The sequence below is a fragment of the Affinirhizobium straminoryzae genome, from assembly GCF_007004135.1.
In the GTDB taxonomy this organism is placed as follows: Bacteria; Pseudomonadota; Alphaproteobacteria; order Rhizobiales; family Rhizobiaceae; genus Neorhizobium; species Neorhizobium straminoryzae.
In genome coordinates, this window is record NZ_VJMG01000028.1 from 57,235 (window position 1) to 114,520 (window position 57,286).

The window sequence follows — 57,286 nt, forward strand, 5'->3', positions numbered from 1 at the left end:
GTTCGGCAGCCACACCGACCTTGAGTTCCTGGGCAGCGGCGGCGCCGGCGGCGGCAACGCCCATCAGCAGCGCGACCGCTGCGGATTTGAGGAGGTTCTTCATGGTTTTCCCCTTTCGGATATCTCGTGGTTTTCGATTGTCTTTTGATTTCAGTGGATGGAACTGATGAACTTCTTCAGCCGCTCCGATTGCGGATTCTCGAAGATGGCCTCTGGCGGGCCCTGCTCCTCGATCACCCCGCCATGCAGATAAACGACATGGCTCGCCACCTGACGGGCGAATTTCATTTCATGCGTCACCAGGATCATCGTGCGCTTTTCGCGCGCGAGATCGCCAATGACCGAAAGCACTTCGCCGACGAGTTCCGGATCGAGCGCGGAGGTCGGTTCGTCGAACAGCATCACCAGCGGCTGAATGGCCAGCGCGCGGGCGATCGCGGCGCGCTGCTGCTGGCCACCGGACAGGAAGGACGGATAGGCATCGCGTTTCTCGTAGAGGCCGACGCGCCGCAGCAGGGCTTCGGCCACTTCGATCGCCTTGTCGCGCGGCTGGCCCAGCACATGCACCGGCACTTCGATGACATTCTGCAGCACCGTCATGTGCTGCCAGAGGTTGAAGCTCTGGAACACCATGCCAAGCTTCGTGCGGATGCGCTGGATCTGCTTGCGGTTGGACGGCATCAGACCGCCGTGACCATCGGACTTCATCTCGATGCTCTCGCCGTGGATGGTCACCTGCCCTGCGGTCGGCAGTTCCAGCATGTTGATGCATCTGAGGAAGGTGGACTTGCCCGATCCGCTGCCGCCGATGAGCGCGATGACATCGCCCTGCTTTGCCGTCAGCGATACACCCTTCAGGACCTCCAGCGGACCAAAACGCTTGTAGAGATCGCGAACTTCAATGGCTTGCGCCGTTTCCGCCATGTTACCTTCACTGCCGGACCAACGCCCTGGTCCGATCTGCTAAACCGACTGTTCCCCCAGCATTTGTTGTTATCATACGGTGCTGGCGCCGCAAGCTTGTGATGAAGTTTTGCACTTGTCCAAAAATTACTCAAGCGTATAATAAGCACCTCATCACATTTTTCGCTCTCTTTCCCCCCGAGGTTTCTCATGCATGCATACGGCTCACAGGCCATGTCGACTTCCCTTCTTCGCGTTCTCATGCGTCGTCCGGGAGCAAGTCTGAAGGCCGCGAAGGCGGCCGAATGGCACTATGGCCCAACCTTCGATGCCGAACGGGCGATTGCCCAGCATGCGCATTTTGCCGATCTGGTGGCGCAGTCGGGCGCGGAAATCCTGTGGCTGGAAGATGAAGGCGATGGCATGGCCGATGCCATGTTCACCCACGACCCCTCGTTGATGACCGACCAGGGGGCAGTCATCCTGCGCATGGGCAAGCGGCTACGTCTGGGCGAGCCGGACCTGCACGCCAAGGTCTATGAGGACGCCGGCATTCCGATCCTCGGCCGCATCACGGCTCCCGGCAGTGTCGAAGGCGGCGACTGCGTGTGGGTGGACGACAAGACGCTGGCCGTCGGTCGCGGCGTGCGCACCAACCAGGCCGGCATCGAGCAGCTGTCCGCCATCCTCGCACCGCTCGGCGTCACCGTTCTCGGCTATGATCTGCCGCTGTGGCTGGGCGAAGAAGCCTGCCTGCACCTGATGTCCGTCATCAGCCCGCTGACCGAAACCATGGCGCTGGTCCACGCGCCGCTGATGCCCGCCGCCTTCTATCTGCTGCTGAAGGAGCGCGGTTACACGCTGATCCACGCGCCGGAAGCCGATTTCGCCGCCAGCAACGGCCTGAACCTCAACGTGCTGCCGACCGCGCCGGGCAAGGTGCTGATGGTTGATGGTTTCCCGGCAACCAAGGCGGCCATGGAAGCGCATGGCTGCACGGTGACGACCTTCGAGGCGGATGCGCTGTGCATTGCCTGCGAGGGTGGCCCGACCTGCCTCACCCGCCCCGTCCTCAGGCGGGCTCTGTGAGCCGGCGCACCTTTCACAGGGCGAGCGAAGCCGAGCGCCGCGAGGATCTGATCGCCGCGACGCTCGACTGCATTGCCGAATTCGGCATTCAGGGCGCCACCGTGCGCCAGATCGCCACGCGGGCCGGCGTGACCGGCGGCCTCATCCGTCATTACTTTGCGAGCAAGGACCTGATGATGCAGGCCGCCTATCGCGAGGTGATGCGGATGATGAGCGAACCTGCCCATGCCGCAGCCGCGAGCCACGGCACGGCGCGGGAAAAACTGGTGCGCTTCATTGCCGGCAACCTGACACCGCCGGTCACCGATCCGCGCATGCTCTCGCTGTGGGCCGCCTTCATCGGCCATATCCGGGTGGAACCGGAATTTGCCGCCATCCACCGGGAAAACTACATCGGCTTCCTCGCCGTGCTGGAAGGGCTGCTGACTGCCTTCTTCGCCGAGCAGGGCAGGCCGATCGACACGGACACCTGCCGGCGCCACGCAATCGCCCTCAACGGCCTGATCGACGGGCTGTGGCTGGAGGGCACACTGGTGGCCGACATGTTTGCCGAGAACCAGCTTGCCGACACGGCCCTCACCTCTGTAGAGCGGCTGCTCGGCCTTCGCGCCGGCGAACTTTCCGCCGCCAACCGTACCTGAACGGGAGATCTTCCAGTGCGTTACGCTTCCATCACCGACCGCCTTGCCGATCTCGGCTCCGGCCGCTGGGCCCTGCATCTGGCTGCCCGCCGCATGATCGCCGCCGGCGAGCCGATCATCGAACTGACCATCGGCGAGCCGGACCTGCCACCCGACCCTGCCCTTTTGGAGGAATGCAGTCGCGCCATGTATGCCGGCCGCACCCGCTATTCCAATGGCCGCGGCGAACCGGCGGTGTTGAAGGCGCTGGTCGCGAAATATGCAAAGCGCCGGCCGGGCGTCACGGAGAAGAATTTCCTCTGCTTCCCCGGCACCCAGACGGCACTCTATGCGGTGATGACCGGGCTGGTGGAGGCCGGCGACGGCGTGCTGGTCGGCGATCCGCTCTATGCGACCTATGAGGGCGTGATTGCCTCGACGGGCGCGCATCTGATCCCCGTACCGCTGCGGCCGGAAAACCGCTTCCACCTGCAGGCCGCGGATCTGGAGCGGGCGATCACGCCGGAAGCGCGCGTGCTGCTGCTGAACACGCCGCACAATCCGACCGGCGCCGTGCTGACCGAGGCGGAAATCGCTGCCATCGGCAAGATCTGCCGCAAGCACGATCTCTGGATCGTCTGCGACGAAGTCTACGAGCAGCTGCTGTTCGGGGACGACTTCGCCTCGCCCTTCGACATGCCGGACCTGGCGGAGCGCACCATCGTCGTCTCGTCCATCTCCAAGTCGCATGCCGCGCCGGGCTTCCGCAGCGGCTGGGCTGCCGGGCCGGAAGAGTTCTGCAGCCGCCTGCTGCCGGTCTCAGAAACCATGCTGTTCGGTGTACAGCCCTTCATCTCCGACATGACGGCGCTTGCCCTCTCCCGGGATTTCCCGACGGCCGGCATCATGCGGGAAAATTATAAGCGCCGCGCCGGCGTGGTGGAAGCGACACTTGCCGGCAGCAACCTCTTGAAGCCGATGATGCCGGAGGGCGGCATGTTCGTGGTGGTGGATGTGACCGCGACGGGCCTCGACGGCGCCGATTTCGCCCACGAACTGCTGCACACCGAAAAGGTGGCGGTCATGCCCGGCTCCTCCTTCGGCCATCAGGCGGCGGGCTTCATCCGCATCTCGCTGACGGTGCCGGACGAGGTGCTGGAAGAAGCGGTGCGCCGCATGGCAACCCTTGCCGGACGCCTGGCCGCCCTGCCAGCCGAACAGAAGTCGGTCGGCGGACGCCTCGGCGCCTGATCATCGGCATGTCATCCGACCCGACCTTCCCGCCTTCCGGGCGGGAAGGTTTTCTGCATCGAGATGCCCTATAACTTGCCGGCACCGGCATGGGCCCGGACATAGGCAGGAACCTCGGCGGCCGGAATCGGAGGGGTGCCATAAAGCGTCGGCGTCCAGCCGAGATCAGACGAGATCGGCGTCTTCGGATCGCTGTTCAGCGCTGCGGCAAAATCGGCCGGCTGGCCATTCACCAGCGAGCCGCGGTCGAAGAAGCGGGTGCCCCCCTGGACGATCGCCGCCTCGCCGATGCCGCCATTGCGGATCTCGAAATAATTGTTCTCCGAATAGATCGCCGACTCCTTGCCGATGCCGAAGCCACTGCGGAAGACCGGGAATTCGCCCTTCATCTTCAGAGCCAGAGCATGCTTTTCCTGAAGACTCGCAGCGCCCTTGATCGGCTGGGCGGCGGTTCCGGAAAAATAGTTGTTGTAGCTGTGCACCTTGCCGAAGCGCACCCGCGGCAGGCGCTGGCCGGCATTATCGAACCAGTTGGCCCGATAGGTGACGTTCAGCTTCCCCGCATCCGAATTCCGGCTGTCGCTGCCGCCGATCAGCGAGGTCTTGTCGTGTCCGGAAAAGTGGTTGTGGGTCAGCGTCACGCGGTCGGCGCCGTTGGTAATATCCACCTGCCCGTCATGATGCTGCACCTTCTGCTCGACCATGTTGTTGGGGAAGGGAAAGACCGGCGGGAAGAGGTGGTCGGGCCGTTCGCCGTCGGTGAAGGTGCAGTGGTCGATCCACACGCGCGTTCCGCCATTGATCGAGATGTTGTCGTATTCGGAGTTCCAGCGGCCGCCCGGGCATTGCTGCGGACCGGTTGCCGCATTTACATAGGCCTCCTGGCATCCCGGATAGCTGGTATCGAGCTTCCAGGAATCGCCGGGGTCCCAGGCGGGGAAATAATCGAAGGCATCCTCGAAGGTGATGTTGCGGATGATGACGTTTTCGGTGCCCTCGCCGATCACGAGATTGCCCTTGACGATCTTCGCATCGTTTCCGAGCCCGATCAGCGTGGTATTGGATGTGAGCTTGACGACAACCCGCGCCTTCTGGCGCTCAACCGATCGCTTGCGCGCCTCCTCCAGCGGCCCCGTCAGGTCCCGTAACGGACGCTTCTTGTCATCGAGCCGCACGTTCCAGACCTGCGGCGCATAGGCGGCCTTGTAGGCTTCGACGTCATAGGCGGGATCGGCATAGTCCTTTTCGAACAGTTCACGGTTATCATCATCGACCGAGAGATTGATCGTGCCCTTGACCTGAATGATCTTCGGACGATCCGGCTTGCCGCCGGGCCGCAGCGCGTCAAGCAATTGCGCGCGATTGGTTACCACAAAGACGTCGGATGGTGCCGACTTTGAACCGCCATCCGTTCCGGCACCCCACCCATCCTGTGCAGCGATCGCCTGCCGCAGCAGATCGGTCTCAGCCTTGGCAACTGGCCCAGAGAGAGATACCAGCACCGCCGCGAGCGCGCCGGCAAGAGGATGGCGGAATGGACGGGCAAGGATCATGAACACTCTCCGGTCAGCATGCCGTACGTCACGGCTATCGAGAGAGAGTTATAGGATGAATCGCGACACAGTCATCATATAAGTTTCAGGACTGATAGAGTTGCCTTGTCCCTCCCCGTTGCCCAGGTGAAAGACCGACACCATCCAGGGGGCAGCAGATCGCGCTCAGACGCCGAGATAGCGGTCCTGAAGCTCGGCCGTCAGCGCGTCGGGTCGTCCTTCCCAGGCGTTGCGGCCGTTTTCCAGCACCACGCAGCGATCGGCGACCGGCAGAAGCTCCGACAACGTCTTGTCCACCACGAGAATGGAAAGACCATCGGCCTTCAGCGCCCGGATGGCCCGCCAGATATCGAGGCGGATCACCGGCGCCAATCCTTCGGTCGCCTCGTCGAGAATCAGCAGGCGCGGATTGGTCATCAGCGCGCGGCCGACCGCCAGCATCTGCTGCTCGCCGCCCGAAAGGGAGCGCGCCAGCTGGTCGCGCCGCTCGGCAAGACGCGGGAAGAGGTCGTTGACCCGTTCCAGCGTCCAGCGACCGGGGCGCGCCGCCGCGACGAGGTTTTCGTAGACCGTCAGATTGGGGAAGCAGCGCCGCCCTTCGGGCACGAGACCGATGCCGAGGCGCGCCACCTTGTGCGGCGGCTGACGATCGGTCGGCTGGCCGCCGAAGGAGATCCGCCCCGCCTTTGGCGGCGTGAGGTTGCAGATCGACTTGATGGTGGTGGACTTTCCCATGCCGTTGCGGCCCATCAGCGCCACCACCTCGCCCTCGTCCATCTTAAGATGCACGCCGAACAGCGCCTGGCTGCCGCCATAAAACGTCTGGATATCGTGTACGTCGAGCAGCATCAGACGTGGTCTCCGAGATAGGCGGTGCGCACGGTCGGGTCGCGGCGGATCTCCTCCACGGTTCCCGTGGCGATCACCCGGCCGTAGACCAGCACCGAAATACGGTCGGCGAGCGCGAAGACGGCATCCATGTCGTGCTCCACCAGCAGGATCGGCGCTTCATGGCGCAAGCTGTCGAGAAAGCCGGTCAGCACCTTGGAGCCTTCCGGCCCCATGCCCGCCATCGGCTCGTCCAGCAGAAAGGCCTTCGCATCGAGCGCAAGCGCAATGGCGATCTCCAGCTGCCGCTTTTCCCCATGCGAGAGGTCCGAGGCCGGCACATGCGCACGCGCCGCAAGGCCGACGCGCTCCAGCCGGGCCATGGCCTGATCGCGCAGGCCCCGGTCCCGCATCACGGGGCGGAAGAAGCGGAAGCTCGACCCTGCTCCGGCCTGCACCGCCAGCATCACGTTGCGCAGGGCCGAAAAGGCGCCGATCAGCGAGGAGATCTGGAAGGTACGCCCCAGCCCCAGCCGCGCCCGCTCGGCAACCGACAGGGCACCAATCTCCTGCCCCGCCAGCCGGATCGCACCGGAATCCTGCCGCAGCGTGCCGCAGATCTGGTGGATCAGCGTGGACTTGCCGGCACCGTTCGGGCCGATCAGCGCATGGATCTCGCCGGGCCTCAGGTCGAGCGACACGCCATCGGTCGCCTTCAGCGCGCCGAAGCGCTTGTGGAGATCGCGGATCTCGAGAACCGGCTCAGCCATGACGTTCCTTTCCGGCGAAAAGGCCGATCACGCCGCCGCGGGCAAAGAGCACGGTGACGAGCAGGATCAGGCCGAGGAAGAACTGCCAGCGCTCGGTGATGCCGCCCAGCCAGAACTCCAGCAGCACGAACAGCGCAGCCCCCGCCACCGGACCCATCAGCCGTCCGGTGCCTCCAAGGATGACGAGGACAATCAGTTCGCCCGACATGTGCCAGGACAGCATGGAAGGGCTGACGAAGCGGTTGAGATCGGCATAGAGCGCGCCTGCCACCGCCGTGATCATGGCCGACAGCACGAAGGCGGTCAGCCGGATCGGCATCGGCGCAATCCCGATCGAGGCAAGGCGTACCTCGTTCTGCCGTGCCGCCTGCAGTGCCGCGCCGAAGCGGGAGGCGGACAACAGGGCCGAAAGGACAAGCGCCACCGCCAGAACCCCGAAGCAGACCAGGAAGAATTCCGTCGGCCGCATGGTGTTCAAGCCCGGAAAACCGTTACGCAGCGTGATGGACAAGCCGTCCTCCCCGCCATAGGCCGGCCAGGAGATCGCGAAATAATAGACCATCTGCGCAAAGGCGAGCGTGATCATGATGAAGTAGACGCCGGAGGTGCGCAGGCTGATCACGCCGATTGCAAGGCTGACCAGACCGGCCGCGAGCATGGCGACGATCCAGATCACCGGCATCTGGGCGGAGCCCTCGAAGCCGAACAGCATCGGTTCGCCGGACATGGCATGCGAGGCGAGAATACCTGCCGCATAGCCGCCAATACCGAAGAAGGCCGCATGCCCAAAGGAGACCAGCCCGCCAAGCCCGAGCGCAATGTTGAGCCCGACCGCCGCCAGAGCCAGGATCGCGATACGGGTAACAAGCGTCACCGTGAAAGTCTGACCGAGGGCATCGGCAACAAAGGGCACCGCCAGCAGCAGAACAAGGAGGAGAAGATTGACGCGTGTTTCCCGGTTCATGGTCTTCATCCTCATGCCTGCGCCGGAAACAGCCCGCGCGGTTTGACCGCCAGGATGATTGCCATCAGGATATAGATCAGCATCGAGGCGAGCGCGCCGCCGATCAGGCCGGCCTGATCCGGCGGCACCACCAGCGCCAGAAGCTGGGGCAGCAGGAACCGGCCGAGCGTATCGACCGAACCGACCAGAAGCGCGCCGATCAGTGCTCCCTTGATCGAGCCGATGCCGCCGATGACGATCACCACGAAGGCGAGGATCAGCACCGGTTCGCCCATGCCGACCTGCACCGATTGCAGTGCACCGACCATGGCACCCGCAAGGCCCGCAAGGGCTGCGCCCAGCGCAAAAACCAGCGTGTAGAGCGTGCGGATATCGACGCCGAGCGCTGCGATCATCTCGCGGTCGCTTTCGCCGGCGCGGATGCGCATGCCGAGCCGCGTTCTGGAAATCAGGGCATAGAGGCCGAAGGCCACCAGCGCGCCGGCAAGAATGATCGCCAGACGGTAGAGCGGATACTGCGCGCCGCCCGGCAGACCGACGGCCCCCTGCAGCAGCGGCGGAATGTCGAGATAGAGCGGAAAGGAACCGAACAGCCAGCGGGTCCCTTCCGAAAAGATCAGGATCAGTGCAAAGGTGGCCAGCACCTGGTCGAGGTGATCGCGCTGGTAGAGGCGGCGGATGACGGTGATTTCGATCAGCGCACCGGCAGCGGCCGCCGCCGCAAGACTTGCGACAAGGCCGAGCCAGAAGGAGCCGGTGAGCGCGGCGACGGAGGCGCAGGCAAAGGCGCCGACCATGTAGAGCGAGCCATGGGCCAGATTAATCAGGCCCATGACGCCGAAGATCAGCGTCAGCCCGGCGGCCATGAGAAACAGCATGACGCCGAGCTGAACCCCGTTCAGCACCTGCTCGATGACGAGAGCCAGGGTCACGAACGGGCCTTACTTCTTGCAGTCTTTGGCATAGGCATCGCCGTGATCGGTAAAGATCGTCTCGACGATCTTGTTGGTCAGCGTGCCGTTCTCCTTCACCACTTCCGTCAGGTAGATGTCCTGGATCGGATGGCGGTTGGTGTTGAACTTGAATTTTCCACGCGGCGACTGGATGTCGGCCTTGTTCAGTTCCGCGGTGAAGGCCTTCACATCCTTGACGCTCGCCTTGGAAGCGGCCGACAGGATCAACTGCGCCGCATCATAGGCCTGCACGGCGTAGATGGAGGGCAGACGGCCATATTCGGCCTGGAAGGCCGGCACGAACTTCTTGTTCGCGGCGTTATCCAGATCCTTCGCCCACTGGCCGGAGGCCTTGGCGCCCAGCGCCGCATCGCCGATGGCCGGCAGCACGTCCTGACTGAAGGAGAAGCCGGGGCCGATGACCGGGATCTTCACGCCTGACTGGGCATACTGCTTCATGAAGGCGATGCCCATGCCACCCGGCAGGAAGACGAAGGCCGCATCGGCGCCGGAGGCGCGGATCTGCGCGATTTCGGCGGCGTAATCCGTCTGGCCGACCTTGGTATAGACCTCGCTTGCGAGTTCGCCCTTGTAATAGCGCTTGAAGCCCGTCAGCGAATCCTTGCCGGCCGGATAGTTGGGCGCCATGATGAACGTCTTCTTGTAGACCTTGCTGGCATATTCGCCCATGGCCTCGTGAAGATTGTCGTTCTGGTAGGCGGCGTTGAAATAGAGCGGATCGCACTTTTCGCCGGCAAGCGCTGCCGGGGCTGCATTGGTCGACACGTAGATCTTGCCCTGCGCCACGGCGCCCGGCACGACCGCCATCAAAAGGTTCGACCAGACGATGCCGGTCAGGATATCGACCTTGTCGCTCTGGATCATCTTGTCGGCGATCTGTACGGCGAGTTCCGGCTTCTGTGCGTCATCCTCGGTGACGACGGTGATGTCCTTGTTGCCGGACTGCTTGATCGCCAGCATGAAGCCGTCGCGCGTATCGACGCCAAGGCCCGCACCGCCGCCGGAGAGCGTGGTGATCAGGCCGATCTTCACCGGCTCCGCCATGGCCAGCGACGAGGCACCAAGCGTCAACGCCAGCGTTGCGGCCTTCAGAAAAGTCTTCATGTGATGCACTCCCGTTTTCTTTGACGTCCCACTCTGTGATGCGCGACCTTTTGCGGTCGTTCTGTCATCCCCGGCACAACCATAGACGCAGGCCGGGATATTTTCCTAGTCGAAAGCAGTGATCCCCACAGGGCGTGTGACCCGACACGATCAGGCCGCACGGTCTTCCTTCAGGCGGAAGCGCTGGATCTTGCCGGATTCGGTTTTCGGCAGCGCCTCGGCAAAGATGATCGAGCGGGGATATTTGTAGGGTGCGATCAGGGACTTCACATGGTCCTGCAACAGCTTGGCGAGAGCGTCGCACGCCGCGGCCTTGTCTGTCAGCACCACATGCGCCTGCACGATATGGCCACGCTCTTCGTCCGGCACCCCGATCACCGCGCATTCCAGCACCGCTTCGTGCTTCAGAAGGGCTGCTTCCACCTCGGGTCCGGCAATGTTGTAGCCGGCCGAGATGATCATGTCGTCGGAACGGGCAGCGAAATGGAAATAGCCATCCTCGTCCTGGGTAAAGCTGTCACCCGTCAGGTTCCAGCCGTCGCGCACATATTCCATCTGGCGCTCGTCTGCCATGTAGCGGCAGCCGATCGGTCCCTTGACCGCCAGCCGGCCGATTTCACCGCGCGGCAACTCGTTCATCTGCTCGTCGACGATCTTCGCACGATAGCCCGTCAACGGCAGGCCGGTGCAATAGGGTTTTGCCTCACCGAGCCGGTTGGAGATGAAGATGTGCAGCATTTCGGTGGCGCCGATGCCATCGAGAATGGGCTTGCCGGTCTTTGCCGTCCATTCCTCGAACACCGGCCCGGGCAGCGTTTCCCCGGCGGAGACGGCAATCCGCAGCGAGGAGAGGTCAACCTTGCCCTGATCCATCGCCGCCAGCATGGCGCGATAGGCCGTCGGTGCGGTAAAGCAGATCGTTGCCCTGTAGGTCTCGATGATCTCCATCATCTTCGGCGGCGAGGCGTGTTCGAGCAGCGTGGCGGCGGCACCGAAACGCAAGGGGAAGATCGCAAGCCCGCCAAGGCCGAAGGTGAAGGCGAGCGGCGGCGAGCCGACGAAGACATCCTCCGGCGTCACCGCCAGCACCTCCTTCGCATAGGCATCCGCGATGATCAGCAGATCGCGGTGGAAATGCATGGTAGCCTTCGGCACGCCCGTGGAACCGGAGGTGAAGCCCAGCAGTGCAACGTCGTCACGGCCGGTCAGGACGGCATCAAAGCGGACCGGCTTGTTCAGGGCGGCGCGATCGAGCTCGGCATCATGGTTGGCGGTGCCGTCAAAGCCGATCACCTGGGAGAGGAAACGGCTTTCCTTGGCGACGGCGACCAGTTCATCCATCAGGCGCGTGTCGCACAGCGCCATGGAAATTTCCGCCTTGTCGATGATTTTTGCCAGTTCGCCGGCCCGCAGCATCGGCATGGTATTGACCACCACGGCGCCCGCCTTGGTGGCCGCCAGCCAGCAGGCCACCATGGCCGGGTTGTTGGCGGAACGGATCAGCACACGGTTCCCCGGCTTCAGCCCGTAATCCTCGACCAGCGCCCTTGCGATGCGGTTCGTCCAGTCCGCCAGTTCCTTGTAGGTGCGCCGGCGGCCATTGCCGATGAGGGCCGTATGATCGCCAAAGCCCCTTTCAACCATCCGGTCGGTCAGTTCGACGGCGGCGTTGAGATAATCGGGATAATCGAAACCGTCGAGCAGCAACTCCGGCCACTGTTCGAAGGGCGGAAGATTATCGCGCGCAAAGGTATCCACGTGACTGGTCGGTCCCAGCATGGCTCTGTTCCCTTCTGTATCTGAGGCGCCGTCGGACGGGTTTCCTCTCCCGGACGCGCACCTTGCGAGGCTGTTTCCGCCTCTTGATGGGGAAAGAATTGCACCGGACCGCCGCGCATGCAAGAGAGAAATTTTAAGTTTATAATATTTTTTTGACGACCGTCATGTCGCGGATCACGCGCCGTCCCCGTCCTCACCACCGCAAGGGGCTGGCGCAAAGCCACGCCATGGGCTTTAGGTAAAATGTAGCGATACGGGACTAGAATGGCCGGAACCGTCCGGCGACGGCGATATAACGCGGACTGCGACATGGCTGAGACCAACCAAGACGGCGGCAAGGCGACGGAATTCGACATCGATAGCGCGGACTTCCGCTTCGATGCCCAGCTGCGCCTGATGATGGGCGCCTTCTGGCAATCGGCGGTGCGCAATCGCGTGCTGCTGCTGACGGTGGCGCTGCTGGCCGTGATCCTGACCACCGTCTATGCGCAGTATCGGCTGAACTACTGGAACACGCCCTTCTACAACGCGCTGGAACGGCGCGATCTGCCGGCCTTCCTGTCGGAGCTGAAGGTCTTCTTCGTGATTGCCGGCTCGCTGCTGATCCTCAACGTCGTGCAGGCCTGGCTGAACCAGATGACGGCGCTCTACATGCGCGAAGGCCTGGCGCGCGATCTGGTGGACCAGTGGATGGCGCCGCGCCGGGCCCTGAAGCTCGCCAATCTCGGCACCATCGGCATCAATCCGGACCAGCGCCTGCACGAGGATGCGCGCAACCTGGCGGAACTGTCGACCTCGCTTGCCATCGGCCTCGTCAATTCCACGATCCTGCTGCTCAGCTTCATCGGCGTGCTTTGGTCGATCTCGTCCGATTTCAGCTTCACGATCGATGGACGCCAGATCGCCATTCCAGGCTACATGGTCTGGGCTGCGCTTCTTTATGCAGCAAGCGCCTCTCTGCTCAGCAACATGGTCGGACGGCGGCTGCCGGGCCTCAATACGCTGCGCTATTCGAAGGAAGCCGAGCTGCGCTTTGCCCTGATGCGCACAAACGAGAACCTGATGGCCATCACGGTGACGCATGGCGAAGACAGCGAGAGGCGGCGCATGCAGGCGGCCGTCACCGAAGTTCTCGCCGTCATCCGCCGGCTGGCGCTTGGCTACACCAATCTCACCTGGGTCTCCTCCGGCTTCGGCTGGCTGACAACGATCGCCCCCATTCTCATCGCAGCCCCGGTCTATTTCAGCGGCAGCATCTCCTTCGGCGGGCTGATGATGGCGATCGGCGCCTTCAACCAGGTCAATACGGCACTGCGCTGGTACATCGACAATTTCCGCCCGATTGCAGACTGGAAGGCCGCCCTCTACCGCGTCTCGGTCTTCCGCCGGGCGCTGTGCCAAATCGGCCAGGAAGAAGCGGAGGATAAAGCCCCCGCCCTGCTGACAGCCTCACCGGAAAGCCGGATCGTGCTCGGCGATCTGGTGCTGCTGCCCGGACCCGGAGGACGCGACAGCGACAAGGGCATGGAGCTTGCCGGCGAGGTGACCATCTCGCCCGGCGACCGGGTGATGTTCAACGGCGACCCGCGCGCAAACCGGCATCTGCTCTTTCTGGCCATGGCCGGCCTGTGGCCCTGGGGGACAGGCGAGATCCGCATGCCCTCCGCCGATACCGTGCTGTTCATGCCGCAAAAGGGCTATTTTCCCGATGCGAGCCTGCGCGAGGTGATGGCCTACCCCAACAAGGCAAGCGAGTTTTCCGACGAACAGTTGAGGGCGGCTCTTTCGGCGGCCGGTCTCGACCGGCTCGCCGGTCACCTTGATGCCCGCGAACGCTGGGACCGGACCCTGGAGGAAGAGGAGCGCACGCGGCTTCGTCTCGCCAGCGCCCTGCTGATTCAGCCGGACTGGCTGATCATCGATGACGCGCTGGAATCCCTGGATGCGGAAGCGCAGCAGGACTGCGTCGAGCTTCTCGGCACATTGCGCAATACAGCAATCGTGTATATTGGACGGTCCGATGTATTTACCCGCCTGCAACCGCGAATCGTGCATCTGACACCACTGCACACCAGCTGAGCCGAAATATTGTGATAGATGATCGGCGTTTATCCTTGCCTTTTCAGGGGGAATAATTCAATAAGATTGAGCTATGCATGATTGACATGCTTTGAGGCCGCAATGCAGCAGAAAATGGGCGCGGATACCGAGTTTGGCCAAAAGAGCCGCACATTTGATGAGCACGCGGCAGCCCGGGCGGATATGACAGCCTGCCTGCACCATGTCTCCAGCTTCGCCAGCCAGCTGTTCGGTGTCGATGGCACCTTCATAACCCTCGACGACCGTCAGATAGCCGTTAACGACATCCTTGCAGCTCAAGACGCAAGCGGCAACATTGCCCTGATCCGGATGGCAGCGTCAGACGATGTTGTCGTCGTCCTCGACCGCGCAAGCCTGTCGGCTGACGCGTCAGTGACGCAGACACTGCCTGCCGCTGCTTCTGCGGATACGGGGTTTCTCGCCGGCGCCCCCCTGACGGGCGCAGACGGCGTCTCCTTCGGCATGTTCTGGATCGTCGGCCAACATCCCCGCGACGGCTTTTCCCCGGGCGAGCAGCAGAATCTGCGCGCCATTGCGAGCATTGCGGCCAATCATCTCCTCGCCCGTCAGGCGCGGCATCCGGATGCCCTGCGGGCCGGCTTTGCCGATGAGGCAGCGATGCACCGTCCTGACCATCTGCAGGCAGCGAAACGATCGGCCCAGAGCGACATCGCACGCGCCTTGCGCCGGGCTGAATTCGTGCTGCAGTACCAGCCACAGGTCAGCCTGGAAGATGACAGCCTGTGCGGCATGGAGGCGCTCATCCGCTGGCAGCATCCTGTGCGGGGGCTTTTGCCACCCGCCGAGTTCCTGCCGCTGCTGGAGCAAAGCCCTCTCAGCCTGGATGTGGGCTGGTGGGTCTTGAGCGAAGCCGTGCGGCAGATGGGCGAGTGGCAGGCCAAGGGGCTGACGCGCGTCAAGATGAGCGTCAACCTGTTTCCGCTGCAACTGCGCAGCCCGGGCTTCATCGAGGCCGTGGCGGACCTTTTGACGCATCACGGCGTCGAGCCGCGCTTTCTCGAACTGGAAATCACCGAGACAGCCGCCCTGACGGATGGCGACGAATCCCTTCGCGTGATCAACGGCCTGCGCGACATCGGTGTCGGCATTGCTTTCGATGATTTCGGCACCGGCTATGCCTCGCTTGGGACGCTTCAGCATTATCCGATCACGACGCTGAAGATCGATCGCGGTTTTGTGCGGGATCTGCTCACCCGGCAGCGCGATGCCGCCATCACCCGGGCGCTGATCATGCTGAGCCGCGACATCGGCGTTACCACGATTGCCGAGGGCATCGAAACCATCGAGCAGGAACTGACGCTGAAGATGATGGGATGCGATTGCGGCCAGGGCTATCTGTTCGGCCGCTCGATGCCTGCATCAGACATTGCCGGCCTGCTGGCAAGGCAGCCTGTGCCTGCGGCTGTAGCACGCGCCGGCTGACGTCGCCTTCTCCTCTCCGAGGGTTGTCGAGGACACACAGTTGGGCCATCGCCAGGCCACGCCGGCTGCCACAGGGATCTGACTGTTTGCTCAGTCGAGCAGCAGCCGCAACTGCACGGCCAGTTCGCGTGCCGTATAGGGCTTCTTCAGCCAGCTTCCGTCGGCCGCCAGCTGCCTGCCGGCGATCTCCGGTTCGGCATAGCCCGACGTGAACAGGATCTTGATATCGGGACGCCGCTCGCGCACCACCTTGGCCAGTTGGTCGCCCGACATGCCGGGCATGGCGATGTCGGTAAAGAGAAGCGCCACTTCGGGGTGCCGGTCCAGCACATCGAGCGCCTCCAGCCCGTTGCCGGCCTGGTGAACGATGTAGCCCGTGTTCTCCAGACGGGCCACCGCGACCCTGCGGACACGCGGATCATCCTCCACGACGAGAATAGTCTCGGTGCCACCCGGCAGCTGCTGTTCCGGCATCGTGGTTTCCGATAGGGCATGTGCGGCAGAGGTCCTGCTGGCCGTGGGTAAAAAAAGCCGGATGCTGGTGCCCTGCCCCGGCTCGCTGTAGATCTGGATATGGCCGCCCGACTGGCGCACGAAACCATAGACCATGCTGAGGCCAAGGCCTGTGCCGGCCCCCATGCTCTTGGTGGTGAAGAAGGGCTCGAAGGCCCGCTGCTTGACCTCCTCTGTCATGCCCGTGCCGGTATCGCTGACGGCGACAAGCACGTAATCGCCGGCCCGCAGTTGCGGATACATCTGCGCATAGTCGAAATCGAGATGGACGCGGCTCACCTCCAGCGTCAGCTGGCCACCGTCCGGCATGGCATCGCGCGCGTTGAGCGTCAGGTTCAGCAGGGCATTCTGCAACTGCGGCCCATCCACCAGTGCCTCGTTGCCGCCGCCGCGCACCGTGGTGCGCAGTTCGATGCGGTCGCCAATGGTGCGGCGGATCAGCTCGGAAAAGCTTGAGATCATGTGGCCGAGATCGGTGACGCGCGGGTTGAGAGGCTGGCGGCGGCCGAAGGCCAGCAACTGGCCTGTCAGCTTCGCACCGTCATTCGTCGCCCCCTGCGCCTCGCGCAGCAGGACCTGCGCCTTCGGCTCGGTCACCCGCATCTCCAGCATTTCCAGATTGCCGCTGATGATGGTGAGCAGGTTGTTGAAGTCATGCGCCAGACCGCCGGTCAGCTGGCCGATGGCCTCCATCTTCTGGGCCTGGCGCAGTTCCTCCTCGATCTTGTGACGGCTGGTCAGGTCGCGGATGAAGCCGGTAAAGATGCGCTTGCCGTTCGAGATCGCCTCGCCAACGGCAAGTTCCATCGGAAAGGTCGAGCCGTCCTTGCGCAGCCCTTTCACCACCCGGCCAAGACCGATGATGCGGCGCTGGCCGCTGGTCAGATAATTGACGATATAGCGGTCGTGGTTCTCGCGGTCAGGAGACGGCATCAGGATCGCCACATTGCGTCCCTCCACCTCCTCGGCATCGTAACCGAACAGGTCCTCCGCCGTGGAAGAGAAGGAGGTGATGGTGCCAACCTCATCGATGACCACCATCGCTTCCGGCACCGTCTGCAGGATCGAGCGGAAATGCGCCTCGCGCGCCGCAAGATTTTCCTGAATGGTGGCGGCGGCGCGGAAATCCTCGTTGATCTGCACGATCAGGGGGCCATCACCGGTATCCTTCAGGACCCAGCGGCTCAGCACCGAGATCGTGTGACCGTCCTTGTGACGGTATTCGAGATTGCTCTTGAAGGCGCCTTCCTTGCGAATGGTCGCGATGACATCGTCCAGGACAAAGGGCGGCTCGGGCGACAGCAGCGTCAGCACGTCGAGCCCTGTCACCTCATCGGCCTGCCAGCCGAAAAGGCCGACACTGCCGCGGCTCCAGTGGCGGATGAAGCCTTCCACATCATGCGCGATGACATTCATGGGGTCGAGCAGCGACAGCAGGTTCGAGACCTCCGACGACGGCGGGCCGGAACTGATCATCTCTGCCATGCAAACCCCTTGGCTTTCGAAAAAGGCGACCCGTCAATGCGGCCAGACAGCCTGACGCGTCTTGACGGCATTGTCGCCGATGTCGTCATAACTATCGCCATCACCGCACAGCGCAAGGAGTTTTCCGGGCTTTGCGAGGTCGAAGGCGTGGCGGCCGTTCGGCGAAATCACGCCCCGCGCGATCAGCTTGGTGATGGTTCGCGATACGGTTTCAATCGTCAGGCCCAGATAGTCGGCCATGTCCTGCCGGCTCATCGGCAATTGAACGGTGCGGGCCATCGGACGGCCACCCTGCATGCGCCGGGCAATCAGCATCAGGAAGCTGCAAACGCGCTCTTCCGCGCTCTTGCGTGACAGAAGCACCATCTGGTCCTGGGCGGCGGCCATTTCGTCGCACATCAGCGCGAAAAGCTGCGGGCGAAGCTCCGGCGAATGCTCGACCGCTTCAATGAAGGCGCGCTTGGTGAGGCGGCGCACCTTGACGGGCGTGACGGCTTCAGCGCTGTAGAGATAGACATCCTTGAGCGAGAGACCCACCATGTCGCCGGCGTAGAGGAAGCCGGTGATCACCCGACGGCCATCACCTATGATCTTGAAAATCCTCAGGACTCCTTCGGTGACCTCGAAGATGTGCTGGGCGGCGTCACCCTGCCAGAACAGGCCTTCGCCGACATCAAGCGTCTCGCGCGGGACCGAGGCGAAGAGTTCATCCAGCGTGGCCAGTTGCGGCTTCATCGTCGCCATGGCGGCGAAAGCGGAGTGTGCGTTGGTGGCTGTCGAAAGCATGTCCGTCCCTCTGTCTTGATGGCCAAACTATGGCGGTCGGCGGTGACAGAAGGATGCCGGGCATGTTACGGTCCGGTTGAATCGTGTAACAGCGTGTAACAGCCAATCCGGTGGTTCGGCCGGTGGTCTGGCAGGTGGTCTGGTCAGTGGCATGACGAAATTCGAGAAGCGGGCCGAGCGCATCCTCATCGTTGATGACGATCCTCGTATCCGTCAGATGGTAACGCGTTATTTCGAGGACGAGGGTTTCCTCGTCACAGGCGCCCAAGACGGCGCCTCCATGCGCAAGGCGATGGCCGACTTTACCATCGATCTGATCCTTCTCGACCTCGTGCTGCCCAACAGCGAGGACGGGCTGGCCCTGGCCCGCGAAATCAGGGCCACCTCCGATGTTCCGATCGTGATGCTGACCGGTCGCGACGACGTGGTGGACCGCATCATCGGCCTGGAAGTGGGCGCCGACGATTACATTCCGAAACCCTTCCATCTGCGGGAGGTGCTCGCCCGCGTGCGCAGCATCCTGCGCCGCCGCAAGCCGGCCGAAGCCCCGGTCCAGGATCAGGGCCAGATCTACGAGTTTGACGGCTGGCGGCTGGAAATCAATCGCCGCCGCCTGATGAACCCGCAGGACGAAGAGGTGGAACTGACCACCGGCGAGTTCGACATGCTGGCCGTGATGATCCGCAATGCCGGCCGCGTGCTGACCCGCGAAATGCTGATGGACCAGACGCGCGGCCGCCAGCTCGAGGCCTTCGACCGGGCGATCGATGCGCAGATTGCCCGCCTGCGCAAGAAGATCGAACCCAATCCGGCCCATCCGGTCTTCATCCGCTCCGTGCGCGGCGTGGGGTATATTTTTGCGGCCGAGGCGAGCAGCGCAGAAGCGCGCGGGACCTGAGGCTGTCAGGCCGGCAATTGCAGGCGCGCCCCGCCAGCGCTTGCGGCCAGCCCCTGCAAGCGCTCCCGCAGCGCGGAGCGGACACCATCCTCATCGAGGACTGTCGCCACCACATGGAGAGGTACGTCCATGACAGCGCCCTCGTCCGTGTCGCGCAGTGTCGCGAGACAAAGCCCCTTCAGGTAACCAAGCCCGTTTTCGCAGACCAGCAGGTGCTCGCGCGCGCCACCTTCGTCCCGCGCCGCGATGATGCGTTCGCAGAACTGGCGCCAGTCGCCGAGATCGGCCGCCACATCGGCCGCACTGGCCAGCGGAAAGGCCCGGTCCACCTGCGCGACCGTGATGTCGGCTACGTTGTAAGCGCTGTTCATAGGACTTCCTTCGAAGGGGCTTGCCCTTCTTGTCTCTGCGCACCATCCGGCGACGCATCCCATATCTGAAGCCCATAATTAGCGACAAGGAATGGCGCACGCTTTGAGCAGAATCAACTGCGACAAATTCGTCACAAATGCGTCATCCTGTCAGCTTCACCAGCTGGCGAGTACCGGCGTTTCGAGAAGCCGCCCCGTGGTGACATCGGCAATACCAAGATCGGTCTGGTGCGGGCCGGCATTGCAGGCAAGCGTCGCTCCGAAGCAGGCCTTGAACACCAGATAGGGTGGTTGCCAATCGACAATGCGATCGATCGCTTCCCGAATGGCGGCAAAGCCGGCCGAGGCTTCCGCCACGCTCCCATCCGCGACAAGCCCGGCCAGCGGCAGTGGCAGGAGGGCTTGCACGGCGCCGCCCGAGGCGACGGCAAGGCCGCCACCGGCCGCAATCACCGCATTGGCGGCGGCAGCCATGTCGACCGGATCCTGCCCGAACACGGTCAGGTTATGGCTGTCATGCGAGACGGTGGTGGCAAAGGCGCCGCGCCAGTTGCCCCAGCCGGTGAGGAAGCCGACGCGCGGCCTTGCGGCGACGAGACCGTGGCGATGCACGACGGCAATCAGCGTGGCACCGTCGGGCGGCACGACGAAACCATCGCGCACAGCGGTCTCGGCCTCGCCCCAGCGGGTGAAGCGGGGCTGGTCGATCGTTGCAACGCGCGCGGCATGCCCCGTCGATGCGACACGAAAATCGTCCGGCGAGAGCGGCGAGAGCTTCATCGTGCCGGTCAGCGTCACGGTTTCTGTGGCGGCCGGCGGAGCCAGCAGCGCGCCGCCGGCGGCAACCTCACGACCGGAGACGAGAACGCGACGGGCCTCGAAGCGGGAGAGATCCTCGAACAGCACGAGATCGGCCCGGCGGCCGGGCGCGACAAGCCCGAGATCGGGGCGGCCAAGACGGCGTGCGCCGTTCAGCGTGGCCGCCTGCAGCGCCCATTCGGGCCGCATGCCATAGCCGACCAGCCGTCGCACCACGTCATCGAGCCCGCCGCCATTCTGCAGGTCGTCGGGAAACACGTCGTCGGTGCAGAGCGTCACCGTCTGCGGCAGGTGGCCGAGCCGTTCCAGCGCGGCGACGAAATCCGGCAGCAGGTGGTCGTGGCTGCCGCGCAGCTCGATCGCCAGACCGGCGCGAAGCTTCTCCATGAGATCATCGCCGGACACCAGTTCATGGTCAGAGCTGACGCCTGCCGTGACGAAGGCCTGCAGGTCGGAGCCGGTCAGGCTGCGCGCATGGCCGCAGACCAGCTTGCCCGTTTCAAGCCCCGCCTGGATGATGTCCGCCATGCGCGGATCACCCTCGATGATGCCGCGCATGTTCATCATTTCGGCGATGCCGGCGATATCCGGCCGCGCCAGCAGATCGGCCAGCACATCAGGACCGAATTCGGCGCCGGCGCGCTCCAGCCCCGGCGCGGAGGGCACCGATGAGGGGGCGAGCAAAATGACGCGCAGCGGCAGGTCGATCACCGCATCGGCCGCCCAGTTCACACCGGCAAGGCCCAGCACATTGCCGAATTCGTGCGGATCCCACACCACCGTCGTCACGCCCCGCGGCACCACGGCCTGCGCATAGGCGGCCGGCGTCACCATGGAGCTTTCGATATGCATGTGCGTGTCGATGAGGCCGGGCGCGATGAAGGCGCCGGCGGCATTGATGGTGGAGGCGCTGTCGAGACGCGAACCCGGTGCGTGGACGCTGGCAATCAGCGGCCCGACGATGCCGACATCGGCTGCCCGCAATTCGCCCGTCACCACATCGACCACGGTGCCGCCCCGCAGCAGCAGATCGAAGGGCACCTCGCCGCGTGCCGCCTGCACGGCGCGCAGGCGCAGTTCCGGCAGGTTGAGGTCGAAGAGTTCGAAGGGGCGGGTCATCGGGCAGCTTCGTTTTTGAGAACGTCGAGAATGATGTCGCGCGCCTGCTCGACGGCAATGTCGATGGCGCAGGCGGCATTGAAGGATGCGCGGCCGGGGCGGGTTTCCACCACGGTGCGGCCACGCGTATGGGTGCCGGTCAGTTCCGCATCAAGCCGCACATCGCGCCAGGTCACCAGATCCTCACGCAGGAAGGCGACGGCGGCCACGGCATCATAAAGCGACATGGCGCTGCGGCCGCGGCTGACGGCGATATCGATGAAACCGGAGAGCAGATCGGCGAGCAGCGCGCTGTTGCGACCGCCTGCCCCGCGCACCGGCTGCACGTCGGCGGGCGCTGCGAGCACCTTGCGGCAGAGATCGAGATCAACCATGCGCAGCGGCAGACCATGCGCCAGCACTATGGCGAGCGCCTCCGGATCGGCAAAGGCGTTGAATTCCGCGGACGCCGTGTGATTTCCGCTCGTCACGCCGCCGCCCATCCAGACGAGATCGGTGATGCGGGCCGCAAGGTCCGGCCGGGCAAGCGCCAGGGCGGCCAGATTGGTCAGCGGGCCGAGCGCCAGGATGCGGTGCTCCGCATCGCCATTCTCCAGCCAGGCGCAGAGGGAAGAGAAAGCATCCCCGGCGTGCAGGACCACGGGCACCTCCGGCAGGCGGGCGCCGGCCGAGGGCATTCCATGATCACCGAGGATGCCTGTTGCCGTCTCCAGACGGCCAAGGACCGGGGACGCGCGTCCCCGATGGAGCGGGAACGTCCAGCCGAACGCGTCCTGCGCGCCGGCCGCATTGCGTTCCACCTGTTGCAGACCGGCATTGCCGAACACCAGCGAGACACCGGCGATCGGCGGCCCGCGATGGGCAACCACCAGGATCGCCGCGATATCATCGAAACCCATGTCGGTATCGATCCAGACACTCATCACGCTGCCTCCACCAAAGATGCGGGGCTATACGTGACACCAAAGGCGAATTTGCCGCGCGCAATGTCCTGGAAAGGACCTGGGACCAGGGTCACCACGCGCGGCCGCCGGACCCGTTCCGCCGCTTTCGGAACATGGCCGGTGATGGCAATTCGCATGTCTGGGGCTTCCGGATGGCACACTGATTGGAACGGCCATCCATCTTGGCCATCAAAAGCTGCAAGGAAGGCAGAAATAGGGCCGGCGCACAGCTTTGCAAAATTCCAGCGCCGGCGGGCCGCGATCCGCGGCGCGATCACGCGCCCCGCAACGGAAAGCCTCATGCTTCATCTCCCTCAACGTTTCGGTTATCAACCGCACGCGGGCCGGAGGATTGCCGCAACATCAGCATCATCGGAACACTGTTGCTATCGGCCACAACCGTGCCCAGCGCCGTCACCCGCCCCTGCGGCAGACCTGCAATCACAGCCACCAGCGCCTGCACCGCCTGGCGGGCGATTTCCGCCATGTCCATGCGCAGCGTCGTCAGCGACGGCGTGATGACCGAGGACCATATGAGGTCATCAAAGCCGGTGACGCTGGCAGCCTCAGGTACGGCAATGCCGGCCGCCTGCAGTTCCGTCAGCGCGCGCACGGCGGTCAGGTCCGAGAGCCCGGCAAAGGCCGTCACCCCGTCCTTCACCATCGCCGCAAGGCCGAGCGGTGCATCCGCGCCGTGCGTCTCGGCATGCTGTTCCAGCCACAGCACCTCTGCCCGCACGCTTGAGCCAAGGCCGGCGCGCAACCCGCCGATCCGGTCCGACTGGACATTGGACAGGGGGCTGCCGCCGAGAATGAGAACGCGCTCGTGCCCGAGTTCCCGAAGATGCCGGCCCATTTCTTCGCCGCCGCCCCAGTGATCGGAGGCCACCGTATTGCCGGGGGTCGCCGGCGTATCGATGACGGCCACGGGACAGCCAATATCCGAAATGCGGGTGCCGCGGCGCGGGATGACGATGATGCCATCCACACCGCGATCGATGAGGCGCAGGATTGCCTGCGTCTGCTGCTCCACGGCACCCCGCGAATCCCCGATCAGCACGCCATAGCCGGCAGAGGATGCCGCTTGCTCGATGGCCTGGGCGATCTGCGGAAACAGCGGATTGGCGATATCCGGCAGGACGAGACCCAGAACGCCGGTGCGGCCGGTGCGCAGGGCGCGCCCCGCCACGCTCGGCACATAGCCAAGGCTGCGGGCGGTGTCGCGGATGCGTTCGGCAAGCTCCGTCGAGACACGCCCCTTGCCGGACAGCGCGTTGGAGACGGTCGCCACCGATACGCCGAGCGTATGGGCAATCGCGGACAGGTTGGGCTTCTCGCTCTTCATCATGGTGGATGCGTTGATTAATCGTTTAATCGATACTCTGAAGCGAATTGCCTGTCGAGAGCCTTTCGTTCCATGGCACAGTCCGACCGGAGCCCGTAGCGTATCACCCCAGCGTCACCGCGACCGAAACCGCACAAGCGGAAGTGATTTTCCAAGAGTTACAGGGTTTTCGCAGCATTATTTCTTGCGAGGAAAGGCCAGCCGATGGCACTTTCGAGTTATGTTGCGCTGCCGGCAGACCCGTCATGGCCGCGAGCGAGGGACCAGGGGCGCCGCGCAAAGCCCTTCAAACAGACCGAACCGGAGCCACCGATGAACGCCGAGCAGACCGCACCCCGTGACAGCCGCCGCACAGCGTCCGGCCGCACAGCGCCGGCGCGCATGGAGCCGCTGGCGAAGCTGCCGGTATTCTTCGGCCTCGACGGCAAGCGGGTGGTGCTGGCCGGCGGTTCGGACGGCGCGGCCTGGAAGGCGGAACTGCTCATTGCCTGCGGCGCGACCGTGCATGTCTTCTGTCCCGCCGATCACCTCGGCGAGGTGATGCGCGGCCTGATCGAAACCCATGCTGCAGAACGGGCCGCACGTACGGCCGAAGAGGCTGCGGTCCGCCCCGGCATCATTCACCATGACCATCCCTGGCACGTCGGCATCTTCGGCACGGCGGCGCTGGCGCTCGGCGATTGCGAGACCGACGAGGAAGCCAAGGCCTTCTATTGCGCAGCCCGGGCGGCCGGCGTGCCCGTCAATGTCATCGACAAGCCGGCCTTCTGCCAGTTCCAGTTCGGCTCCATCGTCAACCGTTCGCCGGTGGTGATTGCCATTTCCACCGATGGCGCTGCCCCCATTCTGGCGCAGGCGATCCGCCGGCGCATCGAAACCCTGCTGCCGCCGGCGCTGAAACCCTGGGCCGAAATCGCCCAGAGCATCCGCGAGGCGATCAATGCGCGCCTGAAGCCCGGCACCGAGCGGCGCAGCTTCTGGGAACGCTTCGTCGACCGCGTCTTCCGCGAGGCGCCGGCGGACGGCATTGCCGAGCAGCTGGTGAAGGATGCCGAATCGATCGCGCAGGCGGTGGAAGCGAGCGGCGAAGGACGCGTCACGCTGGTCGGCGCCGGCCCCGGCGATGCCGAGCTTCTGACGCTGAAGGCCGTGCGGGCATTGCAGGCGGCCGATGTCATCCTGTTCGACGATCTGGTTTCCGCCGATGTGCTGGAGCTGGCCCGCCGCGAAGCCAAGCGCATGCTGGTCGGCAAACGCGGCGGCCGCGAGAGCTGCAAGCAGGAAGATATCAACGCCACGATGATCGCGCTCGCCAAGAGCGGCAAACGCGTGGTGCGCCTCAAATCCGGCGACCCGATGATCTTCGGCCGTGCGGGCGAGGAGATCGAAAGCCTGGAGCGCGAGGGCATTCCGGTGGAAATCGTACCGGGCGTTACGGCGGCAACGGCCATGGCGGCGCGGCTCGGCGTGTCGCTCACCCATCGCGACCATGCGCAATCGGTGCGCTTCGTCACCGGCCATTCGCGCAAGGGCGAACTGCCCGCCGATCTCGACTGGGCAAAACTTGCCGATGCCAGCGTGACCACCGTCTTCTACATGGGCGGACGAACCGCTGGCGCCATCGCCGCCAAGCTGACCGGTCACGGCATGAGCCCGTCCACCCCGGCGGTCATCGTAAGCTCCATTGCCCGCGCGGAGGAACGCCGCTGGGCCGGCCCCCTCTCCGCCATGCCTGATGCCATGGCCGAGATCGGCTATGACAATCCCGTGCTGCTCGGGATCGGCGATGCGTTCATCAAGGCGAAGGTCGAGACGGAGACGTCCAACCTGCCGGACACGGAGAGTGCTGTCGCCCGCGCCGGATAAGGGCTCGGGCAAGGCGGGTCGCCGCGGTCGAAGAAAGAGCTTCCACCTCCAGCCCCTACCCCGTGGCCCTACCCCCGCGGCCGCTCCGCCCGCAGCGCCGCCGTGACCTCGGCCACCAGCGACAACTCCTCGAGATCTTCCAGCGCGATCGAAAGCCTGCGCCGCCAGTTGGGGTGGCTGTCGCTGGTGCCGGGAATATTGGTGGGCTCGGGCTCCTTGGTCAGATCTGCCAGCCTGACGCCAAGAAGCATGGAGGGGGTACGCGCCATCAGGCGATGCAGCGAAAGGATCAGGCGGTCGAGATCGGAACCGGCAAGAGACGACGTGTCCGGCGCTGGCGCCGTCAGCTTCTCCGACCCGAGCAGGCGTACCAGGTCGGCGCGCTCCGTTTCCCTCTGGGCAAGATCCCGATCGGCCACAGCCTGTGGCACAAGTCCATGGTCGGCGCGGGCGGTGATGTCTGCACCAGCCCACCAGCCGCCCAGCGTCTGGTGATCATGGGTGGAAATGCAGGCAAGCGATAGCGCCGGATAGGCGTCCGCTGGTGTAAAACCTGTATCGTCCCGCTCATAGGAGAAGATCCGATAGGAGAGCAGGTTGGCGCGGGCGAGATCCTCCTTCAGCCCGGCCGGCAGGTTGCCGAGATCCTCGCCAATCACCAGGCACTGATGATCGTGCGAGGCCTCGGAAAGCACCTGCAGCAGCGCCTCCTTCGGATAATCGACATAGGCACCCTCGGCGGGCGTGCTGTCGAAGGGCACGAGAAAGAGGCGCCCAAGCGCCGCGGCATGATCGATACGCACGGCGCCGGCATAGCGCATGGCAGCCTCCAGCATGCGGCGATAGGGCGGCTCATCGCCCGCCGCGATGGCAGAGGGCAGGAAGGCTGCCAGCCGCCAGTCCTGGCCGTCGACGGCCCAGGGGTCCGGGGGACCGCCAATACTGGCGGAAGACAGATAGATCTGCGGCTCGCTCCAGGTTGCCGAACCATCCAGCGCCTCGCCCACGGCAAGGTCAAGATAGAGGCCTATGCGCAGGCCCGCCCGTTCGGCAGCCCCCACGACATCCGACAGCTGCACATGCACGAGCCATTGCAGGAACATGTGAAACTCGATCTCGTCCTGTCGGGACTGGGCAAAGGCCTGCACGGCCGGGCCTTTCGCATCCTGCATGTCCTGCGGCCAGCCGCGCCAGCCGGCGGAATATCCGCGTGCCACCATATCGAGCGAGATCGTCTCGAACAGGGCATGCAGCCTCAGGCTCTCGCCACCCTGCCGGCAGAAGGCATCGAAGCAGGCCGGCGTATAGACGCTGCCGCCACCGTCACGCCATTCGCGCCAGAAGCGGCGCAGTTCACGCAATTTCAGGGCAGCGACGGCCGGATAATCCACCAGCGCGCTCGCGCGCAGCACTTCCAGATCCGCCAGCAGGTCAAGCGACACTGTGTAGCCAGGCAACCGATCGACAGCGATATAGAGCGGATTGAACCAGCGTCGGCTGGACGGTTCATAGGGACTGCAACGGGCGGGATCGGCGAGAAAGGGGGCGTGCAGCGGGTTCAGGCCGATGAAATCCGCCCCCCATTCGCCCGCCAGATGGCAGATTTCGACAAGATCCGCGAAATCTCCGATGCCCCAGTTGCGGCCGGAGCGGAGTTCGTAAAGCTGCAGCGTCAGGCCCCAGACCCGCTCACCGGACAGAAGCGGAGGCAGGTAGCATGCAGACATGGCAGGGGCGGACGTATCGTCAAGCCTCACGTTCAGCGCCGACAGGATCTTGCGCTTGGTATCGCTCGAAATCGGCACCTCCGTGCCATCGGGTTCGGGCCGGGTGAAGGCAATGCCGTGCTGGCGTGCCAGGCCATCCAGCGGCACGCCAGCGCGCTGTCGATTGTGGGGGTCAAAACGGCCAGGCTCAACCATCGGCAAGACTCCAGATCAGGGACCAGGGGGCGGCCTCCCCGGCGTCAATGTGACCAAGGCGGAAAAGCACCTCCCCCGTGGCCACCAGGGGCACACGGGTTGTAGAATCGCCGAGGTTCGCCTGCAATTGCAAGCGGCAACCCGAAAGGCTCCACTCGACCAGAAGGCCTTGTCCATCCACCTCGAAGCGGCCAGACTGCGGGCCGGCACCCGCCAGCAGCGGCACGATCCGCCGGTGGCGCAGCGCAAGCAGCGTTCGGTAAAAGTCCAGCATCTCCTGTCCCGCCTCGTCCGCCAGGCAGGTCCAGTCAAGCTTCGCGCTGCGGAAGGTTGCCTCGGCGGTCGGATCGGGCAGATCATCGCCATCGAAGCCCGGCAGGCGGGACAGTTCTTCGCGCCGGCCCTGGCGCACCTTTTCGTTCAGCTCCTCGTTGAAATCGCAGAAGAAGGGAAAGGGCTCGCGCGCACCCCATTCCTCACCCATGAACAGCATCGGCAGTTGCGGCGCCAGCAGATAGACGGCGGTGACCGCCCTGATGGCCTGCAGGGAAGCGGACGCGATCATCCGGTCGCCCAGCGCCCGGTTGCCGATCTGGTCGTGGTTCTGGATGAAGGAGATGAAAGCGCTCGGCGGCAGGAGCGCGCTCGGCTGGCCGCGTGCTTCGCCGCGATAGGCCATGTGCTCGCCCTGGAAGACAAACCCTTCCGCCAGGGCCCGCCCGATGCTGGCCACTACCTCGGCGAAATCGGCGTAATAGCCGAAGGTCTCGCCCGTTGCCGCCACATGCAGCACATGATGGATGTCGTCGTTCCACTGGGCGGAGAACAAAACCGGGCCCCCATCCCCGCCGCGCGCCAGCAGGTCGCTGCTATTGTCCTCGTTCTCGACGATCAGATGCACGGGACGATCGCCAGCTGCCGCCCGCACCCGTCGCGCCAGTTCGTGCAGCAGATGCTCCCCGCTGTCGTCCCTGATGGCATGAACCGCATCGAGCCGCAGGCCATCCAAGCGGAAATCCCGGATCCACGACATGGCGTTCTCGATGACGAAGTCGCGCACCGGCCGGGAGCCGGCATCGTCGTAGTTGACGCCATTGCCCCAGGGGGTGCGATGCCGGTCGGTGAAGATCGGCGCATAGGCCGGCAGGTAGTTTCCGTCCGGTCCAAAGTGGTTGTAGACGACATCGAGCAGAACGCAGAGCCCGCGTTCATGGGCAGCATCGATCAACGCCATCAGGTCTTCCGGCCGGCCATAACGGCTTTCCGGCGCATAGGGCAGCACCCCGTCATACCCCCACCCCCAGCGGCCGGGAAAATCGGCAATCGGCATGATCTGCAGGGCGGTGACGCCGAGATCGCGGAGATGGTCCAGCCGGTCGATCGCCGCACGGAACGTGCCCTGCGGCGTGAAGGTGCCGACATGCAGCTCGTAGAACACCAGTTCTTCCAGCGGGCGCCCGCACCAGCCTGCCTGCGGGCGGGGAATGGCGGCCAGATCCACCACTTCGCTCGGGCCATGCACATCACGCGGCTGATGGCGGGACGCGGGGTCCGGCACCAGAAGGCCATCCGGCAGGCGGAAGGCATAAAGGGTCCCCGAACCGGCCTCTGCAACGTGCAGACGGTGCCAGCCATCATCGGTGCGCTCCATCGGCAGGGGTGCGCGTCCCTCGATCTCAAGATCGATACGCGCCTGGAGGGGAGCCCAGAGCCGAAACAGGGTGCCGGACGGGCCGGGAACCGGACCAAACTGGAAGTCGCTCACGCAGGAAAGCCTTCTGACGGAGGAAAGTCCGGTTAGAACGGTCATCCATCGGAAAAGTTTCGCAGGCGACCCAATGCACCCATGCAACAGCCAAATGCAGCCTTTCGTTACAGTCAAAAAACCGCAACGACCATAAGACGATAGCGCACCCGCCCCGCCGGCGCGCAGTCTGCCGTTTCGCTAAAAAGCCCGGAAATGCGGGCTTTTGGGCGCCGACACCAGCGTCACGCAAGCTTCGTGAACAATGATTGCGCATCATCTCTGAGCAAAGCCTGTCATCCACAAAAGAACGAGCAAAGACGAGAGCGCCCTCGCGCAGGATGATTCCCAATATTGTCATCTCGAGGTCAAGCTATGCCCACAATTACGTTTGCAAATACAAAGGGAGGAGCCGGTAAAACCACGGTTGCTCTCGTTCTGGCAGCAGAACTTGCGCAGCGCGGCCTGCGCGTTGCGCTTCTCGACACCGATCCGCAGCAGTGGATCACCCGCTGGCACCGCCTGTCGGAAAAGCCGGCCAATTTCACCGTCGTCTCGAATGTGTCGGAAGAGACCATCGAGCAGGAGGTGAAGACACTCGGCAAGAAGATGGACTATGTCATCATCGACGTTGCCGGCGGTGTGACGCCACTTCTTGCCAAGTCCATCGGCCTGTCCGAACGGGTCATGATCCCCGTTCAGGGATGCGCCATGGATGCCGCCGGCGCCGCGCAGGTGCTGGAGATCCTCCGGGAACTGGCCGCCCAGTGTGACATCCGGATTGCCCATTCCGTCGTTCTGACCCGCATCAACTCGATCATCACCACGCGCGCGCTGATGGCCGTCAAGGCGCTGCTCGCCGAACAGCAGGTGCATGTGCTGGAAACCGCCCTCATCGAACGCGCCGCCTATCGCGACATGTTCGTCACAGGCGGCACGCTGCACACCATGGAAGCCGAGCGCGTCAGCAATCTCGACAAGGCCCAGGAAAATGCCCGCCTGTTTGCCGAGGAAGTCATGTCGCTGGTTCCCATGAAGGTTGCAAAGGCGAAGACGGCCAAGGCGGATGGCGCCAAGGCCAAGGCGACAAAGGCCCCGAAAACAGAATCCGCCAAGCAGCGCAAGGCTGCCTGATCCACCGCCCGGCAGACCTCCCAGGCGCCCGTAGCGATGCGGGCGCCTTCCACGTGTCAGGCCGAGAGCGTGACCGTCAACACCTGCCCGCCGAGTTCCACGGTGAAGCGGGAGGGCGCGGGAATGACCGGTGCGCCGGACAGCGTGCCCGTCGTCACAACCTGCCCCTTGCGCAGATATCCGCCCATGGGCAGGCCGGCATTGGCCGCCACCAGCACGGCAGCCAGCGGATCGCCATCGGGATGCCGGGCGGCATCCTCAAACAGCACGGTGCCTTCATTGGTCAGCAGCAACGGGCCAAGGTCGGCGCCCGGCGCCAGAAGGTCGCGGTCGAGCATCGGACCGACCAGATAGCCGACATTGCTCATGCCATCGGCGAGAAGATGTGCAAGGCTGTCGCGCGGGCCATCAACATAACGGCTGCGCACCAGTTCCACGCCGATCGCGACGCTGCCGATGGCGTCGAGTACATCCTCGCGACGATAGGCTTCGTCCCGTGGCGGCAGATCCTCGGACAGCGTCAGCGCCAGTTCGATCTCGACCTTGATACCGGGTTCATGCTCAGCCTGCGGGGCTTCGCGCACGAAAAGCAACGGGGCGGCGAGGATAACATCCGTACGCAGCGAAAGCTTGTAGCCAGGCGGCGTCACGAGCCCGAGCGCCCCGGCCAGGGCCGACTGCACGGCGTAGCCTTCCGCCTCGCCGGAGACGGCCACCGTGTCGCGCCCGACGGTCGTCCGATTGCGGATGGCCGCGAGCAAGACGGCCGCAGCGTTTGAAATCTCTGTGTCGTGCGAATGGTCGCTCACGCGGACGAATCTCCCCTGTTGATCCTTTCAGCCGTGCCATGCCCGAGGGGGATCTTCAACTGCCGCCGCGGAAACGCGAAGAGCAAAGAAAAACCCGGCCAGCAGGGCGCCGGCCGGGGGTTCTATGCCGATCGGCTGCCTCGGTCCGCCCGGGGAGACGGCAGACCGGACAGGCAAGCGGTTCGCGGAGCCGGATCAGCGTTCCTCAGCGCTGCGACGGCGCCTGGTGTTCGGCGGCATCCAGAATGCGGCTCAGCGTCAATGCGGCGAGCGTACAGATCGCGCCCGAGATCAGATAACCGCCGATGAAGACGATGCCGAACTTGCTGGCAAGACCGAGCGCCACCAGCGGCGCAAAGCCCGCGCCCACAAGCCAGGCGAGATCCGAGGTGAGCGCCGAACCGGTATAGCGATACTGCTGGCCAAAACGCGAGGAAACCGCGCCGGAGGCCTGACCGAAGGAAAGGCCGAGAATGCCGAAGCCGATGATGATGTAGGCATCCTGACCGCGACCGCCGGCGTCGAGCAGGAAGGGGGCGGAGAAGCTGAAGATCGCGATGATGACGGCTCCGACCATCAGCTGCTTGCGCCGACCGATGCGATCCGCCAGTGCACCGGACACCACGACCGCGCAGAGGCCGACCATCGCGCCGATGATCTGAACGAACAGGAATTCACCCGGCGACTGGCCACCATGCAGCGTGACCCAGCTCAGCGGAAAGATCGTGACGAGGTGGAACATCGCAAAGCTTGCCAGCGGCACGAAGGCGCCGAGCAGGATGTCGCGACCATGGACGCTGATCGTTTCGGAAACGGTGCGGGGACGCAGTTCATGGCTTTCGAACAGCTCGCCGAATTCGCGGCTGCCGACGATGCGCAGGCGGGCAAACAGCGCCACGACATTGATCGCGAAGGCCACGAAGAAGGGATAGCGCCAGCCCCAGGTGAGAAAATCCTGCGGGGTCAGGCTGGAATAGAAATAACCGAACAGGGCGCTTGCCAGCGCAAAGCCGAAGGGGGCGCCCAGCTGCGGCATCATCGCATACCAGCCGCGATGCTGCTTCGGGGCGTTGAGCGCAAGAAGCGAGGCCATGCCATCCCAGGCGCCGCCCAGCGCAAAGCCCTGGCCCAGGCGAAACAGCGCCAGAAGCGCCACCGACCACACGCCGATGGTTTCATAGCCCGGAAGGAAGGCGAGCGACGCCGTCGAACCGCCGAGCAGGAACAGTGCGATGGTCAGCTTGGTGCCGCGCCCGTAGGTGCGATCGATCCACATGAAGAACAGCGACCCCACAGGTCGCGCCAGAAAGGCCAGGGAAAACACGGCGAAAGACATCAGCGTTGCCGTTACCGGGTCTCCGGCAAAAGTGAAGACCAGATAGGGGAAGACCAGCACCGATGCGATGCCATAGACGAAAAAGTCGAAGAATTCCGACATGCGGCCGATGATGACGCCAATGGCAATGCTGCCGGGCGACAGCGGCTTGTCGTCATGCATGCGCTGGGCATCGCGCTCGAAGTCGGATGATGTCGGATTGCCTGCTGCTGTAGTCATGAATGCACTCCTCCTATGCGGCGAATAGTCGCCTCCCCACAAAGGAGGATGATGCATATTTGGCCGTTATCAAGTACCAAATGCGGTAGGTTCCAAATTCTGCCGCAATCCCGGCGTGTTAACGCCGTGTAATGGTCCTCGTTTACCATCTCGTAACGAGCCGGCTTGCTCGTTAGGCGATTGTTCAGTGCGCGGCCCCTAAAACAGCCTCTCGCCCTGTGAGTTCCGCGTGCACTGCACGAAAATGTTTTGCACTGCGACGAAAGACCTCATAGGGAGCACGCAGCTAGTGCTTTAGTCGCAAGTAGACAAAACGCAAATTTCGAACTGAAAGATGCCACGGTTGATGACGCTCATTCGCCGGCTTAGTGCCCTGACCCTACCCCTGGCCCTGTCGGGCTGTAATCTCGTCGTGATGTCGCCGTCCGGCGACATTGCCATGCAGCAGCGCGACCTGATCCTCGTCTCGGTCGCCCTGATGCTCCTGATCATCGTGCCGGTGATCTGCCTCACGCTGTATTTCGCGTGGCACTACCGGCGCTCCAACACGACGGCCAAGTACGATCCGGAATGGCATCATTCCACCCGGCTCGAAGTGGTGATCTGGTCGGCGCCGCTGGCGATCATCATCGCGCTCGGCGCCGTGACCTGGGTCAGCACCCACCAGCTCGATCCTTACCGGCCGCTCGACCGGATCGATTCCAAGCGCCCGGTCACCGCCGAGACCAAGCCGATCACCATCGAAGTCGTGGCGCTCGACTGGAAGTGGCTGTTCCTCTATCCGGAACAGGGCATTGCGACGGTCAACGAGATCGCAGCCCCGATCGATACCCCGATCGAGTTCAAGATCACCGGCTCGACCGTGATGAATTCCTTCTATATTCCCGCCCTTGCCGGCCAGATCTACGCCATGCCCGGCATGCAGACCAAGCTGCACGCGGTCATGAACAAGGAAGGCGTCTACGAAGGCTTTTCCGCAAACTACAGCGGCGACGGCTTCTCCGGCATGCGCTTCAAGTTCCACGGGCTGAGCAACGCTGCGTTCGGCGACTGGGTCAGCCGCGTGAAGAGCCAGGGATCCGCTCTCAACCGCGATGCGTATCTGAAGCTGGAGCGCCCGAGCAGTCGCGTACCGGTCACCTACTACGCCACTGTCGAGAACGGTCTCTATGACGCCATCCTGAACCTGTGTGTCCAGCCGGGCCAGATGTGCGCCAACGAGATGATGCACATCGACAAGATGGGGGGTGCCGGCGTCGACAGCGAGGAGAACCGCAAGCGTCTCGAATACGATACTCGCTGGGCCGCGGAAGCGGGCCCCGGCGCAACGTACCCGGCCACAGGCCACGGTGCCAAGCAGGGTCAGGAAGCCGAAGGCGTGAATGCGCCCGCGGCCGCAGGCGACGCAGGCCATGACGGCCACGGCGCTGCGCCTGACCAGCTGAACACAAACCCCAAGCCGTAACGCGGCTGATACGGACTGGAAACAACCATGTTCACGAATACAAACCTGATGGAATTCATCTTCGGACGGTTATCCTGGGATTCGCTGGCTTTCACCCATGAGCCGATCATCCTGGTCACCTTCCTCGGCGTGTGCGTCGGCGGTATCGCCGTGCTGGGCGCCCTCACCTACTTCCGCCTCTGGGGTTATCTCTGGAAGGAGTGGTTCACGAGCGTCGATCACAAGAAGATCGGCATCATGTACGTGATCCTGTCGCTCATCATGCTGCTGCGCGGCTTTGCCGACGCCCTGATGATGCGCACGCAGCAGGCGATCGCCTTCGGCGCCAACGAAGGCTATCTTCCGCCGCACCACTACGATCAGGTCTTCACCGCCCACGGCGTGATCATGATCTTCTTCTTCGCCATGCCGATCGTCACCGGCGTGATGAACTTCGTGGTGCCGCTGCAGATCGGTGCGCGCGACGTCTCCTTCCCCTTCCTGAACAACTTCTCGTTCTGGATGACCGCGGCCGGCGCCGTCATCATCATGCTGTCGCTGTTCGTCGGTGAATTCGCCCGCACGGGCTGGCTCGCCTACCCGCCGCTGTCGGGTGCGGACTACTCGCCGGGGGTCGGGGTCGATTACTACATCTGGGGCCTGCAGGTGGCCGGTGTCGGCACGACGCTGTCGGGCATCAACCTGATCGCCACCATCGTGAAGATGCGCGCACCGGGCATGACCATGATGAAGATGCCGATCTTCACCTGGACGTCGCTCTGCACCAACGTGCTGATCGTCGCCTCCTTCCCGATCCTGACGGCAACCCTCGTCCTGCTCACCCTTGACCGCTACGTTGGCACGAACTTCTTCACCAACGACCTCGGCGGCAACCCGATGATGTATGTCAACCTCATCTGGATCTGGGGCCACCCGGAAGTCTACATCCTCATCCTGCCGGCCTTCGGCATCTTCTCGGAAATCGTATCGACCTTCTCCGGCAAGCGCCTGTTCGGCTACGCTTCGATGGTCTATGCCACCGTCGTCATCACCATCCTGTCCTACCTGGTGTGGCTGCACCACTTCTTCACCATGGGGTCGGGCGCCAGCGTCAACGCCTTCTTCGGCATCACCACGATGATCATCTCGATCCCGACGGGTGCCAAGATGTTCAACTGGCTGTTCACCATGTATCGCGGCCGCATCCGCTATGAAGTGCCGATGTACTGGACGATCGGCTTCATGGTGACCTTCGTCATCGGCGGCATGACCGGCGTGATGCTGGCCGTTCCCCCGGCCGACTTCGTGCTGCACAACTCGCTGTTCCTGATCGCCCACTTCCACAACGTGATCATCGGCGGCGTGGTGTTCGGCCTGCTCGCCGGCGTCAACTTCTGGTTCCCGAAGGCCTTCGGCTATAAGCTCGATCCGTTCTGGGGCAAGATGTCCTTCTGGTTCTGGCTCGTCGGCTTCTACTTCGCCTTCATGCCGCTCTACGTGCTCGGCCTGATGGGCGTGACCCGCCGCGTCAACCATTTCGAGGATCCCTCGCTGCAGATCTGGTTCGTGATTGCCGCCTTTGGCGCAGTCCTGATCGCGCTCGGCATCGGCTCCTTCATCATCCAGCTGGTCGTCAGCTTCTTCAAGCGCGAAGAGCTGCGCGACACGACAGGCGATCCGTGGAATGCCCGCACGCTGGAATGGTCGACGTCTTCGCCGCCGCCGGAATACAACTTCGCCTTCACGCCCGTCGTGCATGACCATGACAGCTGGTACGACATGAAGAAGCGCGGTTACGTGCGTCCGCTGGAAGGCTTCAAGCCGATCCACATGCCGAAGAACACCGGCACCGGCGTGATCCTGTCGGCTCTGAGCGTGGGGTTTGCCTTCGGCATGATCTGGTACATGTGGTGGCTGGCTGCCCTGTCGTTCCTCGCGATCCTGGTCGTCTCCATCGCACACACCTTCAACTACAAGCGCGATTACTACATCCCGGCAGAAACCGTCGTTGCGACGGAGGCCGCCCGGACCAAGCAGCTTGCGGAACAGGCCTGATCAACATGAGTGACACCCAAGCCGTTTCGGCCGAGAAGCCGACCTTCTACCTGACGGAAGAACACCATCCGGAAAACAGCACCATGCTGGGCTTCTGGATCTACCTGATGAGCGACTGCCTGATGTTTGCAGTCCTCTTTGCAACCTACGCCGTGCTCGGCCGCAGCTATGCGGCCGGCCCCTCCCCCGCCGACCTGTTCGACCTCCAGCTTGTGGCGATCAACACCGCCATGCTGCTGTTCTCCTCCATCACCTATGGCTTCGCCATGCTGCGGATGGAAAAGGGCGACAAGGGCGGCACGCTGGGCTGGCTGGTGCTGACCCTGCTGTTCGGCCTCGCCTTCCTCGGGATCGAACTCTACGAATTCCACCACCTGATCCATGAAGGTGCCGGCCCGCAGCGGTCCGCCTTCCTCTCGGCCTTCTTCACCCTGGTCGGCACGCACGGTCTGCACGTCACCTTCGGCAGCATCTGGCTCGTGACGCTGATGGTGCAGGTGTCGAAGTACGGCCTCATCGAAGCCAACCGCCGTCGCCTGATGTGCCTTTCCATGTTCTGGCACTTCCTCGACGTGGTCTGGATCGGCGTCTTCTCCCTCGTTTACCTGATCGGAGTGCTCGGATGAGTTCGCAACCGCACGCGCCGGCGCATGAAAGCGCCCATAACACGCATCACGGGCACAGCCACGGCCACGAGGCCGCCCACGGCACCTTCGGGAGCTACGTGACCGGCTTCATCCTGTCGGTTATCCTCACCGCCATTCCGTTCTGGCTGGTGATGGGCAATGTGCTGGACAGCAAGGCCCTGACGGCCACGATCATCATGGCGCTCGCCGTCGTGCAGATCGTGGTGCACATGATCTACTTCCTGCACATGAACTCCAAGTCGGAAGGCGGCTGGACGATGCTGGCGCTGATCTTCACGATCATCATCGTCGTCATCGCGCTCTCCGGCTCGCTCTGGGTCATGCATCATCTGAACACCAACATGATGCCGATGAACCCCGAAATGATGAAGAACATGCCCTGACGGCAGGACGGGCGGCCTCTGCGGCCGCCCCTTCGAGGATTGCACGACATGACGAACGAGGTCCGCCCCACAGCCGCAAAGCGCCCTACGGCCTTTGCCCTCGTGATGGCGGGCCTCGTTCTCGTTTTTCTGGCGCTCGGCACCTGGCAGGTGCAGCGCCTCTTCTGGAAGCTCGACCTGATTGCCCGCGTCGATGCAAGGGTTCACGCCGAACCGGTCACCGTGCCAACCCCCGCCGACTGGCCGCGCATCACCGCCGAGAGCGACGAATATCGCCACGTCACCGCAACCGGCACCTTTCTCAACGACCGGGAAACCCTCGTCCAGGCCGTGACGGACCTTGGTCCCGGCTTCTGGGTGCTGACGCCGCTTCAGACCGCCGATCGCGGCACGATCCTGATCAATCGCGGCTTCGTGCCGGCGGAAAAGCGCGAGGCGGCCAGCCGCGCGGCGGGCGAGATCAACGGCGAGACGAAGGTCACGGGCCTGCTTCGCCTTACCGAACCCGGCGGCGGCTTCCTGCGCGCCAACGATCCCGCCGGCAATCGCTGGTATTCCCGCGATGTCGCGGCGATTGCCGCAGCGCGCGGCGTCGCGACCATTGCCCCCTATTTCATCGATGCCGACAAGACCCCGAATGCCGGCGGCTATCCGGTCGGCGGGCTGACCGTGGTGACCTTCCGCAACAGCCATCTGGTCTATGCGCTGACCTGGTACGCGCTGGCGGCCATGTCGGCCGGCGCTTTCGTCTATCTGCTGCGCCAGCGCCGCAGCGCCTGACGGCCGTCCATCCCCTGCGTTTTCCGGCGCATAGCCTGGCGGAACTCCCGATGTCCTCTGCCGTTAGGCACAGACAGGAAAGGCAGGCATCATGATCAAGGACCCCGCAAACGATCCCATCACCACGCCGGGCGACAGCCCTACGGACCGCCGCCGCAAGCAGCGCGGCGGACGCGGCATCGTGACCTTCTTCATCCTTTTTGCGCTGGGCGCCTTCGCCATGTATCTGTTCGTGGTGATCTACGGCTCGGTCGCCTCGACGCCGTAACGCCGCTCGCAGCAGCGGGGCCGGTCGCATCGGCAAGCCCCGGCTGGCGCATCACAGGGTCACCGGCTCATCCGTATGGTAGGCGAGGCTGCGGTTGCGGAAGCGTTCGGCCGCGCCGGGATCGGAATAGCGCGGCAGAAGGTCCATGTCCGTCTTGTTGAGGATCACGCCGACGGTCTTGGCCGCGAGCGCCGGCTCCGCCTCCATAAGCCCCTGCACCAGCTTGACTGGCGTCGCCCCCCATTCCGCCACAAAGACATAGGCATCCACGAAGGGCGCGAAGGCCTTGGCATCGATGGTCGGCACCAGCGGCGCCAGATCCACGACGATATAGTCGAAGCGGCTGCTGACCGTCTCCATCAGGCGCCCCATTTCCGGCGAAGCCAGAAGCTCGCTGGCATGCGGCTGGGTCTCGCCGCGCGCAAAGAAGGGCATCACCGCCAGCTTGGCCTTGGTATCGACCGTGATGGCGCTCGTCCACGGCACCTCGCCGCGCAGCACATCCATCAGTCCATGGGTGGCATCGGTTCCCAGCACAATGCTGGAGCCGCCCTGCGTCGGATCGGCATCGAGCAGCAGCGTGCGCTTGTTGAGCGCGCCGAGCAGGATGGCGAGATTGGCGGCCACCGTCGACTTGCCCTCACCCGACAGCGCCGAAACCACGGCGATGACACGGCATTCGCGGCTCGGCAGTGCCACGTCGCAGGCAAGCTTGGCATTGCGCAGCGTCTCGGCAAAGGCGGAGCGCGGATGCTCCGCCGCCACACGCGTCAGGCGACGGGCAAAGCGCTTGGCATCCCCCGCCGCGTCATAACCGGGATCGGCGGCATCCGGCTCGCCCGTCCCCTTCTTCTTCTTGCCGCGTGCAGCGGCCGCTTCCGCCGCAGCGGAGCGCACCAGCGGCAGATAGCCGAGAAAACGCATGCCGAGGCGCGCGCGCACGTCGTGCCCCAGCCGGAAGGCGCGCTCCTTCAGCTCCAGCACGGTCGCGATGCCGGAGCCTATGAAGAGTCCCAGCACAACGGAGAGCGCCATGGTCAGGGTCTTCTTCGGGCTGGAGGGCGCAGTGGGCACGCCTGCCTCCGAGATCACGCGCGCCTTGGCGATCGGGAAGGACTGCTGCTGCGTCGCCTGTTCGAAGCGGTCGAGGTAGGTCTGGTAGGTGGCCTTCAGCGAATTGGCCTTCTGCTCCAGCTCCCGCAGTTCCACCAGCGAGACATTGGCCTGCGAATTGTTGCCGGCCACATGGTCGATGCTGTCGCGCAGCGATTTTTCACGCGAGCTTGCCACCTCGTAATCGTTGCGGAAGCCGGAGGTCATCTGCTGCAACTCGCGAAAGATCTGCTGGGCGAGATCGTTCTTCTGGCCTTCCAGCAGCTTGGCCTGCGGATGATCGGCACCGAACTGTTCCACCACGGCACGCTCGCGCTCCTGCGCGGCCTGATAGCGGCGGCGCAGATCCTTGATGACGGAATTGTCGGTCTCCGTGGAGGAGACGAGCGCATTGTTGACGGCAGCCTGCGGCCCCTGATCGAGGATCGCCTTGTACTGATTGTAGCGGGCCGAGGCGGTTGCCGTATCGGCCTGCGCCACGATCAGCTGGCTGGTCAGGTCGGAGAGCTGCTGAGAGGACAGAAGTTCGCCGCGCGGCGAAATCAGCCCATGCTTGATCTTGTACTGTTCGACGGCAAGGGCTGCCTCCTGGGAGCGCTGGTTGAGGTCGTTCAACCGCTCCTGCAGCCAGTTCGAGGCTCGTTCGGTCGCGTCAAAATTGGCACTCAGCTGTTCGGACAGATAGGCCGCGGCATAGGACTTGGCGAGCCGGGCCGAGAGCAGCGGATCGGGCGACTGCACGGCAATGGCGATGACGGAGCTACGGCCGACACGGTTGACGTCGAGGGATTCCTGCAGGATGGCGGCAGCCTTTTCGCGCCGGCCATTGCGCGCATCCGTCTCGGACACGGGCGCGTCTGCCGGTTTGACCAGGCTCACCAGGCTTTTCACGCTACCCTTCAGGAGACCGATCGGCGACTGTGGCGGATCGAGAAACAGCTGATTGTCCTGCAGCTTCAGATCATCCACCACCCGCAGCGCCAGCGCCTTCGACTTCAGGATTTCAACGGCACTCGACAGCCGGTTGTCCGTCTGCTGTGCCGACTGGCTGTTGTCCTCCTGCTCGCCATAGCGCGACAGGTTCTCGTCGATCAGCATCTGCGTCAGCGCCGTATAGGTGGGCGGCGTGAAGACGAGATAGGTGCCGCCCAGCAGCACGGCCACCGCCACACAGAGGCCGATCAGCCGCAGGTGGCGCATCAGCGCGCTTGTCAGCCGGTCCAGATCGATGAAGGAATCCTGGTCCCGATTGGCCGCCGGGAACGTCGCCGTGCGCAGATTGACATGATCCATCATGAAGATCCCTTAACGTCCCTCGATCCGAGGGGATGATCAGAACGACGCCCGGGCGGGACGACGTGAATTGGAAACGAAGAAGCGGCGCAGACGCGCCGCGATCGGCATTTTCAAATGGCGCAGCGCGGCCGGATGGCGCACCGCAACCCCGAGACATCCCGAAAGCGACCGCTGCTTGATATGCCCGACCAGCATCAGGAAGGCGCCGGCCTCGATGAGGCTGCGGGTGCGGCGCGCCTGGGCGCGACGGGCCTCGCCCTCCAGCGGGAAACGCGCGACAAAGCCGCGATCGGCGGCGATCATCGCCTCCACATGCCGGGGCTCCAGCACGCGCGAGATCGATCCTTCGCGAATGTGATAGATGTAGCCGACGCCCGGTTCGACGGCGCAGCGACCGCCCGAAGCGAGCGCCGAGGCCAGCAGCAGATAATCTTCGCCGATCCGCAAGGACGGATCGAAACGCAGCCCCTGTTCGTTCAGGAACGCGCGCGAAAACATTGGCTTCATGTAGCCGAAGTTGAAGGTGGAGCGGAAAATCACGTTGGAGCCGATGAAGTCCGCCAGCGTCAGCAGGGGGCGCTGCTGAAGATCCTCACGCGCAAACATGGTGACCACGGGCTCGCCGGGCTTTGCGACATCGAGATTGTCCACCACGATCTCGGCCCCGAGACGCGCCGCCGTCGCGATCATCGCGGCGGAACGCTCCGGGCGCACCGCGTCATCGGAATCCAGCACGGCGATCCAGCGGCCGAGTGCGGCATCGATGCCGGCATTGCGGGCGGCACCCGGCCCGCCATTCTGCGCCATCTCGACCAGCCGCACGCGCGGATCGCCGAAATAGCGCACCAGTTCTGCCGTGCCGTCGCTCGAGCAATCGTCAACGACGACCACTTCCAGCGTGATGCCGGTCTGGGCCAGCGCGCTGTCGATGGCGCGGCCGATCGTCTCGCGCGCATTGTAGGCGGCAATCACGAAGCTCACATCCGGCACGGGCGCCTCGCTCATACAGCCTCCATCTGTCCATACTGGCGGATTTCCCGCAGTCCCAACACGCCGCTGACGGCCCCGACATGCAGGGCGCCGCGCAGGGCATAGCGGTTGCGGGCAACCGGGGAAAACAGGGAGCCGATCGCGCCGAGGCCGCAGACGCCAGCCTTGGCGGCAGCAATGGATGCATGCATCAGCCGCCCGGGGGCGGAGCGGCGCGCGCCGAGAATGCGGCCATGCGTCTGGCCAGAGCGGAAGCGCCGCTTCAAAAGCCAGCCGAAGCGCGCACGTTTTTCCGGCACCGGCTCCCGCAGCAGCGCGCGTTCGGCAAAGGCGATGGTGCCACCCTCGGCGGTCAGCGCGGAGAAGAACTGCGTATCCTCGCCGCCGCTCTGGCCGAGCGACAGGTCAAAGCGCCGGCTTTCGAGACGCGGACTTCTGAGATCAAGCAGCACGTTGCAGGTATAGCCGGTGCGGATGACCTTATCGACCCAGACGGGACGGGTGGAATGGAAGTCGCCGGTCTTCATCCAGGCGGGCGCCGTCTCGTCATAGACGGCATCGACCGGACCCAGCACCGCATCGGCCCCGGTGGAAAAGGCGGTCGCCAGCAGTTCGGACAGCCATTCCGGCGAGGCCGTCTCGTCATCGTCGATGAAGGCGAGATAGTCCGCGTCGCTTGCCGCAAGGCAGGCATTGCGGGCAATCGAGATGTTCGCCTTCGGGCAATGCACATAGAAGATCGTGAAGGGAGAACGCGCGCGCAGCGCCTCGACCCGCGCCTTCGCGCTTGGCACCGCATCGTTGTCGGCAACGATCAGGCGCAGCCGCGTGCCGGCCGGCACCACCTGCGCAAAAAGCGACAGCAGCGTGTCCTCCAGTTCCGGCCGGCGGAAGGTGCAGATGCCGATATCGACATAGACGAGAGACGGATCGCGCCCGGCCATCATGCAGCGGCCCTCCGGAAGCGGGAGCCGATCACTTCCTGCCAGAAGCCGGCCGACCAGGCGAAATGCATGATCATGGCCGAGACGGCGGCAAGCGGCCCGTGCGGATTGCGCTCGGCAAGGGCCAGCCAGAAACCGTAAGCGAGACAAAGGCCGGCCCAGACCAGAAGCGGAACGGCGGCTGCCCAATGAACGACGGCCAGCAGGGCACCGATGGCCACCGGCACCACCGCAAGCGGCAGCGCCTGACGCAGTTTCGGTCGCATGCCGTGCTTCAGGAGATTGCGGGCGCGGCCGCGGCCATAGCCCATGTACTGCCGGAACAAAGCGAGCGGCCTGGAGCGCGGGTAATAGGTCATGAAGGTGCGGCCGGTCATCCAGATGCGGAAGCCGGCGCGGCGCAGGCGCACGTCAAGCTCCGCATCCTCGTTGTGGGTGAAGCCCTCGTCATAGCCGCCGATGGCGCGGAACGCCGCAAGCCGCATCAGCGCATGATGGCCGTGGTCGATCCAGTGGCCGTCCGCGCCGGCCCGGTGCTTGGCGCCGCCATTGCCGAGTTTCGAATTCTGTGCCACCGCCGTTGCCTTCTGAAAGGCGCCGAAGCCGACGGTCTTCATGCCGACCACGACGGAATCGGCGCCGGTATCGACCGCCTCCTGCAACAGCACCTGGCAATAGTCCGGTGGGTAGTCGCCATGCGCATCCACACGGATCAGATAATCGCGCCCCTCGCCGTAGCGCAGGGCGGCAAGATTGACGGCCGCGCTCTGGATGCGGCGCGGATTGTCGAGAAGCACGAGCCCGTCGATCTCCTCTGCAAGGCGCTGGACGATCGCCCGCGTGCCATCCGTGCTGCCGCCATCGGCCACCACGATCAGCATGTCGTGATTGCCGCGTCCGGCGCTCAGCTGGCGCACGAGTGGTTCGATATGGGCCGCCTCGTTGAGGCAGGGGATGACCAGAAGAACCTTCATTTCGGCGGGTGTTTCCATCGTCATGCGATCAACCTTCCGCTGGCAGGGGGTGAGAAAGGGCATGATCGGCGGCGCGGCGCGCCCGCGGCGAGAGCACCGTCAACTGGCGCACCAGCGCCTCGCAGTCGGCCCGCGTGGTGATCCACTGGCGGCGTTCCACGCCGGCCAATGTCTGCTGCAGCGTGGCATAGCTTTCGGCGGGAAGCGCCGTCAGTTGCGCGCCAAGTGTTTGCGGATCGGCATCGGCGAGCAGCAAACCAAGGCCGCGGGCGGCGAGGAAGCGCCCCGTCTCGGTGCGGGCGAGCGCAATCGGCACCGCCCCGTGCAGCGAGGCCTCGTATAGCCGGTTCGGCAGAAGCCATTCGGAATTCAAACCTTCCTCGAAGAAATCGATCGCCCAGGCGAAATGCACATCGCGATAAATGGCGGCGAGATCCTCCGGATTGCGATAGATGCCGTGAAAGGTGACATGCGGCGCCTTTTCGACGATGGCCGCGAAATCGGGAAACTCCTTCGGCGAAACGCGCCCGCGGATGACGATCTCGACGCTTCCTCGCATCTCTTCGGCAAGCCGGCTCAGAATCTCCCAGGTCTTGCGGCAGCGGATCGCGCCGAACCAGCCGATCCGCCAGGCTTCGCCCGGCGCCGGCCGCTTCGGCTCCGGCGCTGCCTCCGCCATGTGACCATCGAGATCGAGCACCTTGTTTTCCAGAAGCAGGACCGGCAGGTGGAGATGCGACAGCGGCCGGAAGTAGTTCTCGACGAAGGCCGGCGAACTGGTGACGAGCATCGCGGCCTCCCGGCCGAAGCGGCCTTCGGCGGCCCGCAGCACCCGCCCCTTCACACCGCGGTCAAGCAGCAGACGGTGAATGTCGAGGCATTCGTAGACGACCGGCACATCGCCGCCGAACAGGCGGGCGGCCGTGCCCGACAAGGCCAGCGTTTCGAGATTGCGGGCAAGGATGAGATCCGGCGGCGCAACATTCTTCAGCACCTGCGACAGGGAAAATTTCGCCTTCGCCACCGCTGCGATGCGCTGGCCAAGCCGCCCGTCGGCGGTGCGGCCCAGCACGCGAAGATCGATCCCGGTCTCGCCGGCCAGCCGGTTCTCGTCACGCAGAAAACCCGCCACCGTCAGCTGCGCGCCTCCTGCCTTCAGCATGGTCACCCGTCGGCGGATGGCCGGATCGGAGAGATCATGGGCGAGATAAAGGATCTGCAACGTCACGTCGTCGAACTCCTGTTGCCGCGCGATTGCGGACATGCCGGCATGCTGTCTGACAAAGCCGCGAAATGCGGCTCAGTCTTGCGCGCAGAGCACGGAGCCCTGAAAACGGCAGCCCTCGCCGAGCGCGGTGAAGGCGATGCGTTCCACCTGCATCGTCACCGGTCCGGAATAGGCGAAGGTGCCCATCCAGTCCTTCAGCGTGTCGCTGCCCCAGAGGCTGGCGAAGATCTTCTGCGGATGGCTGGGGATCTTTGCCGGGTCCGTCACCTCATGCACCAGCCGGCCATTGACGAAATAGCGCAGCCGGTTGCGCTCCCAGATGAAGGCATAATCGTTGAAACCCTTGTCGGCGCCGCCGGCGACCGGCACCAGCTTCTCATTGCCGCCCTTGGCGGAAATATACTGGTTGAGCTGCACCTCGCCGGTGTTCTTGCCGAGCACCTCGAAGTCGATCTCGTCATGCGGCTGCTTGTCGGTCGGGCCGATATAGGAGAAGAAGGCGGAGTTCAGCCCGGTTCCGGTACCGGCCTTCATGCGGATCTCATAGGTGCCGTAACCATAGCGCTGGCGGGTCTGGATCTCGCCGCAGACATAGGCGCGGTCGCCCACCTGCTGGCGCTCCAGCCCGAGCGTCAGCCGGCCGCCCTCGACCTTCACCTGTCCCTTGGACCAGGTGCAGTTCTGGTGCGGGCCATTGTTCCAGCCGTCGGACACATACCAGAAGGACGTATCCAGCCGGTCGAACTTTTCCACGAAGGAGGGTCCGAGGGACTGCGCCGAAGCCGGTGCTGCGGCCAGCATCGCTGCACCGATGGCGGCAAGGACGAACGGGCGGATCAGGATCTTGCCGGTCATGGTCTACCTCTGCTGATGGATCAGGCGGGCGGAATGGCCGGGGCCGGACGCGGCCCCTTTCGGCGCACCGTGTGGAGGAAAGGATCTGCGATTGCGGCTGCCGGTCAGAACCTCGTAGAGCGCGGGCGCCTTTGCGCGCACCAGCCGATTGCTGAGAATCATGACCGCAAAGGTGAGAAGCACGGCGCCGATATAGAACACCGGATAGTAGTCGGCGCTGATATAGCGGTTCCACACCATCCACATCAGCATCAGCAGCGGATAGTGCGCGCAGAAGGTCCAGAAACTGAGGCTGCCGGAGGCGGCCAGACGCTGGCCAAGGCGGGTGCGCACCAGCGGCGCAGACAGAAGCCAGAAGCCGAGCGCGCCGAGAATGGCCAGAAGATTGCGCAGGATGTCGAGCATCAACGGATAATCGGGCCCGTTCGACAAAAGCGGATCGGCCAGGACCAGGGCGGCGAGCAGCACGAGCCCGATGCCGAGCGGCGCATGGCGATCCAGCATCTTGAGATCGACCCGCTGCAGCGCGAGGAAAATGCCGAGCGTGAAGCTGAACAGGATCGACTGCTTGAGAACGATGCCGGAGGTCAACTGCGGGATGACCGCGATGGCAAACAACACACCCAGCACCGGCGCCGGCGCCTTGCGCACGAGGAAAGCAAGCAGCGGCGACAGGACGATGCAGACCATCAGATCACGCAGGAAATACAATGGCAGGTTGACCGGAAAGTCGCCGGCGGCCAGAGCATGATCGGCCCAGTCGGCAGGCTTTGCGGCCCACAGGTCCGGAAAATAACCGATCCCGACGCCAAAGTGCTGCATGAAGAGCACACAGAGCAGCACTGACAAGTTCCAGATCAGGAAGGGCATCAGCAGCGTGCGCGCCTTTTGCCGGAGCGTGCGGCGATAATCGAATCCGTCGAGGCCCTTGCGAAACAGCAGATAACCCGAAAGGGCGCTGAGGCAGGGCACACCAATGCGAAACAGGCTTTCGCCCAGAAACACCCGAAGCCAGTCGAATTCATCATTGTTCTGCAGAAAAGGGCTCGCATCGTGGTCGTAAGGGACATGCACGAAGACGATGCCGGCAATCAGCAGCATGCGCATCAGGTTGATGCGGGAGGATATGTTCTGATCAACAGTCACACGGTTCACCCCTCTCTGGTCGCGATCCCCCCTTCGCCACCGGTTCCGATGAAGCGGACTTATGCCCACGGGAAAAAGTCTGCTGCCCAGTTTCGGGAATAATGTGGCACTGCAGCAAAATCTCAAGATGCGAATAGCCTCCGGAGCCATCCGAAAGCGGCTGCAGGAGAGCCCGAACGCTACAGAGGCAAGGCTAGTCAGTTGAATTCAGGGGGCTTTCCGCGATCACGCCGCCCCAAAAAATGTTCCAAAAATTTACACACCCCTCTTCAAAAAACTTTTCCGAGGCGCAGATCTCCTACCTCCGACGGGTTTAGCCGGCGCCAAATACGGCAAAAATGAGGCAAAATTCACGATCGCACCTCGAAGACGTGAGGACCGACAACAGAAGTGAACCATTTTAGAACACATGAGCCGAAACAAAACATTGGCCATCCCGCCGTTTTTCCGGCAGTTTGGGCGCTGGCATGGCAGGGTCTTGCCGCAATGCAATATGCGAACAAATTTCAGCCGGATTGAGAGGGTTCTCATCGGTCATGCTGACGGCCTGAGGCAAGGCTTGCGGCGCGAAAACACAGATTCACCATCGCTTTGCGGCCCGCCGGGCCGCCGGGCACAGACTGCCGTTTCATCCAGGTTTCCGGGCAGCGCCAGGGAACCGCGACATTGACAGGCTGGGGGCGACCTATGGCGACGTTCACCGTGATCATTCCGTTCTATCAACGCGAGCCGGGCATCCTCACCCGTGCCCTAGACTCGATTTTCGCGCAGACATATTCGGATTTCGATATCATCATCGTCGATGATGAATCCCCCCTGCCGGCCGCAAGGGAGCTGGAAGGGATGGATGCAGGCGAGCGGGACCGCATCCGCGTCATCCGCCAGCCGAATGCGGGACCGGGCGGCGCGCGCAATACGGGACTGGACAACATTCTCCCCGGCACCACGTTTGCGGCCTTTCTCGATTCCGACGACATCTGGCTGCCGACCCATCTGGAGAATGCCCACAAGGCGCTGACCACGCTTGAAGGCGACTGCTACTGGGCCTCGATGCAGGCGGACGAGGATTTCTACTACCATTTCGGCATGGCCAAGCTGGAAGAGGAGGCCGGCGCACGCCGCGTGATGGACGAGCCGCTGGTGCTTGAAGTGGCCGATCTCGCCAGCGTCATGCTGCGTAACTGGAGCTTCCTGCACCTCTCCTGCATGGTGATTGCCCGGCCGATCTTCGAGACGATCCGCTTCGAACCGACGCTGAGGCTAGCGGCAGAGGATGTGCTGTTCTTCTGCGACTGCATTCTGGCCGCGAAACGGCCAATCCTGTGCGATGCCGCCGGTGCCGGGCGCGGGCGCGGCATCAACATCTTCCACAGCATCGACAACCAGTCGCCGCAGTTCCTGCGCCAGCAGTTCAACACCTGGGTGGCGCTCGACAGGCTGGAGAAGCGTTTCTCGCGCCGCCCGCAGGATGTGGCCTCGATTGCCGCCTACAAGAACACCGCACGCCGGCAAGCGCTCTGGAGCCAGGCCGGCCTTGTGCGCCGCCGCAAGGTGCCGGACCTTCAGATGCTGGCGCGCTGGATGATGCGCGATCCCGCCCTGATCCGCACCGTCTTCGAACTCGGCACCGGCAAGATCCGCAGCGCGCGCTAGATCCTGCACATCAGGCCGGCCCTCCCCCATCAACGGAACCGAAGGACCACACGATGAAGCCCTATTACTGGGAATCCCACCATGGCAATTTCGGCGACGACCTGAATCTCTGGCTCTGGGACTATCTGCTGCCCGGCCTCAGAGAGGTGCATCCGCAGACGCTACTCGTCGGCGTCGGCACGGTGCTGAACCCGGTGCTGCTGCCGAAGAGCACGCCGAAACTCGTGATCGGCAGCGGCTATGGCTATGGCACGCCGCCCGATATCTCCGACCGAAGCGAATGGGACGTGCGCGCCGTGCGCGGCCCGCTGACCGCCGAAAAACTGGGCCTCGCCCCCGAGATGGGCATCGTCGATCCCGCCGTGATGGTGACCGAGATGCCGGAATTCCGGAACCAGCCGAAGCGCTTCAAGCGCACCTTCGTGCCGCACTGGGAATCGGCCGAGTTCGGCATCTGGGAAGCCGTCTGCGAACCGGCCGGGCTCACCTATCTCGACCCCCGCGGCGAGGCTCGCGACGTGATTGCCCGCATCGCCCAGTCGGAGCTGATCGTGGCGGAATCCATGCATGCCGCCATCCTGGCGGATGCCTTCCGTGTGCCGTGGGTCGCGGTCAGCACCTCGCGCGCCATCAACAGCTTCAAGTGGAGCGACTGGGCGGCAACCGTCGGCGTTACCTACCGGCCGCGCTACGTGCCGGTCTCCACCCGGGCGGAAGCCATTCACAAGCAGTCTCGCTTCTGGGGTGTGAAGTTCGAAGGGACTGGCGCCTCGCATGCGCCACCTGCCGGGCCCGGCAATGTCGGCACGCTGCCGCCCCGCACAGACATTCATGCGCCCTGGCGCAAGGCCGCCAAGCAGCTGCTGGCCGCCCCTTCCGCGCTTGCGCTGTGGCAGGCAAGCCGCGCCGAGCCGCAGCTGTCGCCGGAGGGTCGCCTGGAGGAACGCAAGGACCGGCTGTGCGCGGTGCTGGAAGGCGTGCGGCGGGATTACTTCTGACGCCACCCGCCGCGATGCCCAGCCTTACTGCCGGGCCACCGGCACGGCGGGCAGCAGATAGCGCAGCTTGCCGGCAGGCACCGGTGGCTGCGTCTGCTTGGCGCCGGCAAAGGCCTCCAGCTTGTCGCCCAGAACGCCGGCGAGGACGCCCGGCGCCGTCAGCGGGTGCGTCAGCAGATGACGAACCGCCGCTGGCGCGCCCCCCTTGGCCTTGATGTCGAGCGCATGGCGCAGGTCATGCCGCGCCCTGATATGGCGTTCGTGCCGCGCCACCGCCTTCGCCTGCTCCGCCGTCAGGAGGCCGGGTGTCAGCCGGATGCGACGCTCGGCCTCGTAAAGCCGGCGCAGGTCTTCCGTCCGGTGCCGGCCGCTCAGCGAATTGGCCCTGACCACCGCACCATAACCGCAGTGATCGATGACCTTGTAGCGGGCGCCACGCGCAAGGGCGCGCAGATAGAGATCATAATCCTCGCCGAGCCGCAGGCTCTCGTCATACCGCAAGTCATGCGCGATCAGGAAGCTTCGCCGCATGATCGGCTTCAGGAAGCCGATCTCGCCGCGTGGGCGGCCGCGCCGGGAAATGTTGCCCTCCACGAAATCGACGAGCGACAGCTGGCGGCTGCGGGCCTCGAAGCGCTCCGGCTCGACGGCTTGCGCGGGATCGTGATGGATGAAGCCGATATTGTCGGCAATCAGATCCCAGTCCGCCTCGGCCTGCATGGGAGCAAAGCGGCCGGGAAAGAAGAAATCATCCGCATCAAGAATGCCGATCAGCGGTGCGGTGGAAATGTCGATGGCATGGTTGCGGGCCGCCGAGGGGCCGCGGTTCTTGTCAAACCTTGCCACCACAAGCCGGCCGGTTCCATCATCCGCCCGATGCGCCGCACCGGCCGTGTCGTCGCCGGACCCGTCATCCACCACCACGACTTCCTGCACCGCCGCCTCCGCAAGCGCCGAGCGGATCGCCTTGCCGATGGTCTCGGCGGCATCCTTGGCCGCGATGATGACGCATACCTGTTTCCCGATATCCTCGGTCATGCCTGCCTCCGTTGCGGTCGATCGGTGGGATAGGAACTAGGATGATCGCCAGCATAGGGAAGCACCTGCAGCAAAATTGCGGCAGAGCAACATGAGAAAGATCAGCGGTCGCCAATCTTGAGCCGTGTGGGGGAGCGGGAAGCAATCTCACCCTTCACGGTCGCGCTGCCGCGCTCGTCAGTCCGCCCGGCGGCACGCGCCGCCTGCTCCTGCCGCTTCAGACGCTCGGTCCGTTCCCGATGCACCAGCACGAGGACACCGATGAAATAGCCGACCTGCAGGATCAGAGCACAGAGAAGTGTCTGCCAGACGGTGGCAAAGGCTGAACCGTTGAGCGCATAGGTCGCCACAGCAAAGACAACGAGAACGGTCGACATGCTGACGATGACGCGCGGCCCGTACATGGTGTCAGCCTCCCGATCTCGAGGTTTCGTTAGCGCCGTCCCGCTCTCCCTGTCCCGGTTGCACTCGGGCTTTACAGGAACGACCTGGTCAGAGTTAGCACATTTGCGTTCACACGTACCATGACTATTTGGTAATGTCGCTTCAGCAGTGCGTGTTCCGAAAACGGACAGATCCTGCCATCTTTCCGCCGCCATCCGGGCGCGATGAACGGTTTCGGCAGCGTGTGGCACGCCCATCCACACCCCCGCGATCAAAAATTGTTACACAGAAACGGCTCTTCGCGATCTCTGAGTTTGCAGTGCAATATATGCACCGCACCGCAAAAAGCAGAGCCTCTGACAGATCTTTCGGTCAGCTTGATGCGGGTGGAAAGAAATCGATCCCCCGGCTGGGGCAAGTGCAAGGCGGCCTTCACTTGACGAAGGTTAAGGCTTTCGCACCAGGTTACACTCCTTTTTTCGAAAATACACAACAACCTATCAGCATCGACTGAAGCGACACTGATGTGTCCCAAATAGGATCAACACCAGGATGCGTGGCAGGTGTGCCAAACAGGGAGTTCCGCCCCAACCTGATACAAAAAATAACTGGAAACAAATTCCGGTCGCACAATTATTATCTCATCCGCCGGCACATGATGCGCCGCAATGGCACCGACCACTCGCACCACCAATGGAGTCCTCTCTATGAAGTCCGCGACACGATCGGCAGGTTCGCCGCTTCCCGCAACCGAAGAGATGCACTTCGCCTTTCCCACAGGCGGCGTCGCCAAGCGCGCGTTCGATATCGTCACGGCCCTTTCGGCCCTGATCGTCTTCAGCCCGCTTTTTCTGATGATCATGGCGCTCGTCAAATTTTCCGACGGCGGCAAGATCTTTTACGGTCACAAGCGCGTCGGCCACAATGGCCGCCCGTTCCGTTGCCTCAAGTTCCGGACCATGGTGATGAACGGCGACGAGGTTCTGCGCCGCCACCTGCACGCCAATCCGGAAGCCGCGGAAGAGTGGCACGCCACCCGCAAGCTGAAGGATGATCCGCGCGTCACGACCGTTGGCACCGTGCTGCGCAAGCTCAGCCTTGATGAACTGCCGCAGCTGATCAACGTGCTTCGCGGCGAAATGAGCATTGTCGGCCCGCGCCCGGTCGTCGACGAGGAACTGTCGCTCTACGACAGCTTCGCGGTCTACTATCTGCGCACTCGCCCGGGTCTCACCGGCCTCTGGCAGATCAGCGGTCGCAACGACGTCTCCTACGAGCGACGCATCGCCTTCGACACGCACTATGTCCAGAACTGGTCCCTGATGCAGGACGTCTCGATCATCCTGAAGACCATACCGGCAGTGTGCATGTCACGCGGCAGCTACTGACGGGATTGCGGGAGGACCGCAGCCGGATGCTGCGGATGACGTATCCGTATTCGACCCGCCGCCGGCCAAGGCATGGCGGTTTTTGCCCGGATGACCGAGGGGAAGAGCGGCAGCCGGGCGCCAGAGACAAGGATCATTCATGCGCGTTGCACCCCATCGTGTTCAGCACTTTGCACGCCCTCGTCGTGCCCTGCGGCGACAGGGCCTTCTGGCACTGGTGATGGCCGGAACGCTGATGTCGCTGTCGCCCCTGCCCGGAGGCCAGATCGCGCATGCGGCCGAAGACCAGGGCTACCGGCTGGGCGTCATGGACAAGCTGCGCGTGCGCGTGGCGGAATGGCAGGCGGCGGAAGGCGAGATCCGCAACTGGGATGCGATTGCCGGCGACTACAGTATAGGCCCCGGCGGCCAGTTGTCCCTGCCCTTCATCGGCAGCCTGGATGCCCAGGGCAAGACGACCTCCGAGATCGCCGAGGAAATCGGCCAACGGCTGCAGCAGAAGCTTGCCCTGCGCAACCTGCCCTCCGCCTCCGTCGAGGTGGCGGAGTTTCGTCCCGTCTTCCTGACCGGCGACGTACAGACACCCGGCCAGTACGCCTATGGCGTCGGCATGACGGTGCTGAAGGCCGTCAGCCTGGCGGGCGGCCTGCGCCGTTCCGAGGCCGGCCAGCGCTTCGCCCGCGACTTCATCAATGCCCGCGGCCAGACGGACGTGTTCGATTCCCAGCGCGCACGCCTGGTTGCCCGCCATGCCCGACTGGAGGCGGAACGCGCCGACAGCGCCGAGATCGCCATGCCGAAGGAACTCGAAAAAGTGCCGAATGCGCAGGAGCTGATCCGCAGCGAAACCGCGCTCATGAAGCAGCGGCGCGACCGCTATGACCTGCAGCTGAAGGCACTCGCCGAACTCAAATCGCTGCTGCAGAGCGAAGTGGAATCCCTGAAGCGCAAGAGCGAGACGCAATCGCGCCAGCTGGAAATTGCCGAGCAGGATCGCGACAAGATCAGCAAGCTCAGCGAACAGGGCCTCGCCCTCAATTCCCGCCTGCTTTCGATCGAGGAGCGTACGGCAGAAGTGCAGTCGAGCCTGCTCGACATTGACACGAACATCCTGCGCGCCAAGCAGCAGCTGAGTCAGGCCGATCAGGACGAGATCAACCTGAAGAACGACTGGGAGGCCCAGCGCGCCAAGGACATGCAGGATACGGAAGCCGAACTGGAAAAGCTCAACCTGCAGATCGGCACCAACCAGCAACTGATGGCCGAAGCGCTGGCGCAGTCAGCCGAGGCGATCAAGTTCGATCCCAGCGGCCGCGCAGCCTCGATCCGCTACTCCGTGGTGCGCGACGATGGCAAGGGTCCCAAGGAAATCCCAGCCGACGAGATGACAAAGCTGCAGCCGGGTGACGTGATCCGCGTCACATCCGAGCTTCTGATGCAGTAAAGCCGCGCATCATGGGGACCGAGCGATGAGAATTGCAAAGGCCGTCTTCATCCGTGCGGACGAGAACACGGTATATGGAACAGTGGCGGTCGCGCTGTCGCTGTTCGTCTTTGCCTATTCCGCACGGCTCGGCCCCCTGTCGATCCTCGTCTACTATGGGCTGTGGCTTCCGCTCGTGCTCATGGATTACCGCCGCGTCCTCGGCAACTATCTGCGCTTCGTCTGGATCTTCGGCTTTGCGGCCTTCTGCTTCCTCTCGGTGTTCTGGTCTCCGGCACCGGGCGTATCCATGCGCACGGCGATCCAGTATCTCACCCATATCGTCTGCGCGCTGATTGCCATGCGCACGCTCTCGACCGCGACCCTGACGCGGGGCGCCGTGGTCGGATGCGGCATCGTGCTCGTCTATTCCCTGCTGTTCGGCGTCTATCACTACGACCCGCTGGATGGCACCTACAGCTTCGTCGGCGCCTTTGCCTCGAAGAACCAGCTTGGCTTCTTTGCCTCGCTCGGCCTGCTGTTCACCTATGCCGGCGTGATGATCACCGGTTTTCGCCGGCTGTGGCTTGGGGCGGCCGCCGGCACGGCCGCACTGTCGGCCTACAGCCTGCTTGCCTCGCAATCCGCCACCTCGGTGCTGACCACGCTGGCCGTCATTGCGCTCTGTATCGGGCTGCAGGTACTGGGCAAGCTTGCGCCGCGCCAGCGCAAGATCGTGTTTGCGGCGGGCCTGGTGCTGGTGGCAATCGGGGCCAATGCGGCTCTCGCGTTTGGTGCGATGGATGCCGTTCTCGGCGCCTTCGGCAAGGATTCGACGCTCACAGGCCGCACCTATCTGTGGCAGCAGGGCATCGAGGCAGCCCGACAGTCACCGATCGCCGGCATCGGCTACCAGGGCTACTGGGTGCAGGGCTTTCCGGAGGCGGAACGGCTGTGGGAAGAATTCTACATCGCCTCCCGCAGCGGCTTCCATTTCCATGACACCTATATCGAGACCATGGTGGAAACCGGCGTGATCGGCACGGTTCTCCTCAGCCTCATCCTGCTGACCGGCCTGTTCGGGCATCTGAAGCGCGTGCTGCATGACGACGACAACCCGGAAGCGCTTGTGATGTTTGCAATCCTGGCGCTGCTCTTGGTGCGCTCCTTCGTGGAAATCGACATCATGCACCCCTACCATGTGGGGTCCTTCCTCTTTTATTTCGCCGCCGGCAAGCTGACGCTGAAACCGCACCGCGCCGTCGATCCCGGCCAGCAGGTGCTGGCCTGGCCGGTGCCGAGACCGCATCTGGCCTGACACCCGGGCCGGCTCGCACAAGCCCATCATCTTCGACGACAGCACAAGTGGAACAGCGGCAATGAAGACGCTCTACGGCATTCAGTATCTTCGCGCGATCGCAGCCCTTGCGGTCGTTCTTTTTCACGCCGCCGAACGGTCCGGCGAAAACTTCGCCATCGGTGCCGCCGGCGTCGATGTGTTCTTCGTCGTCAGCGGCTTCATCATGATGGTGATCAGCCACAACCGGCAGCAGACACCGGCGAGCTTCCTACGCGAACGCATTCTTCGCATCGTGCCGAGCTACTGGATCGTCACCAGCATCATGGTTTTCGGCGGTGCGCTCGGTCTCTTTCCCAATCTCGTGCTGGACCTGCCGCATCTGATCGGTTCCTATTTCTTCCTGCCCGTGCCCTCGCCCAATGGCGGTGCGCTCTGGCCTCTCCTGGTGCAGGGCTGGACACTGAATTACGAGATGTTCTTCTATCTGGCCTTTGCCGCAACGCTGCTTCTGCCGGAGGGACGACGGCTTGCAGCGCTCGCCCTCCTGTTTGGCCTGCTCGTTGCAACCGGGCTCATGATCGATGCGCCGGGCGAACCCCTGCTGTTCTACACCCAGCCGATCCTGCTGGAATTCCTGGCGGGCGCGGTGATCGGCCGGCTGTGGCTTGGAGGCCAGGTGCCGCGCACGGAAACAGGCCTGATGCTGATTGCCGGCGCGGTGCTTGCCTTTGCGGCGATCTATCTCACCAACATGGATTTCAGCACGGCAATCTGCGCGCCGCTGGCCATCGCACTCGTCCTCGGCGTGCTGGCGCTGGAAAAGGGCGAGGCACTGCCGCCACTGCCGGGGCTCGCCTATCTCGGCGACGCCTCCTATTCCATCTATCTCTGGCATACGCTTGCCATTTCCGTGGTGCTGAAGATCGGTCTGGCGCTTTCGCTTCCGGCCCCTCTGATCGCCTGGATCGGCGCGCTTGCAGGCACCTTGCTCGGCATTCTCTGCTATGAGGGACTGGAACGGCCTCTGCAGCACTTCATCAAGCACCGGCGTCTCGTGATCCGTCGCCCACGCCGGCAGCCGGCGGAATAACCTTCAACCATTTCCTCAGCGACGTGGAACGCCCTCTGCGGTCAGGTCGAAGTGATCGAGAATGATCTGAAGATTGCGGCGGTGGGATTTGAAATAGAGGTCGAACAGATCGCCCGCCAGCGGCACGCTGCCGAACACCGCATCTGTACCGATATTGGCCAGCATCTCCATCTGCTTGCGGGCGGGAAGTCCGAGCCGGCGCGCCTCGTTGAGGATGACGAGACCGACGAGCGCCCCGCCGGCATCTCCCACCACAGGCACGAGGCCGAGAACGAAATCGGCGCCGAAACGGATGTTCGTCCCCGGAATCCGGACGGCGGTATCCATCAGCCGCGCCACCCGGGCAAGCCGCGCAAGGCGGCGCATGGCGCCGTCATCGAGGATCGTCCGCCGCGCGGCGGCTGCACCCATGTCCGTCGTTCTGGCCAAGCGTCACCTCCCCTGAGGGCCATGCCGACCCGGGACACTCAACGCAGACGACAGATGGCGGTTCCCCCTTGAGCGCGAAGAACGGCGGATGCGATCAGGTCACCGCACCGACCTGCCAGGGCACGAACTCGTTGTCACCGTAATCATAGATCTCGCTCAGCGTCTTCTGGCCGGACGCCACCGCAATCACATGCTCGAAGATGCGCTCGCCGGACTGCTCGATCGTCTCGTCACCGGTGACGATGCCGCCGCAGTTCAGATCCATGTCCTCCTTCATGTGCTCGTACATGTCGGAATTGGTGGCGATCTTGATGCAGGGGGCGGGCTTGAAGCCGGAGACGGAGCCGCGCCCGGTGGTGAAGCAGATGACGTTGCAGCCACCGGCGACCTGCCCGGTGACGGCGACCGGATCATAACCCGGCGTATCCATGAACACGAAACCCTGCTCGGTCACCGTCTCGGCAAACTCGTAGACCGCCTTCAACGGCATGGAGCCTCCCTTGGCGACGGCGCCGAGCGACTTTTCGAGAATGGTGGTGAGGCCGCCGAGCTTGTTGCCATGCGAGGGGTTGTTGTTCAGTTCGTCGCCATTGCGGGCGGTATAATCGCGCCACCAGTCGATGCGGTCGAGCAGCTTCTGGGCCACCGCCGGCGTCACGGCACGGCGGGTGAGCAGATGTTCCGCGCCATAGATTTCCGGCGTCTCCGAAAGCACGGTCGTGCCGCCATGGCGCACGATGAGATCGGAGGCATGGCCGAGCGCAGGATTGGC

Annotated in this window: 50 protein-coding genes and 1 pseudogene (1 of these 51 cut by a window edge); 20 read left to right on the top strand and 31 right to left on the bottom strand. The window is 63.9% G+C overall.

All coding sequences use genetic code 11. The annotated features are described in order from the left end of the window. Both FNA46_RS11575 and FNA46_RS11580 read right to left on the bottom strand, forming a co-directional pair. Positions 1–103 carry the start of a transporter substrate-binding domain-containing protein gene (locus FNA46_RS11575; RefSeq protein ID WP_143125355.1) on the bottom strand. Its footprint begins 680 nt before the window's first position, so only the first 103 of its 783 coding nucleotides appear in the window; its start codon is at positions 101–103; the stop codon falls past the left edge of the window. Positions 104–150: 47 nt separating this feature from the next. Beyond that, positions 151–924, bottom strand: a complete 774-nt coding sequence (locus tag FNA46_RS11580; protein ID WP_143125356.1) for an ABC transporter ATP-binding protein — start codon at positions 922–924, stop codon at positions 151–153. 213 nt (positions 925–1,137) lie between these two features. On the opposite strand from FNA46_RS11580, the gene FNA46_RS11585 reads away from it, so the two are divergent. From FNA46_RS11585 to FNA46_RS11595, 3 genes are read left to right on the top strand one after another with little or no spacing between them, the layout of a single operon-like run. Then, positions 1,138–1,992, top strand: a complete 855-nt coding sequence (locus FNA46_RS11585; RefSeq protein ID WP_244617892.1) for a dimethylarginine dimethylaminohydrolase family protein — start codon at positions 1,138–1,140, stop codon at positions 1,990–1,992. After that, on the top strand, positions 1,989–2,633 hold the full coding sequence (locus tag FNA46_RS11590; protein WP_143125358.1) for a TetR family transcriptional regulator C-terminal domain-containing protein: 645 nt from the start codon (positions 1,989–1,991) through the stop codon (positions 2,631–2,633). Before FNA46_RS11585 ends, FNA46_RS11590 begins: the two co-directional genes overlap by 4 nt. A 15-nt stretch (positions 2,634–2,648) precedes the next feature. Further along, a complete protein-coding gene (locus FNA46_RS11595; protein ID WP_143125359.1) occupies positions 2,649–3,863 on the top strand; it encodes a pyridoxal phosphate-dependent aminotransferase in 1,215 nt (404 codons plus the stop codon). A gap of 68 nt (positions 3,864–3,931) precedes the next feature. On the opposite strand, the gene FNA46_RS11600 is transcribed toward FNA46_RS11595, so the two are convergent. From FNA46_RS11600 to FNA46_RS11630, 7 genes are all read right to left on the bottom strand, one after another. Beyond that, the gene (locus tag FNA46_RS11600; protein ID WP_143125360.1) at positions 3,932–5,416 is read right to left on the bottom strand and encodes a pectate lyase family protein; all 1,485 of its coding nucleotides are present in this window, start codon (positions 5,414–5,416) and stop codon (positions 3,932–3,934) included. A gap of 165 nt (positions 5,417–5,581) precedes the next feature. Beyond that, a complete protein-coding gene (locus FNA46_RS11605) occupies positions 5,582–6,265 on the bottom strand; it encodes an ABC transporter ATP-binding protein (RefSeq protein WP_143125361.1) in 684 nt (227 codons plus the stop codon). Then, complete coding sequence (locus FNA46_RS11610) at positions 6,265–7,014, bottom strand: ABC transporter ATP-binding protein (protein WP_143125362.1); 750 nt, start codon at positions 7,012–7,014, stop codon at positions 6,265–6,267. Before FNA46_RS11610 ends, FNA46_RS11605 begins: the two co-directional genes overlap by 1 nt. Further along, positions 7,007–7,978, bottom strand: a complete 972-nt coding sequence (locus FNA46_RS11615) for a branched-chain amino acid ABC transporter permease (protein ID WP_143125363.1) — start codon at positions 7,976–7,978, stop codon at positions 7,007–7,009. Before FNA46_RS11615 ends, FNA46_RS11610 begins: the two co-directional genes overlap by 8 nt. 11 nt (positions 7,979–7,989) lie before the next feature. Continuing rightward, positions 7,990–8,910, bottom strand: coding sequence for a branched-chain amino acid ABC transporter permease (locus FNA46_RS11620; RefSeq protein WP_143125364.1), 921 nt, complete (start codon positions 8,908–8,910; stop codon positions 7,990–7,992). Positions 8,911–8,919: 9 nt separating this feature from the next. Beyond that, positions 8,920–10,056 (bottom strand): ABC transporter substrate-binding protein, encoded by a 1,137-nt coding sequence (locus tag FNA46_RS11625; protein ID WP_143125365.1) that lies wholly within the window; start codon positions 10,054–10,056, stop codon positions 8,920–8,922. 150 nt (positions 10,057–10,206) lie between these two features. Then, positions 10,207–11,835: an AMP-binding protein gene (locus FNA46_RS11630; protein ID WP_143125366.1), complete on the bottom strand. Its 1,629-nt coding sequence runs from the start codon at positions 11,833–11,835 to the stop codon at positions 10,207–10,209. A gap of 309 nt (positions 11,836–12,144) precedes the next feature. On the opposite strand from FNA46_RS11630, the gene FNA46_RS11635 reads away from it, so the two are divergent. Both FNA46_RS11635 and FNA46_RS26290 read left to right on the top strand, forming a co-directional pair. After that, entirely contained in the window at positions 12,145–13,914 is a 1,770-nt protein-coding gene (locus tag FNA46_RS11635; RefSeq protein ID WP_143125367.1) for an ABC transporter ATP-binding protein/permease, read from the top strand. A 183-nt stretch (positions 13,915–14,097) separates the two neighbouring features. Beyond that, positions 14,098–15,378: a putative bifunctional diguanylate cyclase/phosphodiesterase gene (locus FNA46_RS26290; RefSeq protein WP_246103032.1), complete on the top strand. Its 1,281-nt coding sequence runs from the start codon at positions 14,098–14,100 to the stop codon at positions 15,376–15,378. A 90-nt stretch (positions 15,379–15,468) separates the two neighbouring features. On the opposite strand, the gene FNA46_RS11645 is transcribed toward FNA46_RS26290, so the two are convergent. Beyond that, complete coding sequence (locus FNA46_RS11645) at positions 15,469–17,376, bottom strand: hybrid sensor histidine kinase/response regulator (protein WP_246103040.1); 1,908 nt, start codon at positions 17,374–17,376, stop codon at positions 15,469–15,471. Positions 17,377–17,409: 33 nt separating this feature from the next. Beyond that, positions 17,410–18,162, bottom strand: coding sequence for a Crp/Fnr family transcriptional regulator (locus tag FNA46_RS11650; RefSeq protein WP_143125368.1), 753 nt, complete (start codon positions 18,160–18,162; stop codon positions 17,410–17,412). 151 nt (positions 18,163–18,313) lie between these two features. Between FNA46_RS11650 and FNA46_RS11655 the strand changes: the two genes are divergently transcribed. Continuing rightward, positions 18,314–19,060, top strand: coding sequence for a response regulator (locus tag FNA46_RS11655; protein ID WP_143125369.1), 747 nt, complete (start codon positions 18,314–18,316; stop codon positions 19,058–19,060). A gap of 5 nt (positions 19,061–19,065) precedes the next feature. Here FNA46_RS11655 and FNA46_RS11660 read toward each other — a convergent pair whose 3' ends face one another. From FNA46_RS11660 to FNA46_RS11680, 5 genes are all read right to left on the bottom strand, one after another. Beyond that, a complete protein-coding gene (locus tag FNA46_RS11660; RefSeq protein WP_143125370.1) occupies positions 19,066–19,431 on the bottom strand; it encodes a hypothetical protein in 366 nt (121 codons plus the stop codon). A 156-nt stretch (positions 19,432–19,587) separates the two neighbouring features. Then, positions 19,588–21,369: an adenine deaminase gene (locus FNA46_RS11665; RefSeq protein WP_143125371.1), complete on the bottom strand. Its 1,782-nt coding sequence runs from the start codon at positions 21,367–21,369 to the stop codon at positions 19,588–19,590. Then, a complete protein-coding gene (locus FNA46_RS11670; protein WP_143125372.1) occupies positions 21,366–22,292 on the bottom strand; it encodes a nucleoside hydrolase in 927 nt (308 codons plus the stop codon). Before FNA46_RS11670 ends, FNA46_RS11665 begins: the two co-directional genes overlap by 4 nt. Next, positions 22,292–22,615, bottom strand: coding sequence for a hypothetical protein (locus FNA46_RS11675; protein ID WP_143125373.1), 324 nt, complete (start codon positions 22,613–22,615; stop codon positions 22,292–22,294). Before FNA46_RS11675 ends, FNA46_RS11670 begins: the two co-directional genes overlap by 1 nt. Then, on the bottom strand, positions 22,612–23,658 hold the full coding sequence (locus FNA46_RS11680; RefSeq protein ID WP_143125400.1) for a LacI family DNA-binding transcriptional regulator: 1,047 nt from the start codon (positions 23,656–23,658) through the stop codon (positions 22,612–22,614). The genes FNA46_RS11675 and FNA46_RS11680 overlap by 4 nt, the downstream gene beginning before the upstream one ends. A 312-nt stretch (positions 23,659–23,970) precedes the next feature. Between FNA46_RS11680 and cysG the strand changes: the two genes are divergently transcribed. Continuing rightward, positions 23,971–25,524 (top strand): siroheme synthase CysG, encoded by a 1,554-nt coding sequence (gene cysG, locus FNA46_RS11685; RefSeq protein WP_425468723.1) that lies wholly within the window; start codon positions 23,971–23,973, stop codon positions 25,522–25,524. Between the two features lie 68 nt (positions 25,525–25,592). Here cysG and malQ read toward each other — a convergent pair whose 3' ends face one another. Next, positions 25,593–27,446: a 4-alpha-glucanotransferase gene (gene malQ / locus FNA46_RS11690; RefSeq protein ID WP_143125374.1), complete on the bottom strand. Its 1,854-nt coding sequence runs from the start codon at positions 27,444–27,446 to the stop codon at positions 25,593–25,595. After that, a complete protein-coding gene (treZ, locus tag FNA46_RS11695) occupies positions 27,439–29,211 on the bottom strand; it encodes a malto-oligosyltrehalose trehalohydrolase (protein ID WP_246103042.1) in 1,773 nt (590 codons plus the stop codon). Before treZ ends, malQ begins: the two co-directional genes overlap by 8 nt. 354 nt (positions 29,212–29,565) lie before the next feature. On the opposite strand from treZ, the gene FNA46_RS11700 reads away from it, so the two are divergent. Then, positions 29,566–30,324 carry a ParA family protein gene (locus tag FNA46_RS11700; protein WP_143125376.1) on the top strand — a complete coding sequence of 253 codons (759 nt, stop codon included), beginning with the start codon at positions 29,566–29,568 and terminating at the stop codon, positions 30,322–30,324. 56 nt (positions 30,325–30,380) lie between these two features. Here FNA46_RS11700 and FNA46_RS11705 read toward each other — a convergent pair whose 3' ends face one another. Next, on the bottom strand, positions 30,381–31,133 hold the full coding sequence (locus tag FNA46_RS11705) for a hypothetical protein (RefSeq protein WP_143125377.1): 753 nt from the start codon (positions 31,131–31,133) through the stop codon (positions 30,381–30,383). Between the two features lie 205 nt (positions 31,134–31,338). Next, entirely contained in the window at positions 31,339–32,688 is a 1,350-nt protein-coding gene (locus FNA46_RS11710; protein ID WP_143125378.1) for an MFS transporter, read from the bottom strand. A 334-nt stretch (positions 32,689–33,022) separates the two neighbouring features. Here FNA46_RS11710 and cyoA point away from each other — a divergent pair, with 334 nt between their 5' ends. The 6 genes from cyoA to FNA46_RS26020 all read left to right on the top strand — a co-directional run bounded on the left by cyoA (position 33,023) and on the right by FNA46_RS26020 (position 38,265). Then, positions 33,023–34,153 (top strand): ubiquinol oxidase subunit II, encoded by a 1,131-nt coding sequence (gene cyoA, locus FNA46_RS11715; protein ID WP_143125379.1) that lies wholly within the window; start codon positions 33,023–33,025, stop codon positions 34,151–34,153. A 27-nt stretch (positions 34,154–34,180) separates the two neighbouring features. After that, the gene (cyoB, locus tag FNA46_RS11720; protein WP_143125380.1) at positions 34,181–36,187 is read left to right on the top strand and encodes a cytochrome o ubiquinol oxidase subunit I; all 2,007 of its coding nucleotides are present in this window, start codon (positions 34,181–34,183) and stop codon (positions 36,185–36,187) included. A gap of 5 nt (positions 36,188–36,192) precedes the next feature. Then, positions 36,193–36,813, top strand: coding sequence for a cytochrome o ubiquinol oxidase subunit III (gene cyoC / locus FNA46_RS11725; RefSeq protein WP_143125381.1), 621 nt, complete (start codon positions 36,193–36,195; stop codon positions 36,811–36,813). Further along, positions 36,810–37,217, top strand: coding sequence for a cytochrome o ubiquinol oxidase subunit IV (gene cyoD / locus FNA46_RS11730; protein WP_143125382.1), 408 nt, complete (start codon positions 36,810–36,812; stop codon positions 37,215–37,217). The genes cyoC and cyoD overlap by 4 nt, the downstream gene beginning before the upstream one ends. 48 nt (positions 37,218–37,265) lie before the next feature. After that, entirely contained in the window at positions 37,266–37,997 is a 732-nt protein-coding gene (locus FNA46_RS11735) for an SURF1 family protein (protein ID WP_143125383.1), read from the top strand. A gap of 91 nt (positions 37,998–38,088) precedes the next feature. Continuing rightward, positions 38,089–38,265, top strand: a complete 177-nt coding sequence (locus FNA46_RS26020) for a hypothetical protein (RefSeq protein WP_185969816.1) — start codon at positions 38,089–38,091, stop codon at positions 38,263–38,265. A 51-nt stretch (positions 38,266–38,316) separates the two neighbouring features. Here the strand turns inward: FNA46_RS26020 and FNA46_RS11740 are convergent, their stop codons facing one another. The 7 genes from FNA46_RS11740 to FNA46_RS11765 are packed head-to-tail and all read right to left on the bottom strand — an operon-like array spanning position 38,317 to position 46,811. After that, positions 38,317–40,671: a Wzz/FepE/Etk N-terminal domain-containing protein gene (locus tag FNA46_RS11740; RefSeq protein ID WP_143125402.1), complete on the bottom strand. Its 2,355-nt coding sequence runs from the start codon at positions 40,669–40,671 to the stop codon at positions 38,317–38,319. A gap of 39 nt (positions 40,672–40,710) precedes the next feature. Beyond that, positions 40,711–41,679 carry a glycosyltransferase family 2 protein gene (locus FNA46_RS11745; protein ID WP_143125384.1) on the bottom strand — a complete coding sequence of 323 codons (969 nt, stop codon included), beginning with the start codon at positions 41,677–41,679 and terminating at the stop codon, positions 40,711–40,713. Continuing rightward, entirely contained in the window at positions 41,676–42,611 is a 936-nt protein-coding gene (locus tag FNA46_RS11750; protein WP_425468725.1) for a glycosyltransferase family 2 protein, read from the bottom strand. Before FNA46_RS11750 ends, FNA46_RS11745 begins: the two co-directional genes overlap by 4 nt. Then, positions 42,608–43,606, bottom strand: a complete 999-nt coding sequence (locus FNA46_RS26025) for a glycosyltransferase family 2 protein (RefSeq protein WP_185969817.1) — start codon at positions 43,604–43,606, stop codon at positions 42,608–42,610. The genes FNA46_RS11750 and FNA46_RS26025 overlap by 4 nt, the downstream gene beginning before the upstream one ends. 4 nt (positions 43,607–43,610) lie before the next feature. Beyond that, positions 43,611–44,846 (bottom strand): glycosyltransferase, encoded by a 1,236-nt coding sequence (locus FNA46_RS26030; protein WP_185969818.1) that lies wholly within the window; start codon positions 44,844–44,846, stop codon positions 43,611–43,613. A gap of 36 nt (positions 44,847–44,882) precedes the next feature. Continuing rightward, positions 44,883–45,665 carry an endo-1,3-1,4-beta-glycanase ExoK gene (gene exoK / locus FNA46_RS11760; RefSeq protein WP_143125385.1) on the bottom strand — a complete coding sequence of 261 codons (783 nt, stop codon included), beginning with the start codon at positions 45,663–45,665 and terminating at the stop codon, positions 44,883–44,885. A 3-nt stretch (positions 45,666–45,668) separates the two neighbouring features. Continuing rightward, positions 45,669–46,811, bottom strand: a complete 1,143-nt coding sequence (locus FNA46_RS11765) for an acyltransferase family protein (protein ID WP_143125386.1) — start codon at positions 46,809–46,811, stop codon at positions 45,669–45,671. 687 nt (positions 46,812–47,498) lie between these two features. Between FNA46_RS11765 and FNA46_RS11770 the strand changes: the two genes are divergently transcribed. Together FNA46_RS11770 and FNA46_RS11775 are read left to right on the top strand one after the other, a co-directional pair. Next, complete coding sequence (locus tag FNA46_RS11770; protein ID WP_143125387.1) at positions 47,499–48,464, top strand: glycosyltransferase family A protein; 966 nt, start codon at positions 47,499–47,501, stop codon at positions 48,462–48,464. 53 nt (positions 48,465–48,517) lie between these two features. Next, positions 48,518–49,462, top strand: a complete 945-nt coding sequence (locus FNA46_RS11775) for a polysaccharide pyruvyl transferase family protein (protein ID WP_143125388.1) — start codon at positions 48,518–48,520, stop codon at positions 49,460–49,462. 24 nt (positions 49,463–49,486) lie between these two features. Here the strand turns inward: FNA46_RS11775 and FNA46_RS11780 are convergent, their stop codons facing one another. Together FNA46_RS11780 and FNA46_RS11785 are read right to left on the bottom strand one after the other, a co-directional pair. After that, on the bottom strand, positions 49,487–50,500 hold the full coding sequence (locus FNA46_RS11780; protein WP_143125389.1) for a glycosyltransferase family 2 protein: 1,014 nt from the start codon (positions 50,498–50,500) through the stop codon (positions 49,487–49,489). 101 nt (positions 50,501–50,601) lie between these two features. Beyond that, positions 50,602–50,904 carry an exopolysaccharide production repressor protein gene (locus FNA46_RS11785; protein ID WP_143125390.1) on the bottom strand — a complete coding sequence of 101 codons (303 nt, stop codon included), beginning with the start codon at positions 50,902–50,904 and terminating at the stop codon, positions 50,602–50,604. 687 nt (positions 50,905–51,591) lie between these two features. Here FNA46_RS11785 and FNA46_RS11790 point away from each other — a divergent pair. The 4 genes from FNA46_RS11790 (at position 51,592) to FNA46_RS11805 (ending at position 56,085) form a co-directional block, all read left to right on the top strand. Beyond that, entirely contained in the window at positions 51,592–52,272 is a 681-nt protein-coding gene (locus FNA46_RS11790) for a sugar transferase (RefSeq protein WP_143125391.1), read from the top strand. Positions 52,273–52,492: 220 nt separating this feature from the next. Then, on the top strand, positions 52,493–53,716 hold the full coding sequence (locus tag FNA46_RS11795) for a polysaccharide biosynthesis/export family protein (protein WP_143125404.1): 1,224 nt from the start codon (positions 52,493–52,495) through the stop codon (positions 53,714–53,716). A gap of 25 nt (positions 53,717–53,741) precedes the next feature. After that, positions 53,742–55,013 carry an O-antigen ligase family protein gene (locus FNA46_RS11800; protein ID WP_143125392.1) on the top strand — a complete coding sequence of 424 codons (1,272 nt, stop codon included), beginning with the start codon at positions 53,742–53,744 and terminating at the stop codon, positions 55,011–55,013. A gap of 61 nt (positions 55,014–55,074) precedes the next feature. Continuing rightward, complete coding sequence (locus FNA46_RS11805; RefSeq protein ID WP_143125393.1) at positions 55,075–56,085, top strand: acyltransferase family protein; 1,011 nt, start codon at positions 55,075–55,077, stop codon at positions 56,083–56,085. 15 nt (positions 56,086–56,100) lie between these two features. Here the strand turns inward: FNA46_RS11805 and FNA46_RS11810 are convergent, their stop codons facing one another. Both FNA46_RS11810 and FNA46_RS11815 read right to left on the bottom strand, forming a co-directional pair. Beyond that, positions 56,101–56,496 carry a DUF4112 domain-containing protein gene (locus FNA46_RS11810; RefSeq protein WP_143125405.1) on the bottom strand — a complete coding sequence of 132 codons (396 nt, stop codon included), beginning with the start codon at positions 56,494–56,496 and terminating at the stop codon, positions 56,101–56,103. Between the two features lie 112 nt (positions 56,497–56,608). After that, a pseudogene (locus FNA46_RS11815) lies at positions 56,609–57,286 on the bottom strand (altronate dehydratase); the annotation flags it as partial.

Bases quoted from the DNA above. Each gene is read 5' to 3' on its own strand.
- FNA46_RS11740 (WP_143125402.1), bottom strand. From the start codon at position 40,671: ATGGATCATGTCAATCTGCGCACGGCGACGTTCCCGGCGGCCAATCGG.
- FNA46_RS11680 (WP_143125400.1), bottom strand. From the start codon at position 23,658: ATGAAGAGCGAGAAGCCCAACCTGTCCGCGATTGCCCATACGCTCGGC.
- FNA46_RS11615 (WP_143125363.1), bottom strand. From the start codon at position 7,978: ATGAACCGGGAAACACGCGTCAATCTTCTCCTCCTTGTTCTGCTGCTG.
- FNA46_RS11670 (WP_143125372.1), bottom strand. From the start codon at position 22,292: ATGAGTGTCTGGATCGATACCGACATGGGTTTCGATGATATCGCGGCG.
- FNA46_RS11800 (WP_143125392.1), top strand. From the start codon at position 53,742: ATGAGAATTGCAAAGGCCGTCTTCATCCGTGCGGACGAGAACACGGTA.
- FNA46_RS11605 (WP_143125361.1), bottom strand. From the start codon at position 6,265: ATGCTGCTCGACGTACACGATATCCAGACGTTTTATGGCGGCAGCCAG.
- FNA46_RS11635 (WP_143125367.1), top strand. From the start codon at position 12,145: ATGGCTGAGACCAACCAAGACGGCGGCAAGGCGACGGAATTCGACATC.
- FNA46_RS11790 (WP_143125391.1), top strand. From the start codon at position 51,592: ATGAAGTCCGCGACACGATCGGCAGGTTCGCCGCTTCCCGCAACCGAA.
- FNA46_RS11770 (WP_143125387.1), top strand. From the start codon at position 47,499: ATGGCGACGTTCACCGTGATCATTCCGTTCTATCAACGCGAGCCGGGC.
- FNA46_RS11625 (WP_143125365.1), bottom strand. From the start codon at position 10,056: ATGAAGACTTTTCTGAAGGCCGCAACGCTGGCGTTGACGCTTGGTGCC.
- FNA46_RS11710 (WP_143125378.1), bottom strand. From the start codon at position 32,688: ATGACTACAGCAGCAGGCAATCCGACATCATCCGACTTCGAGCGCGAT.
- FNA46_RS11735 (WP_143125383.1), top strand. From the start codon at position 37,266: ATGACGAACGAGGTCCGCCCCACAGCCGCAAAGCGCCCTACGGCCTTT.
- FNA46_RS11745 (WP_143125384.1), bottom strand. From the start codon at position 41,679: ATGAGCGAGGCGCCCGTGCCGGATGTGAGCTTCGTGATTGCCGCCTAC.
- FNA46_RS26025 (WP_185969817.1), bottom strand. From the start codon at position 43,606: ATGACGATGGAAACACCCGCCGAAATGAAGGTTCTTCTGGTCATCCCC.
- cyoA (WP_143125379.1), top strand. From the start codon at position 33,023: ATGCCACGGTTGATGACGCTCATTCGCCGGCTTAGTGCCCTGACCCTA.
- FNA46_RS11580 (WP_143125356.1), bottom strand. From the start codon at position 924: ATGGCGGAAACGGCGCAAGCCATTGAAGTTCGCGATCTCTACAAGCGT.
- FNA46_RS26020 (WP_185969816.1), top strand. From the start codon at position 38,089: ATGATCAAGGACCCCGCAAACGATCCCATCACCACGCCGGGCGACAGC.
- FNA46_RS11775 (WP_143125388.1), top strand. From the start codon at position 48,518: ATGAAGCCCTATTACTGGGAATCCCACCATGGCAATTTCGGCGACGAC.
- cyoC (WP_143125381.1), top strand. From the start codon at position 36,193: ATGAGTGACACCCAAGCCGTTTCGGCCGAGAAGCCGACCTTCTACCTG.
- FNA46_RS11675 (WP_143125373.1), bottom strand. From the start codon at position 22,615: ATGAGGCTTTCCGTTGCGGGGCGCGTGATCGCGCCGCGGATCGCGGCC.
- FNA46_RS11655 (WP_143125369.1), top strand. From the start codon at position 18,314: ATGACGAAATTCGAGAAGCGGGCCGAGCGCATCCTCATCGTTGATGAC.
- FNA46_RS11750 (WP_425468725.1), bottom strand. From the start codon at position 42,611: ATGATGGCCGGGCGCGATCCGTCTCTCGTCTATGTCGATATCGGCATC.
- FNA46_RS11600 (WP_143125360.1), bottom strand. From the start codon at position 5,416: ATGATCCTTGCCCGTCCATTCCGCCATCCTCTTGCCGGCGCGCTCGCG.
- FNA46_RS11805 (WP_143125393.1), top strand. From the start codon at position 55,075: ATGAAGACGCTCTACGGCATTCAGTATCTTCGCGCGATCGCAGCCCTT.
- FNA46_RS26290 (WP_246103032.1), top strand. From the start codon at position 14,098: ATGACAGCCTGCCTGCACCATGTCTCCAGCTTCGCCAGCCAGCTGTTC.
- FNA46_RS11650 (WP_143125368.1), bottom strand. From the start codon at position 18,162: ATGCTTTCGACAGCCACCAACGCACACTCCGCTTTCGCCGCCATGGCG.
- FNA46_RS11780 (WP_143125389.1), bottom strand. From the start codon at position 50,500: ATGACCGAGGATATCGGGAAACAGGTATGCGTCATCATCGCGGCCAAG.
- FNA46_RS11810 (WP_143125405.1), bottom strand. From the start codon at position 56,496: ATGGGTGCAGCCGCCGCGCGGCGGACGATCCTCGATGACGGCGCCATG.
- malQ (WP_143125374.1), bottom strand. From the start codon at position 27,446: ATGGTTGAGCCTGGCCGTTTTGACCCCCACAATCGACAGCGCGCTGGC.
- FNA46_RS11660 (WP_143125370.1), bottom strand. From the start codon at position 19,431: ATGAACAGCGCTTACAACGTAGCCGACATCACGGTCGCGCAGGTGGAC.
- FNA46_RS11785 (WP_143125390.1), bottom strand. From the start codon at position 50,904: ATGTACGGGCCGCGCGTCATCGTCAGCATGTCGACCGTTCTCGTTGTC.
- cysG (WP_425468723.1), top strand. From the start codon at position 23,971: ATGAACGCCGAGCAGACCGCACCCCGTGACAGCCGCCGCACAGCGTCC.
- FNA46_RS26030 (WP_185969818.1), bottom strand. From the start codon at position 44,846: ATGTCCGCAATCGCGCGGCAACAGGAGTTCGACGACGTGACGTTGCAG.
- FNA46_RS11795 (WP_143125404.1), top strand. From the start codon at position 52,493: ATGGCCGGAACGCTGATGTCGCTGTCGCCCCTGCCCGGAGGCCAGATC.
- cyoB (WP_143125380.1), top strand. From the start codon at position 34,181: ATGTTCACGAATACAAACCTGATGGAATTCATCTTCGGACGGTTATCC.
- FNA46_RS11630 (WP_143125366.1), bottom strand. From the start codon at position 11,835: ATGCTGGGACCGACCAGTCACGTGGATACCTTTGCGCGCGATAATCTT.
- FNA46_RS11610 (WP_143125362.1), bottom strand. From the start codon at position 7,014: ATGGCTGAGCCGGTTCTCGAGATCCGCGATCTCCACAAGCGCTTCGGC.
- FNA46_RS11700 (WP_143125376.1), top strand. From the start codon at position 29,566: ATGCCCACAATTACGTTTGCAAATACAAAGGGAGGAGCCGGTAAAACC.
- FNA46_RS11645 (WP_246103040.1), bottom strand. From the start codon at position 17,376: ATGGCAGAGATGATCAGTTCCGGCCCGCCGTCGTCGGAGGTCTCGAAC.
- exoK (WP_143125385.1), bottom strand. From the start codon at position 45,665: ATGACCGGCAAGATCCTGATCCGCCCGTTCGTCCTTGCCGCCATCGGT.
- cyoD (WP_143125382.1), top strand. From the start codon at position 36,810: ATGAGTTCGCAACCGCACGCGCCGGCGCATGAAAGCGCCCATAACACG.
- FNA46_RS11585 (WP_244617892.1), top strand. From the start codon at position 1,138: ATGTCGACTTCCCTTCTTCGCGTTCTCATGCGTCGTCCGGGAGCAAGT.
- FNA46_RS11665 (WP_143125371.1), bottom strand. From the start codon at position 21,369: ATGACCCGCCCCTTCGAACTCTTCGACCTCAACCTGCCGGAACTGCGC.